Genomic DNA, 57,671 nt, shown 5'->3' with positions numbered 1-57,671 from the left:
TCATGGAAACTATTGCCAAAACTAGTCCAAATAGTTTTCCCTTTGATATTATTTCCTTATCCGTTTTTCCTTTTCCAAAAATTGGATGATACACATTTAAAGCAAATAACGTGGATGCACTATTTAAAACCCCATTAAACACACTCAATACTGCACCGAACATAGCAGCTGCAAAGAATCCTATAAATGGTTTAGGCAATACATCGTTTACTAATCTTGAATACAGCAAATCTGGATTGCTTGCTCCTGCTCCATACATGTGAAACACTATGATTCCAGGTACTATAGCAATTAGTGGAGTCATAACCTTAAGGAAGCCTGCAAATAATATTCCTTTCTGCCCTTCCGCCAAGTTTTTAGCTGCTAAAGCTCTTTGAATAATAGCTTGATCAGTTCCCCAGTAATATAGATTTACCAATATAACTCCTGTTAGTACAGTTCCAAAAGGCAGTGGATCCTGAGCAGAGCCTACTGCATTAAACTTATCAGCATGTTCTGTTAATATTTTTGATAAACCTGCTGAAAAACTTCCATTACCTACATACATAAATCCACATATAGGTACCATTAGTCCTCCAATAGCTAGTCCAATTCCATTCAAGGTATCAGACACTGCAACAGCTTTTAGCCCTCCTATTATAGCGTAAATAAAACCAATTATACCTATAGCCCAAACTGTAACCCATATGCTGGCATTATAGCTTATACCTAAAATACCTTGTATATCGAAAATTTGAGCTAAGGCAATAGCTCCTGAGTATAATGTTGTCGGTAGCAGATTTGCCACATAGCATAGTAAGAACAGTATAGAAACCAGCTTCTTAACTCCTGAATCAAAACGGTCTTCTAAAAAATCAGGAATAGTAGTTACCCCTTGCTTTAAGTACCTTGGAAGTAATAATAATGCTACAATAACTAAAGTCAATCCAGAAGTAACTTCCCATCCCATAGTACTCATATTGCTTGAATATGCCTGTGAGCTCATACCTACAAAATTAGAAGCACTTAGATTTGTAAGAAGTAGTGATGCTCCTATGACACCTCCCGTTAGGCTTCTTCCTCCTAAAAAGTAGGAATCCTTAGAACTGCTCTTTTGCCCCTTTAATTTACGATAGGTTATAGCAGCGACTAAAATTATACAAAACAAAAATGAAACAATCTTTAACATGTTTTTTCTCCCCTCATGAAATCAAAAATGATATTGTTTTCTGTAATCGTTAAACAAATTATAATGTAACCGTTGTCTGATTAAAATTTCATTTATTAACTTTTCTTATTAAATATTAACTAATTTTAATTTTTTTATATAACCTAAATTTACTCTTTGAAATGTAAGATTCTTAATGCTATAATTTCTTAAGGTGATACTAATGAGAATTAAAAAAATAAGCAACCGAATAACTATATATTTTTCTTTTATAATACTGGCACTGACACTGGCTATTACTGCATCTATAAGCTTAATTTTTTCTAAGGAAATAATTAAACAATATAATAATGTTGCTTCTGAGAAAATGACTGTAATATCAAAAATTCTAAATGAGAATTTTGACTCCATAAGACATGACGCTTATATGATTGAAAATGATAAAAATATTTATGCGTTTATGTACGAGGTTAATAGCAGCAAAACCATTGATAAATCAAATGAAACCAATTTTTTAAATTCCTTATCTCAATACTGCAACTGGAGTAATTATATAATTTCAATTATTCCTTTAACAGTAAACAAAAAAATAATTGATCCCCTCTATTCTCAGTATCCTTACAACAATTTAATTTATGATAACAAGGATTTGGATAATTTTATAGAAAGCGGTTATTCAAATAAGTTTTCCTCTCCTAATACTTTTCCATTCGTTTACAATAATCCAGACTATGATAAAAAAGCAAACATAACTTATTTTTCTAGATATCTTAATAAGGAGGATTTTTCTTCAATTGGATATCTTATGATCAATATAAAGAAAAAGAGTTTATTTGCCAATATAGATTCCTACAGTAAAGGTGTATTTGATGGAAATTTTATTGTTGATAAGGATGGAAATTTAATATATAAAACAGGAAATATAGAATATAAGAAGTCAATGCTTGGAAATTTAAATAGTTCAACTGTTATTATAAACAACAAAAAATACTTGATATTCAATACTGGCATAGAAGAATATCCAGATTGGAGAGTAATTGGAGTGGTATCATCAGATTCATTGACTAAAAACTTGAATTATATTTTGAACCTAGTTTATTTAATTGGTATTTTCAGTATCATAACCGTAATCTTTATCAGTCACATTACCTCAAAAAAAATTACAGACCCTATATACGATATTACAAAAGCGATGAATAAATTCGAAAAAGGCGAATGGCCAGATAAATTGGAAGCTAAAACTGATGATGAACTTAAATATCTTATAACTAGCTTTAATAAAATGATTTATAATATGAGAAATCTCATAGAACAGATATATAAAGAAGAAGAAGAAAATAAGAAGCTGGAGCTTGAATCTGTACAGACGCAGTTAGACTTACTTCAATCACAGATAAATCCTCATTTTATACACAATACTTTAAATACAATAAATTATTTAGCCATCAAAAATAATCAGTCAGAAATAAGAGAAATGATTCAGTCCTTTAACAGCCTTTTAAGGCAAAGTATATCTACAAATAAAAAATTTATAACTTTTAAAGAAGAACTCACTTGTGTGAAAAATTATTTAAATATACAAAAATATAGATACGGTGATATAGTAAAATTAGTATGCAATATACCAGGAGACCTAGAGAACTGTTTGATTCCAAAGCTTATCCTTCAGCCATTAATAGAGAACTCTATTTATCATGGCATATTACCTAAGTCAGACAACGGAACTATTAGAATAGACATACTGTCAGAAAAAGACTTTATTAAAATAAGAATTATAGATGACGGTATTGGAATAATCAAGCAAAAATCTGCCCATAAAGGCTTTAATGGCATTAGTTTGGATAATATACGTGAAAGACTTAAATTATACTTTGGCACCGAATATACTTTAAATATATACAGCAAAATCGGAATTGGAACTTGTGTGGAATTTAATATTCCATATATTTATTAAAATTCTGTAAAGGGGATAAAAGATGTATAAGGTAATGATTGTTGATGATGAAATACCAGCACGAGAAATACTTTCCCACATTATAAATTGGGAAGCTACTGATTATAGAATTGCATATAGTGCAGCAAATGGTAAAGAAGCCTTAGATAAGTATCCGGAAATAAAACCGGATCTTATAATTACTGATATACAAATGCCTATTATGGGTGGTCTAGATTTAATTGAAGAAGTACAAGAAATAAATAAAACTCAAAAATTTTTAATATTGAGCTGTTATGAGGATTTTTCATACGCGCAAAGAGCTATGAAAATGGGTGTAACAGATTACTTAATAAAAGATTTAATTTCTCCTAACGATTTATATGGAATACTAGCTAAAACAAAAACCTATCTGGATAGCGTAAATATTGAGGAAAAACCTATCACCGACAACCATAAATTATTAAACTTTTTAAAAGATTACAAAGAGATTGCTTTAAGAAAATTGATTTTTAATCATATAAGTGAAGAGGAGTGCAAAAATATTATTGAAAGCCTTAATATGAACCTAACAGGAAGATTGTACGCATTGCTATTTATTCATATAGACAATTTCTTTAAACATTTAGAAAATGAAGAGTTCTATACAAAGACTCTGAAAGAAATCATTAAAATCGTAACTGATGCCATAGCTGATCTTACTGTAGGAGAGAGTTTTTATAGCGAAAATGGTGAATTTACTGCTATTGTAGGCCTAACCCCTACCGCCAGTGAAGCAGATATAATAAGTGAGTGTTACGGACTAGCTCAGGGAATACAAAGAAGAGTTTCTTCGATTAAGGAGGTAACACTAACCATAAGCATTAGCTCTCCCTTTAAAAAACCCTTTGGTATAAAAAAATATTGGGATGAAGCTTTTAAGCTCTCAAAAATGAAAGTTTTTTTAGGAAACGGCTCTATAATTTTAAATAATACTTTTGTTAAAAATTTAAGCTTAGATACCGGTGCTTTAAATACAAGAATTTTCTCTATTACTAACGCCATTGAAGAAAATAATTTGCCTAAATTAAAAGTTGAGCTAGCCTATTTGTATGATAATGATATAAAAGGTTTTATGCAATTTAACTATCTTAATTATATAAATTCCTCTCTTTTAGACCTAATAATAAAAACTTGCAGCAGATATTTAATAAACTATGAGGATATATTTTCTTCTTCCTATATACCTATTGAAATTATTTCTTCAAAGGAGACTGTTGAAGAAATAAGAAACTGGTTCGTTGAAATATTTACGAAAATAATTACCGTTAAAATTAATAGCTCTTTCAAGAACAAATACAGCAAAAAAGTAGCAGACTCCATTGAATATATAAACAAAAATCTGCACAATCACTCCCTTAGTCTTACTGATATAGCTGAAAATATTAATGTCCATAAGGTTTACCTATGTAGAATTTTCAAGGAGGAAACCGGTAACAATGTTACTCAATATATATTAAAATGCAGAATAGAAAAATCAAAAAAATTGATTCTATCTACTAACTATAAGCTTTATGAAATATCTGATAAGCTTGGATTTAACAGCCCTCAGCAGTTTAGCATATTATTTAAAAAGATCACAGGCATTACCCCTAATCAGTTTAGAGACTCTAATTTTCACACATAAAATCAATGAAAGGATTTTACAAGCTATGAATAAAAAAATACTTTTAGCCATGCTAACGATTATTTGCATTTCTATTTTTTCTTTCTATTCTCTTGGCTATAAAAATAACAATAGTACGAAAAAATCTAATTTGGTAATTGCTATTATATATAAGACCTTGGACGAATCCTGGTTTCAGGAGGAAAGTGAAGCGGCTAAAGAGCAGGCACTAAAAATGGGTGCCAAAGATGTGATTACAATAGATGCAAAAATGAATCCAGATGTATATCTATCTGCCTTAGATAATTTAATCAGTCAAAAGGTCAACGGCATACTAATCTGTATACCAGATCAAAAATTAAGTAAACTCACTGTGGATAGATGTAAAAAAGCAAATATAGCGGTGGTAGCTTGCGATGATCCTCTTACAGATGATAATGGAAATTATATTACCCCTTTTGTGGGAATAGACTCTAATCAGGTTGGACGTGATATGACTAATTTAATGGTAGATTATCTTCAAAACAATAATAAGCTCGCCGATATCAATTCCTCTGGACTTTTACTTATGACGATGGATTCTGTATCAAGCTGCATACCTAGAACAGAGGGACAATTAAGCACATTTACAAGAAGACTTTCATCATTTCCAAAAGGAAACATTTTTCAAGCGGAATATAATGGACAATCAGAAAAGAGTTTTTACGCTGCTGCCTCTACCATAACCTATAATAAAAATATAAAAAACTGGTTTGTCATGTCAGCTAATGAAGCAGGTACCATTGGAGCTATAAAAGCTCTAGAGCAATCTGGTCTTTCAAATACATCCGTAGTAGTAGGTATTGGAGGTGCTGTAGCAAAAGAAGAATTTAATAAGCAAGTTTCACCATTTATTGGATCTACTTATATAGATCCTAAAGAAGTTGGACAAATCGCTGCAAAAGAAATTATGGATAATTTAACTTTTCACAAAATCATACCTAATAAATATTTAGTTAAAGATACAATAATCACTAAATATAACTATAAGAGTTTATTACTCAAGTAATTGAATTTAAAACACTTTAAAACATTCATTGCTTTTTAAAAGCATGATTCTTCGGCCTGATGCCAAATGTCGCTTGAAATCAGGCCTTCATTTCTAAATCTCATCTTTTATAGTATCTAGAGTTAATCCTTTATGTTTGTCCATATTTTATATTTTACACTGGGATTTACAGATTTCTGCTGAAATAACTGACTAACAGTTACAAAACAAAAACCCCTCTCCTTCAATTCAGGTATTATAGTATCTAAGGCCTCTACAGTTTTTATATTATCTTCAGCATCATGCATAAGTATTATGGTGCCATCGCTGGCAGAGTTGAGTATAGTTTCAGCTCTTTGTGCTGAACTAACAGAATCTTCCCAGTCATTGCAGCCAACTCCGCATATGAAAGGCAAATCTATAGCTTCATACATAACATCACTTAGAGCTATATAGGGAGGCCTAAAAAACTTAGGATAAACCCCTGCCTCAGAATGTATTACCTCATTTGTTTTTTGAAATTCATCTATAATATCTTCCTTAGTCATATTACTCATAGCCGGATGACTCCAAGAGTGATTGCATATTTCACAGCCTAACTGAATCTGTCTTTGAAGCAAAGGTTTCTTTTCAGGACTTATATTTTGCCCAATCAAGAAAAATGATGCTGTTACGCTGTACTTTTCCAGTTTATCTAAAACCTGATTTGTCACATTGCTTGGCCCATCATCAAAGGTTAAAGCAATTAATTTTTTATTGTTTTCTATACACATCTTATCCACTCCTAACAAGCAGCGTTCTAAATTTTTGTGCTTTCTTTAATTATAATCCAAAACCAATGTACATTCAAAGCTAATAAAAAAACATCTATCCCCAAGCTGCAGGAAAGATGTTTTTATTATGCCTATATTTTGAATCTTTGTACCATTTCACTAAGTTTTTGCGAAAGTTCAGCCTGATTTTGAGAGGATTTTGCAACATCAGTAATAGCAATAGTGACTTCATTTACACTTCCCAATATTTCTTCTGTCCCATTAGCTGATTCTTCTGACACTGCGGATACATTCTGCATAGCCCCATTTATTTGAGTAGTAGCTTCATTCATCTGCTTTGAAGATGTTTCAAATTTCTCTATAAGATTAAATACAAATTGGGCGTCTTTTTCATATTGAACTCCAGTATTCATAAGTAAATCATAACTTGGCTTCACATTGTCAGCCATAAAGTCCAAAACATCTTGTCCACTTTTAGAAAGATTTTCAACCGCTGTTTCAACCTGCAATACCATGCTCTGAATATTTGTAACTGCTTCAGACGATTGTTCTGCAAGCTTACGAACTTCTTCAGCAACAACAGCAAAACCTTTTCCCTGTTCACCAGCTCTAGCAGCTTCAATAGCAGCATTTAGGGCTAGTAAATTAGTTTGTTCAGCAATAGTTCCAATAGATTCAGCCATAGTTTTTACCTGTGCCACCACCTTAGAATCTTCAATTGCCTTTAAAATGCTTGAACGGCTTTGCCCATAAATTAAATTGCCCTTCTCTATACTTTGAGCAGCTTCATTTTTTATCATGATAGCTCTCTTGTTTATTTCATTAACTGAACTTACTGCTGAATTAGCGTCCTTTAGCAAAATATCTCCAGTGCTATTTATTTCTTCAGCAGAAGCGCTTACTTCTTCAGTAGTTGCACTTAAGTCTTGAACTCCGCTAGCTATTTGCTTAGTGGATTCATTTACTGATTCCATTTTAGCAGATATCTCCTCAGTAGTAGCAGAAAGTTCTTCGCTGGTGGCGCTTATATCATTTGCGCTATTCATTATCTCTAATATCAATTGTTTTATATTATTCCTTGCTAAATTCAGCTCTCTTAGCATATTACCTAACTCGTCTTTTGAATCTACATCAATGGACTTAGTTAAATCCCCTTTGCCAAAGGCTTCAGCAAAGTCTAAAGATTTTTTAACCTGTCTTGAAATCATAGTTGATATTAATATTCCTAGCAAAATAGCTGTGATTAAGCTTAATATTGCTAGAGCCCCCGTAATAAATGTTGAATTTCTAAAAGTTAAATTATTTTCCTTATAAGCTGTATCGGCTTGATTTACATTATTTTGTATTAATTTGTCCATAGCAGTATATATATTTTTTCTAGCAGCTGTGATTTTAGAAAAATTATCAGCAGCTGCGCTATAATTATTTTCATCTACATACTTTATTACTGTATTAGTAATTTCAATATAAGTGCTTAAATTGGTTTTTAAGTCGGAAAAATCACTCTTTTCAGATTCTGAAAGCAATGTCTTTTCATATGTATCTACAAGATTATTATTGGTTGAAATTAAACTATTTGCTTCGGTTTTTGTACTATCCTTTTCACTGATGTTTCTCTGATACACAAGCTTTAATAAGTCAGCTCTTATATCTGAAAAATTTTGCTTAATAGTGGTTAAGTCTTTTATAGAAGCTAAATTATAATCATGCATTTTACTGGCATTAGAATTAATTTTATTCATATTGGATAATCCTGCTATTCCAACCACACATACCAATATTGCTACAACAATAAACGCGGATATTAGTTTCTTTGCTATTTTTAGATTTTTAAACCATTTCATAATTTTTACCCCCTAATTGTTTATATTAAATAAACCTAGCAACTTTTTAGCAATATTAACTATTTAATTATAAAATTAATATAATTAAATTAAATAATACAATTATATTGTATTATATTAATAATCCAGCAATGGATAAAAAATTGTTATAATTGATACTTATTTGTTATGTTTTTTGTTTTTTTGCTAAATATAATATTAATTATGTCGATATTAGTTTCTAAGTATAATTAAACATATGAAAGGAAAAGTCATAAATATGGACAGCTGTAATTTTAAGATACGCAATATATTAAATACTTTTCATAACTCCACTGATATAGAGGCTATATTTTTTGATACCGAACTGAATCTTATAAGATCTTTCTCTGAAAAAGAATCAAGCAGTTACTTTTCTCTTTTCGGCATAAGCGAAATATCTTCATATTTGAAAGAAATTTTCTTGCAGACTCCAATAACCGAATCTGTATTCTACACATATTTATTGCCCAATAATTTTATGTTAAATGTTGTTTTTGTAGTTACGAATAACAGTTATATAGGTGCATTCGCAAGTGAACCAGTATCAACAAAAAAACTTAATACAAAATCTATTGAAAAGCTACTTAATAATTCTAAACTAACACTAAATGATAAGAAAATATTCCAAAGCATTCTATTAAAAATACCGGTGATGCACTATGACAAAATTATATCTATGGGTGAGATTTTATATCAGCTTTCGAAAACTATTTTTGAAAAAAAACCACGTCAAATTTTAGGAAATATAAATATGAAATATGAAATGAATAGTCCTTTAAAAAATCAGGACAAAAGATATAATTTTTCAGTTGCTTCCATAGAAAGATATATTTCTAAATATTCTACTTATTTAGAAATATCAGATTCGATTAGAACAGGAGACATTAAAGCATTAACAGATGCTTTAAATAAAATTACCATGAGTCAGTTAGCAGTATATCAACTATGTGATTATGATTTTGTTCGTTCTTTAAAAAACGGTTTTATTAAGGCCTGCTCAATAGCATGCTATATAGCTATTGACGAAAAAGTTTCCTACGAAAATGTGATGAGTATTACCGACAATTACATATCCGAAATGGAGAATTTAGAAAATATCATTGATATTTATTTGCTGATGAAGGATGCACTTATCTCCATTGCAGCTCTCATTGGAAAGCATCAGAAAAATGCATATTCAAAATATGTTCGAAAGGCTATGGAATACATTAATTCACATTATTCAGAAAAAATCACATTAGAAATTCTAGCAGAGTACACTAAAATAAGCACATTTTATCTATCAAAGCAGCTAAAAAAAGAAACTGGCTTAAGCCTCATGAATAATGTTAATAAGATCAGAATTGAAAGAAGTAAATTTTTTTTAAAAGATATAAATTTAAGTATTTTAGATATAGCCCATAAGGTTGGCTTTACCTACCAAAATCATTTCGCAGCAATTTTTAAGAAATTCACTGGTTCGTCACCTACTGAATTTAGAAAGAAGTTAGAAAAATCCCATATATACAATAAAAATAAACCGTTTCTTATGTAGTACCCAAATTAAATAAAGGAATAAAAAATCACTATGTATTTTCCTGTACACAAAAAGGCTATAAAAGTGTAAAATCTTACTATAGCCTGTTTATCGTTGAAAGTTATTTATATAATTCTTTGTATATCAGTTAGTATATTCAAAAACTCTTGAAATTTTTCCTTACCAATTCCCTGCTCTACATATAATTGCGCCTTTTCCCATAATGGTAAAGCATCTATAAGCTTATTCCTTCCGTCCTCTGTTATGGTAATGCACCTTCTCCTTGAATCCTCCTCCGATATTCTTACATCTATGAATCCATTTTTCTTTAAAATTTCAACATTTCTAGTTACAGTGGTTTGATCCATTAGTAAAAGGTCTGCTAATTCTCCTATAGTGCTGTCCTCACGAGATGAAATATCCACCAGCAAAGTAAATTGTGTAGATCGTAACCCCGCAGGCTGAAGCATTTTATCATAATATTGAGTTAATACTCTTGAGGTCATACGCAAATTTTTACAGGCACAATTCTTCAAGTTCTTCTTATCTATTTGAGTACTCATATATAAATCCCCTCCCATCATATGTATATACATATAATAGCTTTACAGGTTTCCACTGTCAAGGAAGCATTATAAATCTAGTTCACTGCAAATAGCATAAGCCATTTCACTAATCTTTTGGTTTTGGTTATTGCAAGCTTTTTTAATATAAGCTTTATAGCTCTCCTTATAATTATTTCGCATAAAGCACAATACATCCACTTTCCATTTCCAAAGCTCGCTTTCGGATAAATAGAAAAACTTTGGCTGAATTTTTTCTTTGTAAAACTTCTCTTCCATATCAATAATATTCTCCGGTGTCAATTTAGGTGCTAATTCATCGAGATTGGGGAATTCATCGCTCCCTTTCCATTTACCTTTATTCATAGGACAGGCTTCCTGACAAATATCGCAGCCATAAATACATTCTCCAAAAGTTTTACTTAAAGGTTCTTCATGCAAATTACGTCCTCCAAAGGTTGTTAAAAATGAAATACATTTTGTTGGAGACATAGTATACGGCTCTGAAAGAGATTTTGTAGGGCAGGCTGCTATGCATCTACTGCAACCTTTTGGACATTGAGGAACATTATTTGTTTCCTTCAATTCCATTTCTCTATCAGTTACCCAGGCCTCAAGGTGGACCCAAGATCCTGACTCCGTGTATAAAAAATTATTTCTGCGAATAATTCCCACTCCTGCCTCCAAAGCTGCCCAGCGCATACCTACGACTCCGAATTTTTGATTGGTGGCCACTTTAAGCCCTAACTCCTCCATATATTTTTCAAACTCTCGATTGTGCTTATATTCATTAGTATTTTCGTCAACACGAACATCAAATAAATAAGCTTTAGCTATATGTCCCTTTACTGCTTCTGGAACTCTGTATTTACTATAAGAGACCGTCAATACCACCACGGACTTCGCCCAAGGATATTGCTCCTGTGGATTAACCAAACGTCTCTGCATTTTATAAAACTGTTCTGACTCTGGAACTTTTTGAACTCTTTCTTCAAATTTTTCAGCATATCCTTCCATAGATTTAATAGGAATAATACCACATTTTTCATAACCCAGTTCATAGGCCTTCTCTCTGATCATCTCTTCAATTGTAGACATAATTTCATCACTCTCCATTATGTGTATATACATATAAATAGGTAAAAAATATATACTTCTTTATAAAAGGATTATATATAATATATGTATATACATATATTATATTACCCTTTATCTCTTGTCAATATTATAAATAATCTTAATGTATACTTTCACTTTTAATACCAGCGAATAAAGTTATAACGAGAGTTATCCTAATAATTTGTACAAAAAAATTGGAGACATTTTAATTTCTCCAATTTTTTATCTAGCTATATTTTATTATATATGATTTTTTATGTAAATGTAATTATATTCAGGTCTGCCAATATTTCCATATACGGGCTCAGCTTTTATTTTATTTATTTCCTCTAAATAATTCATGTACTTTTTTATTGTAACATTGCTAATATTAGTTTCAGCCGCTATCTCCCTTATTGTCCATATTTTTTTATAGTTTTCCTCTAAGAATTCAATTATTTTATCTAAGGTTTTTAAGTTAAGTCCTTTTGGGATTAGTGAATTTTCATCCTTTTCCACTCCATTTAAAATATCAATATCATCTTGCTTTAATTTACTACTTTCATTTAACACCGTATCTCTTGATAAATATTTTTTAATAGCATCGCTAAATCTCTCAAATTCAAATGGTTTTACAAGATAATCAATCACCCCATAAGCAAAAGCTTTTTTTATTTCCTCTCTGCTGTTAGCAGCTGTCACCATTATTACATCTACCAAATATCCATGACTTCTGAAACTTTTTAATATCTCTAATCCATTCTTCTTTGGAAGATACACATCTAAAACAATCAAGTCAATTTTTTCAGTACTTAAAGTTTTTATTATTGCTTCCTCTTCTGCCACACACCCTGCATACTCTATTCCATCTATTAAATCTATATAATTCCTATTTATCAAAGCAACCATTGGGTCATCTTCTACAATAAGTACCTTTTTCATATTTTATCCTCCTTAAATAAGGTCACTCTAAAGTTTTTCCTATCTTCCAGTTCTTCTATTTCTATGCTTCCTTCATAAATATCTGCTCTAGTTTTCACAAGGCTTAAACCTATACCCCCATCTTCCCTCTTTGAGGATATTCCTCTTTCAAAAATTTTTTCTCGTATACTCTGAGGGATAGGCTCTCCGTTATCCGATACCTCTATATATATTTTTTCTGCATCTTCTTTTATATAAACTTCTACTTCTTTAGCTTCATTAGAATTATTAACGCAAGCCTCAAAGGAATTTTCTATAAGATTTCCAAGCACAGTTATAATATCATCATTGCATATGGGTCCATGCTGCTCCCAAAGCGAGGCTTCTTTTGACAGTATAAATTTTATGCCTCTCTCTCGTGCCATAATCTCTCTGCTAATAAACATAGCTCTTATATAATAATCTTCTATATAGGAATACTTTTGAGTTGTATTATCCTGAGCTTCCTGTATATCTAAAATATATTTTCTTGCTTCTTTATATTTTTCAATCTTCATAAGTCCTAATATAACATGCAATTTATTCTTAAATTCATGTATACTAGCTCTTAAATCTTTAACAACCTCATCTATTCCAGTGATTTCTTTTGCTATTTTCTTTATCTCTTGCTTGTCTATTATGGTTATCACAGCTCCGAGGTATACTCCATCTCCGTTAATTTCTCTAAGAGTTACAAATACCCTATTGCCGTTAATTCTCATTTCCTTCATATCAAAAAATTCTTTCTTTTCCAGAAAAGGTTTAATCTTATATATAATTTTATCTATTGAAAAATCTTTGAAAAGGGTATAGCAATTGTTATTTACTTCAACAACTTTATTGTTCTCATCTAGAGCTATTATTCCATCACTTATACTGTTTATAATTACCTTTTTTTCTTTATATAACTTTGCAATTTCTTCCGGTTCCATATTAAGCATAGATTTTTTTATACTCTTAGCAAACCATCTAGATAAAGCCACGGTAGCTAAAAATACAAAAATAAACAAAATGAAATATAATAATTGAGTTTCCCTAGTAATAAGCTGAATATCCTTGTAATATTTTCCGGTCATTATGAAACCAACCTGTTTATTATTATAAAAAATCGGCTGAAACCTTCTATAAGTAACTCCCAAAGAGCCCTTATATATTGAATAATAACCAATACCTTTTTCCAGCACATCTTTTTTATCTTCGCCTACAAAAATCTGTCCTATTTGCTTCTCATCATTATGGGAATACTTTTCTCCTGTCATGTCAGCTATTACAACCAAATCTAAATCTTCCACATTTCCTATATATTTTTTAACTATATTTTGGATAGTCCTGTCATTTTCTCTTTTGCTAAGCTTTTCACCAACGGTCGGCATTTCACTTATTATCACAGCTGAATTATATAAATTAGATTTAATCCTTGTTTGCATTGACGTTATCTTATCATTTAAAAAAATAATATATGAAATTACGATTGGTATTATAGCTATAAGTATAGCGTTAATTAATACTTTTCTTTCAAATCTGCTTTTCACCTTCATCACCATGACCATTATAATATATAAACTTATTTTTGCGTATAAAATCTTATTATTTTTTGTCTTTAAGCTTAAAGACGCATGAAATAAGGCACCAATTAAAATAGTGCCTTATTTTTACGCTATTTGATTCTTGCAGACTCCGCTAGTAAGCAAGTCATTCATATTGTCGTAGGATATGCCAATCATATTTGTTAGAGCTTCATCTGTAAAGGAGCCTATATGAGGTGTCACTATAGCCTTAGGGAACATATCTACAAGCTTATCCACTGCTTTATTTTCAAGTTTTCTTCCTCTTAGGTTCTTTGAAAAGAAGCTTGCCTCTCCTTCAAATACATCCGTTCCATACCCACTAAGCTTGCCATTTTCTAATGCATTAAGTATCGCCTCAATATCTTGAAGTTCTCCCCTTGCAGTATTAATAAGTATAGCTCCCTCTTTCATCTTTGAAACAAATTCTTCATTAATCAAATGATAATTAACATCTTTTATGAAAGGCACATGTACGGTTACAATATCTGAAACCGCAAGCATCTCATCTAAATCCATAAATTCAACAACTTCCTTTGCTGCATCACTTTGAAATACATCATATGCAACTATTTTAGCTCCAAGTCCTTTAAATAACTTTGCACTAGTAAGGCCTATCTTTCCAGTTCCTAATACTCCAACAGTACAATTTCTTATCTCTTTGCTAAACATGGCAGAATCCACTCTGAAGTCTCTTTCTTTAGTTCTATTAGCAGCGTAAGCAGTATTTCTTAAAAGCATCATGCCTAAAGTAACTGCAAGCTCCGCTATGGCATTTGGAGAATAAGCTGGAACCATGGCCACCTTTAATCCAAGCTCTTTTGCACAATCCAAATCAATATGATTGTATCCAACTGTTCTGGTAAGAACAAATTTTATTCCGTAACCAGATAAAATTTCAAGATTTCTCTTATCTGCCTTACAATTTCCTCTTATCATTACTGCATCTGCGCCCTTAGCTTGTACCACATTTTCATCATTTAGATAATCATTTACAAGCTCCAGCTCATATCCGTATTTGTTTAATTTATTAAAAAAATCTATTTCTATATCTCTTACACCATAACAAACTATTTTTGCTGACATAATCATTCTCCTATCTTATATCTTATTTATTTTTATCAAATTTGTTTAGTTAAATTATTAGACTTTCTTTTAAAGCAGTGCCTATTTTTGCACTGATAAAACATAGCCAATTCTTAATTAGGAAAATATGTTTAATTGCTTTATCACTTCTAACACAATTATCCATATTGGCATACATACTATGCTGAATATAGTTGATAAGAAGGAACAGTTTGAAGTTACCACAGCCTCTTTGTCAAAGCTTATGGAATATGCAGCTGCAACTGTTGCTGTAGGAGTTGCCATAGCTATGACTACAGTAGCCAAAGCAATCTGTGAAATATGTAGTATTCCTGTAACATTTAAAAAATACAATATAACTATATTTATAACTGGAACTATTACTACCTTCATAAAGCTATAATACCAAGATTCCTTAGAAGATATTGCTTGCTTTAAAGATATTTCAGCAAGTGTAGCACCTATTGATAACCACGCTAATGGTGAACATAATTTTTCAAGATATGATAATGGTGTATATAACCATATAGCGGTTTTATCTATTCTTAAGAAGGCATAATCTGCAGCCTTACCATTGGTAACTACTGATATTTGCGGAAGTGATTTCTGGAATACCCAAACAAATAAACCAAGAAAAGTAGCTATTATTATCGGATTTGAAATCATCTTCTTAATGTTGTTCTTGTCCATTTTCATTCCGGACATTTTCATATAAGCATAGGAATATAAGAAAATTCTATAGGCTATGTTAAATATGGATGCGTACATTACTCCTTTAGCTCCATATACAGCTTGTGTAATTGGTATTCCAAAGAAGGTAGTAGATCCGAATATAGTAAGAACTCTTAGTACTTCCTTTTTCTCACCTTTAAATTTCAAATAAATAACTTTAGTAACAGCTATTAGTATTATATATACTGCAATTCCCCAAAATAAAAGATTCATTCCTTGCCTTAAATTATCATTATTTATGTCCTGCATAAATGAGTCAAAGGCCAAAGCTGGTAAGGCTGCCGAAAGAACAACTCCGCTTAATATTTTAGAAGTGTTTTTGTTAAATACTTCTTTTTTTCTAAGAAAAAAGCCTAATAATATTATTAGTATAGAGGATGCTATAGCTCCAACTATACTAGCATTAGTAGCTATCTTAGTTAAAATTGCTAAAATGTTCATTAAAAATTCCCCCTAAGTATTTTAAATATAATTTGTATAATTTTTAACCAATTAGTGTGTGCAATCAAATATTTAAAAGAATGTTTGTTAAATATTTATCTTTCTTTCAGCTTTATTTTACTTTTTTCCTCATATGTATACAATTTAACTAACTATTTTAATAATTATTTAAGTTATTTAAGCAATGCTAGTTTAAAATTGTGTTAATAAATATACTACTTGCGCAGTTAAAACATAGCAAAAATAAAAAACCTAAAATCCTTTTTTTAGGGCCTTAGGTTTTTTCCATTTCAATCAGTATTAATTTTTACTCATTGCTTTAGAACATTCTTCTGTTTTGATGATTATATTTTATATGCACATATTATCAATAAGCTGATTAGCAATATCCCATATTTCGCAATATCCATACAATATATCATTTATATACTTTGCAGAATAAGTTTTTTCACGCTGCCTTGAGCTTACAACAATACATTCTTCCTTCAATTTGCTTCCCTCATATAAAATATCCTTTATATACCCATCGGCTTTTTCTATACTTTTTAAAATCTCTAAATCAATATAATGCATTAAAGCTATATCACCTTCCATAAGTGCCATTCTACTGCTTAATTTAATAGGCCAACAGGATGGAGGAGGTATCATAAGCTCAGGCTCATCTAAAATTGTAAAATGGCAGCCAACCATTGGTCTGTTATAGCCTTTTATAACCTTACTTATTTCTTCATTCATATCAGGCATATCACCGTTATATTTGAATGCCCAAATAAAATTGCCATCTTCTATACTGCAGTATCCCTCTTCCAATGTCATAGCTTTTTCTATGGAAGCATCTATTTTTTCCCAATTATCAGATATTACTCTATCATCAGCTGAAAAACCACATTTTTTGATTAATTTCTTTCTATTCCTGCCCTCTGCAAAATCTTTTCTTATTTTTAAGGCTTGAAAATTAATGACTTTTTCCTCTTCATCATTTGGTTTAGAAAAATTTAGGCATATTGGCTCTTTTTTATCGTCACATACAACTATGTCTGTTCCAAAAAACAAATTAGTACTAGCTCCCAAAATTATTAGATGTCCCAAAGTAGCATAATCTTTACCCTGCTCTAAAACCTGCATTATTTTTTCCACATTATTATTTAGAAAATAAAGAGAGGTATTTCTATTATAAATTTTACTTATACTTTTTTGATTTAATATCAACCAAGGAATGGTATCTCCATAATTTCTCAAAACCAGAACATGATCTCTATAAGCCTCTTCTCTGCCGTTAAAATATTTTTTTTCTGAGTCAATAATTTCTAATATTATATTTTTCTGCACATCATAAAACTCTATAGGTGAAGCTGCTCTATCTATTTCTTTTAAAAATTCCATTCTTTTATTTCTTAACTCAGCTCTTATATCCATTAAAACTCCCCCCTCTTCTTTCCTTGCCACATTTTCAGAAAACATTTCGCTAACTTGCCAATTAAATCTAGCTAAAGTCCCTCTATTTCTTTAATATATGCAGGCCAATGTATTACAGAAAACAAAATAAAGATGCAAAAAAATGTAATACCGCAACCAAAAAGCTCTCTGATGCTTAATTTAAAATTAAAATATAGAAAAGGTATAACAATATCTATTATAATTACAGCATCTATAGCCAATCCGCTTATGTATTTACCAAAAATATGTGATTTATTATCATTGGAAGTAACTCTTTTTTTATTTACACATCTCATAAAAACAAATCCTCCAATCAATTAAATTGCCACTTATTTAAATACGAAAAATGAATGTATTTAGCTTTTTTAAATTCATTTATAATATATTTTATCTAACTTTAATTTAAAGTATAACATTATTTTGCAAGAATTTCTATAAAACTTGCAAAATATTTTTATTAAGTTAATTAATTAAAACGTTTTTATAAGTGCTCAAAAAAATACTATGGAAAAGCTTCCATAGCATTTTATAATTCTAAAAGCCATTATTATTTATTACATCTTTATACCAATATCCGCTTTTCTTGATAGTTCTTTTTTGTGTTGCATAGTCTACATAAATCATACCAAAGCGCTTAGCATATCCATAAGCCCATTCATAATTATCAAAAAGAGACCAAGCATAATATCCTTTTAGATTAACTCCTTCTTGAATAGCTAAATTTATCTGATGAAGATAAGAGCATAGGTAAGTAAGTCTATTTTCATCCTCAACCTTGCCTTCCAAATTAGGCATATCATTAAAGGCTGCACCATTTTCAGTGATAATTATATCTATTCCAGCGTACTCCTTATGCAAGTATACAAGCAAATCATGAATACCTTCAGGGTTGATTTCCCAGCCCATTTCAGTCTTATTTTTTCCAGTAGTCACGGCTGAAAACTGAAGCGGCCATGCTGCCGGATTGTTTTTAATAAAACTGCTGAAGTAATTGTTTATTCCTAAAAAATCAATAGGCTCACTGATTATCTTTAGGTCTTCATTCTTTATAACAGGCAATACAACTTTGCCTGAATACCAGCTTAAAAGTTCTTTAGGAAAACTTCCCTTTAATATAGGATCTGCAAACCACCTGTTATGGGACATATTGAAACGGCTTGCCGCCTCTATATCCTCAGAGCTGTCAGAAGCAGCATAAGAAGGATTCATATTTAAGGTTACTCCTATCTTTCCCTTATAGCCAAGCTCCCTGTAGGCTCTAACTGCTTTTCCATGAGCCAGCAAAAGGTTATAAGAAACCTGAAGAGCTGTAGAATAATCTGTTATACCAGGAGCGTGTCTTCCTTCAGAATTTCCAACAAAAGAAACAACCCAAGGCTCATTTAGAGTTATCCATATAGGAACTAGGCTTCCAAACTCTTTAAACACATAAGTGGCATACTGTGCAAAATAATCTGTTACCTCTCGGTTTGCCCAGCCTCCTACATCCTGAAGCTTCTGTGGCAGGTCCCAGTGATACAAGGTTATTGCAGGTTCTATACCATTTTCTATAAGACAATTTATGAGTTCTCTATAGAAGGCTATTCCTTCTGGATTGGGTTCACCCTTTCCTTCAGGAAATATTCTTGGCCAGGAGATCGAAAATCTATAGGACTTAAGACCGATCTCCTTCATTAATTTTATGTCCTCTTTGAATAAATGATAGTGATTACAAGCTATATCGCCGGTATCACCATTGAAGGTCTTGCCTGGAATATGGCTAAACCTATCCCAGATAGATTCCCCTCTTCCTCCCTCTTTAACTGCGCCTTCAATCTGGTAGGCAGCTGTTGCAGCTCCCCATATAAAGTCTTTAGGAAACAAATTTTTCATATGAGTACATCCTTTCATATGTTAATATTGAATAAAATTGCTATGTTTTAAAAGAATGTTGATAAAGGTTTTGATAGATCTGAAACTCTAAGGATAATATCAACATTTTAAAACATACCCTTTATATATATGCACCTTTCATTGGTGATTCAGCCAGTTTAGTGTAATTTGCCATAACTCCACTGGTGAATCTAGGAGCTGGTTTAACCCAATTTTTCTTTCTATTCTCTAAAGCCTCGGAAATCTCTTCTAGTGATAACCTAACACCTTTTATCCCAACTATCTGTAATATTCTATTTGGAATATCAATCTCAATTAGATCCCCATCCTCAACAAAGGCGATAGGTCCACCTTCGCAGGCTTCCGGAGATACGTGTCCAATAGCTGGTCCCCTAGTAGCACCTGAGAATCTTCCATCCGTTATTAAAGCAATGGATTCTACCAATTCGCTGTCAGAAGCTATAGCCTCTGTTGTGTAAAACATTTCAGGCATACCAGAGCCCTTTGGTCCTTCGTAGCGTATGAATACAGCCTCTCCTGGATGTATTTCTTTTTTTAATACAGCTTTTAGTGCCTCCTCTTCGCAATCAAAGGTTCTAGCCGTTAGAGTCACCTTCATAAGCTTTGGTGATACAGCAGAATGTTTAACCACCGCTCCCTCTGGTGCCAGATTGCCCTTTAAAATAGCTATAGCTCCCTGTTTTTGTATAGGCGAATCCACTGATTTTATAACATCCTGCTTAGAGACATTAAATTTTGAAAGATAACTATTACACTTTTTATAAAAATCAGATTTTTTTATTTCTTCTAGGTTCTCTCCCAAAGTTTTCCCAGTTACAGTAAGTACATCTAAGTGAAGAAATTGCTTGATCTCTTCCATTATTGCAGGTACTCCTCCTGCATACCAGAAATATGAACCAGGATAAAAACCGCTTGGTCTTATATTAAGAATATAAGGCACTTTTCTATGTATTTCATCAAAAGTATCAGGAGTAAGCTCTAACCCAATTTCATGAGCTATGGCTGGTAAATGAAGAAGTGCATTCGTAGAACCAGCTATAGCAGCATGTACCACTAATGCATTTTCAAAAGCTTCCTTTGTAAGTATGTTCGATGGTTTAATATTAAGTTTAACTAATTCTAAAGCTTGGGCTCCGGCAGCATTGGCTGCTTCAAGCAATTCTTTGGAGGAAGTTGGTATCAAAGCAGTGCCAGGCATTGCCAGTCCAAGAGCCTCCGCCATTATTTGCATTGTGGAAGCTGTCCCCATGAATGAGCAGGCTCCACAATTAGGGCAAGCATTATGCTTGTAAAATTCATATTCTTCCTTTGTTATCTCATTTTTTTCAAATTGGGCGCTATACTTACCTATTTGTTCAAGAGTAAGCATGTTAGGTCCCGCATCCATTATGCCTCCAGGAACAACTATTGAAGGCATATTAAGCCTTGCAATTGCCTTTAAATGGGCAGGCATGGATTTATCACAGCTAGTTATGAACACTCCAGCATCGAAGGGAGTAGCTTTTATCTGAATCTCTATCATATCCGCAATAACTTCTCTTGATGCAAGAGAATAATTCATTCCATCATGGCCTTGAGACTCACCATCACATATATCTGTAACAAAATACTTAGCTCCACGTCCACCATTTTCATAAACGCTTCTATAGGCAGCTTCTGCTAACACATCAAGATGTGCACTACCTGGATGACTATGTCCAAAACTGCTTTCTATAATTATCTGCGGCTTTGATAAATCTTCTATTTTCCATCCTGAGCCCAGTCTTAATGAATCGATTTCAGGAGCCATATCTCTCAATTTTTGACTTGTCAACAAAACTATCACCTTACTATCTTATAAATATATAATTCCCACTACAACTATATATTAACTTTTACAAATTCAAATATCAACATATAATAACTGCAATTTGTAATATTAAATTTCTCAAACAATTAAAAAATAAAGAGTAAGAGTTTAAGAGTTGTGGCTAAAATTCGCCTTCAGCGAATTTATAAATTAAAAGGGCTGTAGCATCAGCCACAGCCCCCTAAATTGAAAATGGTATTAACTTCTCTTTGTTTTTTTCTTATTAATAGTCAAGTAAATACCTGCTAGAATAGAAATTATTCCAGCCAGCACAGACATGGTTGCATCTATAAACCTTCCTGTCTTAGGAAGACTTTGAATATTTGTTGATGCTATTTTCCCATTATTGTCAGTTTCCTTAATTTCAACGGTGGATTTTATTTTAGTATTTTTAACTTCATAAGAATACACAGCTCCATCAGTTTCCACAGAAACATTTATACTGTCACTTGATGCCGTATAACCTTCAGGTACCTTTGTTTCCTTTACTGAGTAATCACCATATACCAAATCCTTAAAGAGTACAATTCCATCCTCTGCTGACACAGCTGTAGCAATAGCTTTGCCTTCAGAATCATATAGCGTAAATTCTGCTCCCTTTAATGGTTTCCCATCCTGATCCAGCTTCTTAATCTGTATGGCTCCTCTAATCTTTACATCAGTTATAGTACCTGCATCATAAGTTTTTTCATCTTCAATACCATTTACTTCCACTGCTGCTTTTTTATCAGAAATAGTATATCCTTTAGGAGCTCTTGTCTCCTTTACATAGTACTTACCGTATTCTATATTCAAGAATTTAGCAAGCCCTGTATCGTCTGTAACTGCAGATTGAACAGCATTATCATTGGTGTCAAATAGTGTAAATTCTGTATCTCCAAGATAATTGCCATCTTCTCCGTTCTTTCTTACTTCTACTGTGCCTTTAATTTTTGCATCTGAAAATGTATCTGTTAATACAACTCCATCCTCTCTAATGCTAAATGGATGCTTATCTGTATTTAGCAAATATCCTTCTGGTGCCTCTGTTTCCATATAGTAATAATCCCCATAAGAAAGATTATCAAATTCTACTGTTCCATCGGCTCCAGTTACTCCTTCAACTCCCTTGCCAACAACTTGTCCCGTACTAGTATATACAGTTACAGTTGCTCCAGCTACTGGTTTGTTAGAAGTAGCATCTAGCTTCAATATTTTAATCCCACCAGTTATTTTGGTATCTGAAAAAGTATCCTGAAGGATAAATCCATTTTCAGAAATACTAAATGGATGCTTATCTGTGTTTAACAAATATCCTTCTGGTGCTTTTGTTTCTATGTAGTAATAATCTCCATAGGGCAGATTATCAAATTCAACTGTTCCATCGGCTCCAGTTACTCCCGCTGTTCCAACCTGTACTCCATTACCAGTATAAACTGCAACTTCTGCTCCAGCTACTGGTTCTAGAGTGGAAGCATCGGTTTTTGTTATTTTAATCCCGCCTCTAATTAATACATTAGAAATAGAATTAGGTGTAACTGTAACCACTGCATTCTGATAATCGCCGCTAAGCACTACGTTTAGTATATTTGAAGAAAGTAGGTATCCTGTAGGAGCTTTAGTTTCTTTAATCTTGTAATTGCCGTAATCAATATTTTTAAAGGTTACTTTACCCTGTTGATCACTTACAGCAATAATGTCTTTACCTTCAGCATCCTTAACTGAGGTATTTCCATCTTCTTCATAAAGAGTAAATTCTGCTCCTGGTAATGCTTTGCCATCTTCTCCCAACTTGCTAAAAACAATATCCTTTTTAATTTTTGTATCTTTATATACATAAGTAATGTCTTGTTGTCCTGTAACATTATGAACTTGAAATTTATATACTTCACTGCTCAAGCTATATCCAGTAGGTGGAGTTATCTCTTTCAAAGAATAATCAGTGTCATATTTTAGGCTCTTAAACACAGCTTGCCCATCATTCCCTGTAGCTGATGAGGTTGCTTTTACATTTCCGTATTGATCTATAAGCTGAAACACTGCACCAGATAGTTTTTTTGTATTATCGTTACTATCTACTTTTGATACAGTTATACTTCCGCTTGTTCCGGTTCCCCATCCGCTTCCAGAGGAAAACCACACATTATTCTGCGTTCCTTGAGCGCTTTGATCTGAAGATTGTCCTTTAAATTGTACCACATTCAGATAATTTCCAGACTTTGTTGTGTCAGTAGTAAATTTAAGTATATAGGCTGAAGTCCCTGAGTCCTGTGGAAAAGTAAAGTCAAATTCTCTTGTGCTTGGATCATACTTTACATTCTCACCAGTCAATGTGACTTTATCTGTAGCACTAAGATTACCAGCCGAATTGATTGCAGCTTTGTATAATTCAACAGTATCTGTATTCAATGAAAGCCCATCCTGCAAATTATCAGTGATGGTTGCTCCTGCCATTGGAATGCTGTAATTAGAATTTATGTTTAATGTCCAATCAATGTAGGCATTTCCGTACTTATATGTTGGAACTTTATTAATTACTGTATTGTCAACATTTTGTGTTCCAATACTGCTTCTATTTCCATCATCAGGTATTTCGTCACCGCTAATTGATGCAGTGTTATTTAATATTTTGCTTCCATTACTATTAAATATACTTAAATCTGTAACCTTTGTTTTAAAAGTAATGGTATAGGTGTCATGAATAGTATTAGTAATACCTTTGGGAAATGTATATATAAGTGTGCCAGTTTTTGATGCATCACCAGTTACTGGTGTATAACTAAATCCATTATTAGAAGCTGTATTATCTATGGCTGCAGAATTATACACATATTCTTGACCAACAGGAATATTGTCTGTAATCACCGCATTTGTAATAGGTATCTTATTTTTATTCACTACAATTTTCCATGATATTTCTCTTGCAGCGTAATCATAACCTGCTCCTGTTTTATTAATTATCTCACTGCTTACAGGCTGAGTTGCTGAAGTATTTTGATTTATATTAACAGCGGTAAAATTCACAGTATTATTATAACTTCCGCTGTAATTTGCTCTATAAGCCTTAGGGTCAGTTACTTGAGTTTTAAACTCTATAGTGTGAATGTCAGAAAAAGCACTTGAAAAAGTATATGCGAAAGTGCCTGTTTTAGATGTATCGCCTGCATTAGCTGCTGTGTACCCGCCATCGTCTATAGAGCTTCCATCAAACTTTGCTGATCCAATTACATAAGTTTGTCCAATTGGAATATTATCAGTAACCTTCGCTCCTGCTGCTACAGAGGTTTTATTATTATTTACTGTAATCTTCCATGTGATAATTCCTGTAGAAGCATCGTAGCCTGTACCTTGCTTTTGTATAATATTACTATTTACACCCACATTTTTATTTGCTGAAGTACCATTAGGAACTCCATCTCCTAAAAGATAAGCTGTATTGCTGTAGCTCTTAGGTGAATTAGAATTATAAATAGAAGTATCTACAGCTGTGGAATAAGTAATAGTTTGCTTACTAGTAATATTTCCTAAGTTAAAAGTTACAGCTTGACCAGAGCTTGTATAGCTCGAACTGGATATACCGTTTATCTTAATAGATGAAGTATCTAAAGTAAGCCCTGATGGTATATTGTCTGTAACAGAAGCATTATTTATAGTTCTGCCACTTCCATTTACAGTAATTGTCCAATTAATGCTTTTTGTTGAAGAATCATAGCTTCCATCCTTCGTAATATAGCTTACATTAACTGGTACTGATGCAGTATTAGAATTTACATTTTTAGAATTGCTATTATCTTCATATTTTAATACTGCATTATTGTTGTAATAATATGTGCCTTGTGCTTTACTAGCTAAATCATCATGCACACTAGTTTTAAAGGTTATAACCTGCTGAGTAGTTATACTTCCTAAATTAAAAACCAATTTATTACTTGAAGAATCATAGTTATAATTAGTTCCGCTGACTCCAGCATCACCATTAATTTTTACAGAACCTGCTACAAAGGCTTGATTACCACTTATGTTATCTTCAATCGTTGCGTTGTTAAGCCTTGCTCCTTCTTTATTAGCTGTTATTGTCCAAGTAATTTCATCAGTTAATGGATCATAGCTTCCACTTTTTACAACTGTAGGATCTGGCTGCTGAAAATTAAATGGGCCTTCAACAAAATCAGCCATTGCAGGTACAGTAAAAGTAATATAAATAGGGTTTGCATTCCCTATATTGTCTTTATTAAAATGACAATCTAAGGCAAATCCACCATGGACATCACTATGACCGCTAGCATAATCTGTAAAGGTAATTGTAACCTTACCATTCGTATCCACATGCATATTAGCTACTGTATTTCCATCATCAGGATTAATTAATGGTTGATCAAATGCTGCAAATATATTAATCTGATCAGGAAGCTGCATGATAAAATAGTCACCATTGTTAACAGCTTGTCCATTTAGTATAGACCAAGTATAATTGATATGAATTTCGGCACTTTTACTAATATTATCTCCCAATTTATTGCCATTAGCATCTGTAATATTTAAATCTGTTATAAATGGAAATTTACCTGAAACGTCATTACCGGCTGCTTTTACATTAACTGATGGCATAAATATTTGCAGTATAAAAATTATAACCACTGGAAGAATAAGAAATTTATTTTTCTTCATCAATTCACCCCTTTGTAAATTAAATTAAAGCCAAAAAAACCAACCAAACTATTAAAAAGTTGGTCGGTTGCACTACTGACTCACTATATACAAAGCGCCCAAATAAGTATATAGATCAAAGTCCCCAGCAATATTTTCAGCTAATCTGCTACCACTGATTATATTTATTATAATTAATAGTAACAATTTTATAATAATAATTTTCTCTCACAAATTTCTAACAAAAATCTATATTTTAAGGGCGTGATGATAATTTTTTATATTTTAGTTATATTTTAAACAGATATTGTAATATACGACTTATTTAGAACATTAACTATAATTTATATAGCAAACTCTTATAAAGTTCATTTGTGGAATTTTTAGGTTCTGTTCCAAGCTCTTCTTTAAACAATGTATTTAAACTTTTATAATGATTAATTAATGCTGTTTTGTCTCGCACGTAAAAATACACCATCATCATTAATTCTTGAGCTTCTTCATCAAAAGCATCAGCTTTAATTACTTTTTTTAAATATTCCTCTGCCTTATCATATATTTTTTTCTTTATATAGTATTTAGCTATATTTTTTGAAGCTTCTGCATAGTACCTTTCAAGCTTCTCTTTTAACTCAATACACCATCCAAAGTCTTCGTTTCCAAATAACTTTCCTATATACTTGTCCATATTTTTTTCATAATTATATATATTTTCTTCATTAACTATAGGATTATTATCTATGTATGCTTGAAAATCCCATGTATCGCAATAAAAGTCCTTAAAGTCTATGCTGTATTTTCCTTTTTCATAACGCACGACATTTTCTATCCCTAAATTTTTTAACGCAGTTTTTATTCTATAAATGGTACTGTGTAAATTATGCTCTGCTTTCTTAGGGTCAGATTCAGGCCAGAGAATATCACAAAGCCTCCACTTATCAATTTCTTTCCCCTGCATGTATACAAAAATAGCAAATAGTTCTTTAGTTTTTTCCGTAGGCCATTTAATGGCTTCTTTATCTAAATTTCCATAAATCTTAAAGCATCCCAAAGAAAATATTTTATTTTTCCCTTTAGCTACGTTTTTATTTTCTTCCACATTATATTTTTTCAGAAGCCTATTAACAGTTATATCTAATTCCTCCTCCGTAATCGGCTTCAGAATATAATTTACGGCGTTAACTTTAAAAGCTTCTAAAGCATACTTCTTATAGGCAGTCACGAAAACTATTTGTATATCATCATTAAATTTCATTATTTCCTTTGCTAAACTCATTCCATCCATGTGAGGCATTTCTATATCTACAAATACCACTTCTGGTGAAAGTTCTATAATATTTTTAAGTGCCTCTTCAGAGCTTGTAAAAGCTCCTATAATATCAATATATTTATTTTTGCTCATGATTATTTTCATTAGCTGTAAAATAGGCTCTTCATCCTCTACAATTATTGTTCTCATACTTAATTTTTTCACCTCTAATCAATACTTTAAAACTGTATTTACTTAATCAGTATTTTTATAGTTATAGTTGTACCCTCTCCTACTTTGCTCTTTATATCCATATGAGCTTTACTTAATTTTCTAACCCTTCTAATTGTGTTTGTAAGTCCTACTCCTAAAGCGCTATTATCAATTTTTTCTATATCCTTAATTTTTTCATTGGACATTCCTACTCCAGTATCTCTTATTACAATAACTATATATTCTTCTTCTCTCTTGATAGAAATATATACTGTTCCACCCTCTTCTTTTTCGCAAAGTCCATGTTTTATTGAATTTTCAACCAAGGGCTGAATAAGCAATGATGGAATTTTGCATTGCATAACTTTTCCTTCAATATCATATTCCACCTTAATTATATGCCCAAATCTAGCTTTTTCTATCTCTGCATATGCTTGTACCATTTCCAATTCTTCTTTTATAGTTACTAGCATTGACTTGTTATCCACATCAAAAGCATGCCTTAAATATATACTAAAATTAGTAAGAAGCTTGGCTGCCTTTTCTCCATCAGTATAGCAAAAGGAAATTATTGTACTTAAAGCATTATATAAAAAATGCGGCTTTATTTGAGCTTGAAGGAATGCCAATTCATTTTTTAATATTTCCTCCATGGCCTTTTTTAATGCAATTAAAGTTCTTACTCTTGATATTAATTCTTTTTCCTCAAAAGGCTTAGCTATGAAATCATTTGCTCCTGCCTCAAAACCTAGATATAAATCATAATTTATATTATTCATAGTTGAAATTAATATGGGCAATTCAACTAAAGAATACTTCTCTCTTATTTTTCTGCAAACATGGATTCCTGAAGTTCCTGGCAGCATGGAATCCAATAAGATTAAATCCACATTAACTTCGCTTAATTTCTTTACTGCTTCTTCTCCAGAAAAAGCAGTAATAACATTATATTTCTCTTTTATTAGTATATTTAGAGCCGTCTGTATATTAGTAACTTCATCATCAACAATTAAAATTGTATTTTTAGTATTTATCACTTGTTCCCCCGCAGAATAATCTATTGGATATACCTGCATAAAATAATCAATACTTTTACCCTTACTATTGCTATATGTTTCAGATTCCTGCTGAGAATATGGAAGAGAAAATACAAATCTGCTTCCTTTATTTACTTCCGACCATTCTAAGCTTATTTCTCCCCCCATAAGTTCCACTAATTGTTTGCTTATATATAGACCTAATCCTATTCCATCAGAATTTAAATTTTCATAAGGTTTAAATATATCCTTCTGTTGTTCCTTAGGTATGCCAACTCCTGTATCCTCTACGGAAATATATATCATACCATCTTTTTTGTATGCTTCTATTTTTACTATGCCGCTTTCCATATTTTTAATAGAGTTATTAATAAGATTAAATAGAATCTGTCTGACTCTGCTTTCATCAGCCTTTACAATTATAGATTCCTTTATAAGATTAATAACCTGGATGTCTTTATTATGAATAATGTATTTTGAACTTTCAACCACCATGTTAACACACACATTTATATCTAATGCAGCTATCTTAAGTTTTAACTGACTATTTTTCAGCAAAGTTACATCTAAAATATCTTTTATTATATTGGTTAACCTTAATGCTATATTTTTAGTTATCATCACATCTCTGATAGCCTTATCATTTAAATTGCAACTGTTTTCCTTAATTATGGTTTCAGCTATGTTTATTATTCCATACAAAGGAGCTTTCAGCTCATAGGAAGTTTTAGTGATAAAATCATCCTTAATTCTATCCATTTCTATAAGCTCTTTTGACATTTTATTCATGCTGCTATATGCATAAGAGAATCTATTAGACAAAATGCTCACTGAAAACACCACAAATCCCCAAAACCCTATAAATCCAAAAATTTTTGTGTATACTAAATAGAAATAGAACAGATAATTGTCTAAGCAATAAATATATATGCATATCATAGCTTGTAAAAATATTGCATTTTCTCTAGATTCAGTTTTCTCTTCTTTATTCTTTTTAATAACCATTACAGAGCTTATTATTAGTATTGTTAAAAAAGTAATAATAAATATTGCTATTATGGGTTTTAAATATGCATACTCACTATATTCTGTTAATAAAACTATAAATATTAATGCAGTAGCTATGGTAAAAGCTATTTTATTAAAAGAGGAGGGTAATATATTTTTATTTATTTTGTTAGCTAAGACAAGTATAGACACTAGAGTAAAAATAACCGAAATAAACTGTGCTTTTGAAAATATTATAAATGAAATATCAGGGACTAGCATATAGATCATTTTTTCTCCATTTAATAGCTGATCCATGGTAAGCAATATAAAGCACACTCCAAAATTTAGATATATTTTATCTTCCCTCAATGTAGAATATATTTTTAAGCTGTATATTGCAATTAAAAGTGTTATAATTGCTCCTCCAAGCTCAATAGAAGAGTTTATCGTTGCACTTGAGCTAATATCCTTTTGCAATCCAAAATTTATTGTATACATGCTTCCTTTGAATGGATACTCATAATTAGCTGACTGAAGGATTATTTCGGCTTTGCTTCCTTCTATATTGAAATATGTAGAATAAGGCCTCATTTGACCATAATAACCTTTATCCTTTTCGGCAGCATTTCCGCTTTCTCCTCTCATAATGCCATTCACATATGTTCTACTACTCATTTTAATATTATCTATCATTAGTCCATATGTATTATCAGAGGGTTTTAATTTTATAATCAATCTGTAGGTTCTTATACCTTTACTGCTCATCAGTTTATACTTTTTATAATCCAATGCATTTGAAGTGATGTTCATATAACCGCTTAACATTGGTTTGTTTATTGTTTTTGTTGAAAAATCTTTTGGATTAAGAAGCTGACCATCATAGATCTCCCATTCACCACCAAGACTTATAGCTCCGCTTTTGGATAAATCATAATTTGAAAGATCCATAACTCCTTCTTGGGCAGCAGGAGATTTTTTTAATGATATGGAATTTGAATAGGCTATAAAAATTGAAATCACTATCATCGCCGCCACTATTATCATATTTAAAAGTTTTTTCATTAAAAACCTACATCCTTTTCTTAATACGATATTTACATTAATATACTATTTTTTACATTTGTCAACTTAAAATCTACTAAATACCACTAGTATATATAGTATTCGATAAATATCACTAATTTCCTCCACCTATTTATTCTTTTTACTTGGACTTATAGCTGCTGTAATTGAAACTACTACAATCGCATCAACTGTTTACGTATGAAAAAATATGCTGCAAAATAGTAACAATTATATAAATGTAATCATATACATTTACTCCCATTTATGGTATTATATATACGAAACTAAATGCTTTTTCTTTAATATTCTGCACTGCATAATGGTATCACCATTTTATATAAAGCTAGTAAGAAAGGAGGATTTAATATTAATTAAAACCATTATACAGAAAATAAAAAGGAGGTATTGATATGATAAGCAAAAATCTAAAATCAATAATGAGCGTAGTAACCACTATCGCGTTACTAAGCAGTTTTTCATGTAAAACATCAGTAAAAGCTGACACAGCTTCCTCCACTAGTGTACCTACAGAACCTTATACTTGGCAGAATGTACAAATTGGCGGAGGCGGATATGTAGACGATATCATTTTTAACTATGGTGAAGCCAATCTATTTTATGCACGTACCGATATGGGAGGTGCATATAGATGGGATCAAGCAAACAGTAAATTTATTCCTATAACAGACAGCATAGGCTTTGATGACTGGAATAACTTAGGCTGTGACAGCCTGGCTGCAGATCCTGTTGATACAAACCGTGTATATATTCAGGCTGGAACATATACAAATGACTGGACAGATTCAAATGGATATATCCTTAGATCAACAGATAAAGGTAACACCTGGCAGAAAACAGAGCTGCCCTTTAAGGTTGGCGCTAATATGCTTGGCCGTTCCATGGGAGAGCGTCTTGTGGTAGATCCAAACTCTGATAATGTATTATACATGGGAACACGATGCGGAAATGGACTTTGGAAAAGCACAGATTACGGCGTTACTTGGAATCAAGTTACTTCTTTTACCCAGGTAGGTGACTTCAGACCAACTGACCTTGATTCTACTTCCTATGACAATACCTTAACAGGTGTTGTATGGGTAACAGTAGATACCTCCTCCAGCCAAAAAGGAACCCCTTGCCAAACAATCTACGCAGGTGTAGCCAATAAAGCCAAAAATGGTGCAGCTGCTGAAAATACAATATTCGTAAGTAAAGATGGAGGTACCACCTGGAATGCTGTAGCAGGTCAGCCAACAGATGGGTATCTGCCTCACCATGGAGTTTTATCTTCAAATGGCATGTTATATGTTAGCTACAGTAATGGTGTAGGCCCCTATGATGGCTCTAAAGGAGACGTTTGGAAGTATAATACCAGCACAGGTGTATGGACAAAAATCAGTCCTGTGGCTTCCTCAAGCTCAGATAATTACTTTGGATATGGAGGTCTTGCTGTAGATGCAAAGAATCCAAATACCTTAATGGTAACTACCTTGAACTCCTGGTGGCCTGATGCTAATATCTACCGTTCAACAGATGGCGGAAATACTTGGACTAGCTTCTGGTCCTGGAATGGATATCCTAACCGTACTTTAAGATATGCTCAAGATATATCCGCATCTCCATGGCTAACCTTTGGTAAACAGGATAATCCTCCAGAGCCTGCATTAAAAATTGGCTGGATGATGGGTAACATATCTATAGACCCATTTAATTCTGATCGTATGCTCTACGGAACAGGTGCAACCGTTTACGGCACCACTAATTTGACCAGCATAGACTCTGGCGGAAAGGTAAATCTTTCTGTATACTCAAAAGGAATTGAACAAACAGCTGTGCTTTCCTTAATAAGTCCAACCACTGGCACAGCACATTTAATCAGCGGTCTTGGTGATGTTTGCGGTTTTGTTCATAATGACCTTACAAAAATTCCAAATCTTATGATGACCTCTCCTAACTTCAGCACTACTACAAGTATGGATTATGCAGAACTTAATCCTACAAAATACGTCAGAGTAGGTAATACAGATAAGGGTACTAGCGCAAGAATAGGAATTTCCTATGACAGCGGTAATAACTGGAGTGCCTTAAGCAACTGTTGGACAAGCAGCAGCACAGATGAGACTCAAGGTGGAAAGGTTGCTATGTCAGCTGATGGAAATACAATTTTATGGGCACCAAATGGTACAAATCTTCCTGTATGCTACTCAAGCAATGGCAGCTCATGGAAACAATCAAGTGGTATTCCATCTGGCGCAACTATAGCTTCAGATCGTGTGAACTCTAAGAAGTTTTATGCTTATGCAGCTGGTAAATTTTATGTAAGCAATGATGGAGGTGCTACTTTTACTGCTACCGTGACCTCCGGCACCCCAAATACAACTACAGATGTGAATATAAAAGCTATGCCTGGAGTAGAAGGTGACGTTTGGTTAGTTGGCGGTGGTGAGAAGCTTAACTCCTATGGTTTATGGCATTCTACAGACTCTGGTAACTCCTTTACCAAATTATCAAATGTTCAAGAAGCAGATTGCGTTGGCTTTGGTAAAGCTGCACCAGGACAAAGTTACATGGCTCTTTATATTTCAGCAAAGATTAATGGTGTAAGAGGCTTCTTCCGTTCAAATGACGGCGGAAATTCATGGGTAAGAATCAATGATGATCAGCACCAATATGGAAGAACCAACATGTGCATCACTGGAGATCCACGAATTTATGGACGTGTATATGTAGGAACTAATGGACGTGGAATAGTTTATGGTGATTCTGCAAGTACTGCTCAAGACTCTTCCATAACTCCAACTACTGCTTCCTTTGACAAAAATACTACTGCTCAGGCCGATATTCCTGTTACCATGACCTTGAATGGCAATACCTTATCATCTATAACAAATGGAACAAACACTTTAGTTTCAGGCACAGATTATACTGTATCAGGAAGCACAGTTGCCATAAAGAAGTCTTATCTTGCAACACTTGCAGTAGGAAGTTCAAGTTTAACCTTTAATTTCAGTGCCGGAAATCCTTCTTCAATATCTGTCACAGTCACTGATTCAAGTTCACCTACTGTTACAAATTCAACCATTACTCCAACTACTGCTTCCTTTGACAAAAATACTACTGCTCAAGCAGATGTTTCTGTTACTATGACTTTGAATGGAAACACTTTAAATGCAATAAAAAATGGTTCTTACACCCTTGCTGCTGGAACAGATTATTCTGTAGCAAATAATACCGTTACAATAAAAAAATCCTATCTTGCCACCCTATCAGTGGGAACTGCGAATCTGACCTTTGATTTCAGTGCTGGAACTGATCCCACACTAGCATTGTCAATTTCAGATTCTACAGCAACGGTGCAAGGTAGTCTACCAGTGCAGATGTATAACTCCGGAAAAGCAGATAGTACACAAGCTCTTTCACCGCAAATCAAGCTTACTAATACTGGAACTACAGCTATTAATCTGTCTGATGTAAAGATTAGATATTATTTCACCGCTGACGGAGCAACTTCAAATAATTTTTGGTGTGACTGGGCTTCAGTGGGAGCTTCGAATGTGACTGGAACTTTTACATCCTTAGCATCTCCAAAAACCAATGCAGACAGCTACGTTGAAATCGGTTTTAGCAACGCTGCAGGCAGTCTTTCACCCGGCAGCAGCGTTTCAATTCAATCGCGAATTACAAAAGCAGATTGGAGCACTTATACTCAAACAAATGATTATTCCTTTAATTCAACAGCCACAGCCTTTGCTAATTGGAATAAAGTAACTGCTTATTATGCAGGAACTCTTCAGTGGGGAGTAGAGCCTTAATTTGCGGCCCTGCTATAAATAAAAGCAGCATTATATTATAAGCTATCAACAATGCAAAATCGCTACAGACAACCAACTAAATCCTTTGGCAAAGTTGGTTGTCTATTTTTTATACCTCCTGTTTTAAATCAGTGTTGATTTAATCTCCACATACTATATAATAAATTAGTACATGGATACTAGAAAGGGGAAAGAAAGTGGAAAAAAACAAAATTCAGCGACTTAACGAATTAGCTAAAAAAGCTAAGGAAGGTGCTCTCACAGAAGAAGAATTAGTAGAAAGAGAACAGCTAAGAAAAGAATATATTGCAGCCTTTAGAGCAAATCTTAAAGCTACATTGGATAATACAGTAGTTATTGATCCAGACGGAAATAGACGAAGTTTAGGTAAAAATTCCTAGCGTTCTCATTGCACACTCCCCCCTTCACCATCATACAATGCAAAGAAGGGGGAATATAAATTGAGAACAAAATACTACGATCGTGCAAGCGCCGTATCTTACGCGCACAAATGGGCATTCTCACGCAATCCACAATACTATGATTTTAAATATCTGGGAGGAGACTGCACAAATTTCGCTTCACAGGTACTGTATGCTGGTTCAGGTATCATGAATTACTCTCCCACCTTCGGCTGGTATTACAACAACTTAAATAATCGTGCACCGGCATGGACCGGAGTGGAATTCCTGCACCGTTTTCTTGTTAACAACCAAGGGATTGGCCCCACTGCTGTAGAGGTAGATGTTTCTCAGGTAGAACCTGGTGATATAGTTCAGCTTTCTTTCGATGGGCTAGTATTCAGCCATTCTCTCATCATTGTTTCCGTTGGTGAGTCTCCATCACCATCAAATATCTTGATTGCTACACACACATATGATGCTGACAATCGCCTGCTGAACAGCTTTTCTTATGTATATATACGCTTTTTACACATCACACATGTAGGAGTATGGTAAGACTTTAATCCTTTATTTTTTGCTCCATACAAAGCTTCATCAACTCTTTTATACACTCTTGAAAGATTTCATTTTCTTCGCTTCATTTGTGATAAGTTCCTTTTTCTGTCACATTTCCTCTCCTTTTAGAATCAAGAATACCCTTTTATAAAAAAGTTTAAAATAGTTCTTGACCTTAAGTTGACTTAAAGGATTATAGTTAATTCATCGGTCAATATAAAAAATATGTTTTTTAAAGGAGATAATTAACAATGAAAGTAACAGTAATTACAGGGAGTCCACATAAGAAAGGTACATCAGCTTTATTAGCAGATAAATTCATCGAAGGAGCAAAGGAATCAGGACATGAGGTATTACGTTTTGATGCAGCTTTTGAAGATGTGCAACCTTGTCTTGCATGTAATTATTGTGCAAGCCATGATGGTGAGTGTGTACGTAAAGATTCTATGAATACATGGTATGAAAATTTAATAGCTTCAGATATTGTAGTGTTTGTAACACCTTTATATTACTTCTCAATGTCAGCACAAATTAAAGCAGTTATAGATCGTTTCCATGCAAATAATGCAAAGTTAGAAGGAAATAAGAAATCAATGCTTATTGCAACCTCCTATGGTGCAGATGATTGGACAATGGAGGCCTTGGAGAAAAATTATGAATCCATACTTCGTTATATGAATTGGAAAGCCGCTGGCAAATTGCTCGCAACTGGATGTCCAATAAGATCTATGCTTGAAGAAACTGATTTTCCAAAAAGAGCATATGAATTAGGAAAATCAATAAAGTAACAAACAATTTTAGAAGGAGATGAAAGTATGCCAGTAATCACTTTAGAAGCAGGAAAATTAAATAAAGATCAGAAAAAAAAGTTAGTAAAAGAGTTTACAACATTAGCATCAAATATTATGAACGTACCAGAACAAGCATTCATTGTTTTATTAAAAGAAAATGAAGCAGAAAATATAGGTTTTGGCGGTAAGTTAATATCTGACAGAGATGCCTAAATAAAATCAAGCTCGATACCTCATAACTAAGTATATAATTTTAGTACAAACATAAACCTTAGAAATAGAACGTGCTGGATATCATAACCTGACTAAATTAAATTTCATATAAGTTACAAAAATCCAGCATAAGGTTCTGTTTCTTTACAAAAGCTATATTATTTCAAATCTTAAAATAACTTTATCAGCATAAAATCTATCATTTCTTATCTATGAATTCTAGTTTTGACTATTCTCATTAATCACTATGCTTTCTGTATTTCAATTATTGGTATATAAATTAAAAACTCATTATAGTCTCACATTTGTACATAATATTATTGACATACACTTTATTGCATGATACCATTATCGTAAACTTGAGAGTAAACTCTAAGTTAATAATTTTTTTTAAATTTTAAAAAAAATTATTAGGAGACTAAAAATGTACTATACTGTTAGTGAAATAGCAAAAAAAGTTAATATATCTCCTCATACCCTTCGCTTTTATGCTAAAGAAGGTCTATTACCTTTTGTTGAGCGGAGTGAAAGTGGCATAAGAATGTTTAAAGATAGCGACTTTGAGCCACTTTTTATGATCGAATATTTAAAGAAATCAGGCATGTCCATAAAAGACATACGAGTTTTTATGGATTGGTGTACAAAGGGCGATGAAACAATTAATGAAAGACTTAATATGTTCAGAGAGCAGGAAAAAAAAGTTATAGAGCAGCTTGCTGAGCTGCAGCAAACTCTAGATTTGATCAAATATAAATGCTGGTACTATGAAACTGCTCAAGCTAAGGGCACCTGTGATATACATGATTCCTTGAAGCCAGAAGATATCCCAGAAGACATTAAGGTTTTAAAAGAAAAAACAGAAAAAATGTATTGCTGTAAACAAAGTGATGATTAAAATTAAAGCCAGATAAACAAGTAATTTCTTGTTTATCTGGCTTTTGGCAAATTACTTCTGATGATTCTCTGAAGTTTTCCATTCTTGTATTATTTCTCTTGTTATAGGCTCGCACAAATCATAATAATTTTCAATTTTATAATTTACAATATCCAAACATTGCTGCAGATCTTGCATTTGTTTTTCAATATTACCCTTTACTTCAATTAGAATATCCCTTCTCGATTCCTTTGTGGAATTTCCTTCATTTGCAAGACGAATATATTCTATAATAGCTTCAAGGGATGCTCCAGCCTTTTTAAACTTCAGAACAAATTCTACCCAATGAATTGCTCTTTCATCATAGTCTCTTATACCTGATTTTGTCCTTTGTATATGTGGTATTAACCCAATACGTTCATAATAACGCAAATTGTCTACAGATACCCCTGTTCTTTCCGCAACCTCTTTGATATTCATAATATTCTCCTCCTTTATCCTATTGTGGTTATAATGCCCTCTTAAACAATAGCGAGTAGGATTACTTTATGATATTTATTACATCTTCTACAATCTGAACATCTGTAAGCCTGTTCTTTTTCATTAGTTTATCTGGAACATAACGATCTAGAAATTCTTTCTTTATACCATAGTTCAATACTTTCATTTCTGAAGGTCCATAATATCTTGCTACCTTTTCTCCAAAGCCACCTTCTAAAATACCGTCTTCAAGTGTAACTACAAGCTTATGTTCCTTTTTCAAGCTTTCGAGTAATTCTTCATCAACACCTGTAATGTATTTTGGATTAATTAAGGTAGCCTCAACGCCATTTTCTTTTGAAAGCTTATTAATAACTGCTTCACCAAGCTGATAGAAATCTCCAAGAGCAACGATTGCAACATCTTTTCCTGCCTTTGTAACCTCATATTTATTCAATTTAGAATAATCCGTATTATCTGCTGTTCCTCTTTCAATAACTCCTAGAGCTGGAACACGTATAGCCACAGGATGCTCATTTTGGCTCATTCCCCAATTAAGCATAGCAAAATATTCTTCCTTACAGGTTGGCGCAAGATATACCATATTAGGAATATTGCTCATCATGCCAATATCATATAGTCCGATATGGGTAACATCGTTCATTCCATAAACCGATGCATAGTTAACTAGTATTACTGCTGGATTGCTATTTATGCATAAATCCTGTGAAAGCTGATCATAGGTTCTCTGAAGGAATGTGCTATATACTCCATAAACTGGTCTTCCCCCATTTGCAGCAATTCCTGAAGCTAAAGCAACAGCATGTTCTTCTGCAATACCAACATCTACAAATTGTTTTCCAGCTTCTTTTCTTCTGGCTGAATTAAAGCCAAATACAGTAGGAGTAGCTGAAGTAATTGCAACTACCTTAGGGTCTTTCTTCATGGCATCTAACAAATATTCTGCTGTAAGATTTCCATAATCTTCTCCTGAACCCATGGAGAATTTTGATGCTCCGGTTTCTAGTACAAAAGGCATTCCATAGTGCCATTGTTCCTTATTCTTTTCAGCTAATTCAAAGCCTTTTCCTTTAATTGTGTGAATATGGATAACTACTGGATGATCTGTATCCTTTACCCTATTAAATACCCTGATTAGCTGCTCAAAGTCATGACCATCTTTTACATAATAGTAATCAAAGCCTAATGCCTTAAAGAAATTATTTTGGCTTTTGCCTTCAGTATCTCTAAGTTCTCTAAGGTTTTTATATAAACCTCCATGGTTTTCTGCAATAGACATGTCATTATCATTTACAATAACAATCATATTTGTTCCCGCTTCTGAAGCATTATTTAATCCTTCATAAGCTTCTCCGCCACTTAAAGACCCGTCTCCAATGATGGCTATCACATTGTCCTTTTCAGACTTTAAGTCTCTTGCTTTAGCAAGTCCGCTAGCGAGGCTTATGGATGTGGATGTATGTCCTATATTAAAAAAATCATGCTCGCTTTCTTCTGGATTTGAATAGCCTGATACTTCGTCATATTTTTCAGCATTAATAAATGCTTCTTTTCTTCCAGTAAGCATTTTATGAATGTAACTCTGATGAGAAACATCATAAACAATCTTATCCTTTGGTGAGTTAAATACATGATGTAATGCAACCGTCATTTCAACCATTCCAAGATTTGGACCAACGTGTCCTCCATGCTCACTTAATTTCTTAAGCAAAACTTCACGTATTTCTGCACTCAAATCTTTCATTTCATCTGCTGATAATTTTTTTAGATCTTCTGGCGAGTTAATTTTTTCTAAATACATATTTTTCCTCCTAATATTTCTCATATGTCTACTTCTTACATTAAAGAGCCCATATTAATCCTTTATTTATACATACTATAGTTAGCGCGAACTCTATTATGTGATACGACTATCATAAACCTGAGAGTGCACTCTCAGTCAAGCAAATAAATAAATTTTTTTCTAAAAATATTCTTCTACCTAGTAATACTCGCAAGAATTTAAAAGGTCCGCTTCCAAATCAATATAGGAAGCAGACCTTAAATAATTTTTTCTATCTAGTTTTAAATATTAGTTATTAGCTAAAAGGATTTTCTGTTTTGTAAAGTGTTCCTTTAGGTTGATTAAAGCCAACTTCTTTAACTCCTAAATATCTGAATAAATTGTAGATTGCCTTTCCAAAGTGCCCAAATGCAACTGCTCCATGATGGGGATATCTTCCTTCGATTAATACATGACGATAGAACCTTCCCATTTGAGGAATTGCAAAAACTCCTATGGATCCAAAAGAGCGTGTTGCAACTGGTAAAACTTCTCCTTCAGCAACATAAGCAGTTAATTCTGCATCAGCATTGCTTTGTAATCTAAAGAATGTTATATCTCCTGGAACTATATCTCCTTCAAGAGTACCTCTAGTTATATTTGGTTCTTGATTTGGCTCTAAAGCTCTAGCCATAATCATTTGGTTCTTCATAGTTCCACAAGTTAACTTGCAAGAAGCTGTATTACCACAGTGGAATGCCATAAATGTATCCTTTAATGTATAATCAAACTTTCCTTTTATTTCAGTATCATACATGTCAGCTGGAACTGTGTTGTTTATGTCAAGTAATGTAACAACATCCTGGCTTATGCAAGTTCCAATATATTCACTTAATGCTCCATATATATCAACTTCGCAGGCTACTGGAATTCCCATAGCAGTTAAACGGCTGTTTACGTAGCATGGTACAAAACCAAACTGAGTTTGGAAAGAAGGCCAGCACTTGTTTGCAAATACTACATATTCTCTTGAACCCTTATGCTCTTCCATCCAGTCTAATAGAGTTATTTCATATTGAGCAAGCTTTGGAAGTATACCAGGCATTTTGTTTCCTTCGCCTAATTCTTTTTCCATGCTAGCTATTACTTCTGGAATTCTTGGATCATCTTTGTGATCATTGAAAGCTGCAAATAAATCTAATTCTGAGTTTTCTTCTATTTCAACACCTAAATTGTATAACTGCTTAATAGGTGCATTACAAGCTAAGAAATCCTGAGGTCTTGGTCCAAAAGATATTATCTTTAAATTCTTTAATCCAAGTATTGCATTAGCAACTGGTACAAATTCAGAAATCATATCTGCAACTTGACTAGCTGTTCCTACTGGATATTCAGGAATGTATGCCTTTATATTACGAAGAGCTAAGTTATAGCTTGCATTTAGCATCCCACAATAAGCATCTCCACGTCCGCCTATTAAATTATCTCCTGATTCTTCTGAAGCAGCTACAAACATAACTGGTCCATCAAATTCCTTAGCTAATAAAGTTTCAGCAGTTTCAGGTCCAAAGTTTCCAAGATATACTACTAAAGCATTAACTCCAGCTGCTTTAACTTCTGCTAAAGCCTTCTTCATATCCTTTTCATTTTCAACAGTTGTTAAGCATTCAAATATTTCTCCATTGTAGGCTTCAACTACTGCCTTTCTTCTAGTTTCTGAAAGCTCCATTGGGAAGCAATCTCTGCTTACTGCAACAATTCCTAATTTAACCTTTGGTGTGTTATTCATTGTAATTTCCTCCATCATATTATATTTTTATATAATTCGTTTACATTATTAATGCACTTTTTATAGTTTATTTTATTGAGATATTTTCTCCAACTAGACCTATAAATGCTCCCTGCTGTACTAAATCTGTATCCTTGTGACCAATTAACCATTTATTTTTAGCAAAAAGTAAAGCATCTTCTCCAATTTTTGCGGTTTTATTATCTAAAGGTAAATTTGTATCCCTAGGCAAAACTACAACACATTTAAAGCCTTCTTCATTCACATTACATGGTGCATAATGAAGTGTAGTAGCATAAACCTCGATTATAGTTCCAGCAGGAACCTTAAAAGCTTCAATTTTAGAGGTATCATAGAAGTAGTCCTCTTCAATATCTTGCTGGCTGCCTATAAGCAATATAAGATCAGTTACTGCTATATTAATTTCAGAGGAGCGATGATATTCAACTGCATTCAAAGAATAATTGTTACCATTACAATAACCTATTTGAATTGGCAGTTCTCCATATTCCCTATCTTGCAATTCCTTAGCAATACTTAGCTCTTCAAGCTCTTTAATTGATGGCTCGTATATTACTTCTTCCGGCAGTGGAGTATTTTTCATTTTTTCAATTATTTCTTTACAATCATAGTTTTTTAATACTTGTCCATACTTTTTAAACTCTTTGTCTGTAACGTTTTTAATAATCATATTTTTCATCCTTTCTCTAGGATTCCTCGATTTTTAAAATACTTTTTAAATGTCATTTAATAAGTTTATTTTAATTGTATTTTTAACTTTAGTCAATATGGTTTAGTAAACTTTTTCATAAAAAAATAAATTCTAAACTCAAAGGAGTAAAGAATTATTTTTTATATGGTTGATGAGTATAAGCTATAATAGTGTCCTTTTATTGCCATTAGATAGTCATGCTTCCCTTTCTCAACAATCTCACCATTTTTCATGACTATAATCTCATCTGCATCTTTTATTGTGGAAAGCCTATGAGCAATTATTATTTTTGTACAGCAGTTTTCTGTAAAATAATCCGAAATGATTTTCTCATTTATTGAATCTAAGGAACTGGTTGCTTCATCTAAAAGTATTATCTTCGGATTGTTAATTATTGCCCTGGCCAATGCTATTCTTTGACGTTGACCTCCCGATAGATTCACTCCCATTTCAGATACTAAAGTATTGTACTGCATTGGCATTTTTTCAATTTCTTCAGAAATATTTGCAATTTTAGCGGCATTGGTTACTGCCTGAAAACTTATTTTTTTATTATTTAGTGTAATATTATCGTAAATAGACTTATTAAATAAGGAAATGTCCTGTGGTACAATTCCCATTTGTTTTCGTAAATCCTTTTTATTTATTTTTTTCATATTAATATTATTATAAAAAATTTCACCTTCATAGGGTTCATATAATCCAGCAATTATTTTTGCCAAAGTGCTTTTTCCAGAACCTGACAAACCCACGATAGCTACACTTGTATTTTTATGAATATGTAAATTTATATTTTTTAAAACTTGTTCAGCTCCTTTTGAAAAAGCAAAAGAAACATTCTCTAGCCTTATATCTCCATCTATATCTAATGGTTTATCATTAACAATATCTTCCTCTACTTTCGTTTGAAAAATATCATTCATTCTTTCTAAATATGTCTTTGTTATAACAAATGAATTCCAATTAGCTATTATATTTGAGGCTACTGAGAAAAAAGAATTACTTAAGGAATAATATGATATTACTTTACCTATACTTATTAACTTTTGTGAATAGAAAAAAATACTTATAACCAAAATACAAAATGGAGATAGTGTACTAATAAACAAGGAAATAGCATTTATAAAATTTTTGAATTTTTCATTTGTTTTAAATTTAGATATATATATTTCATATTTATCCTTCCAGGTTTCTTGTATCTCATTTTCTATTGCACTCATCTTAATTCCAAGCATAGAGTAAAGAGTCTCAACTTGTATCCCCTGCAAATTACTTTGTTCATTTATAACGTTAGTATTATATTCTTGAATATAAGGTCTAAAGAAATATATAGTTATCAAATTTACAAGCATTAATAATAGCAATATCATTGTTAGCTTTTCTGATATGTTTGCCAAATATATTGCAATGAATAAACAAGCTCCAATATCAATAAACCAATTTATAATTTTCTCAGCTAATGTTTCTCTGACAACATTGCAACTATTCAAAGACAATAAAATGCTGCTTTTAGGCCGTTTATCAAAAAATTCATATGGAACTTTCAGCAACCTATGAAACATACCTCCATTTAACTGAGCATCTAAATTAATCCTGTATTTGAGAATAAAATTATTTTTTATATAACTAAAAAGAGAGTTGATTATTATTAGAAATACTAAAAAGATTATATATATATCCACATCCAAAGTTTTACTTAAATAAACAGCTTTATCAATTATTTTTTGGATAATGATTGGTATACTAATAGATGTAATGTAGCTAAATACTGAAACCAAAACTATTTTTGCTATAGTAAACTTATTTTTTACTAAAAGCTGCTTAAAATCTATTAAGTCATTATGTTGAGCTTTTCTTTTTTTAAAATTTTCATTAGGTTCTACCGTTAATACAACTCCTGAATAGTATTTTGTAAATACTTCATTATCTAATATTCTCCTGCCAAAAGCTGGGTCTACTATTGTAAATTTACTTTTTTTAATTTTTTCTAAAATCACAAAATGTTTGTTATCCCAAAAAATTATTGCTGGAAGCTTAATTAGTAATAAAGCTTTAATATCACATTTAAAGCCTCTGGCATCAAATTTTAATTCCTTAAGGGTATCCTTTAACTGCTTTAGCGTGACTCCATTTCTTCCTACATCAATATATTCTCTTAATTCATTTATTGTATAATTCGCACCATAATATTTAGCAACCATTGATATACAGCATATACCGCATTCAGTAGACTGAATTTGCTGGACAAAAGGAACTTTTTTCTTATAAAATTTATATATTTTCATGATCATTACCTTGCTTAAATAATTTTCTATTAAAACTTAATCTAACCAAAGAACTTGAGGCAGAGTATTATCCGTTATCTGTTGAATTAGAGAATAGCAATATCCTCCCATTCCCACAAGTAAGGCATAAACTTCAGCATCACCTAATATAGGCTTATTCCATTCTTTTTCTATATAATTTTTAAACAAACATGAAAAATTATAATTACATCTTTCATATAAGACTTTATCGTCTAAAACTTTTGCTGCAAAAGATAATATATTTATGTTTCCTAAATCTCCATGACAAAAAGTGCAATTATTCCCAAATCCCTTATCTTCAGTCATTTCTATTGCTACATCAATTTCATTATCTATACAGTCATCATAATAGCCTGATTTCTTAAGTATCAATCTAGAAAGTAATATTCCAGGAGCTCCATGACACCACCCAAAAGAAAATTTTTCTTTGTTAGCGTTTATATACCAGTTTCTATCCTTAGCGCTGTATAACAATCTTTCATAATTCAACAGCTTTTTAACTAAATCGATAATACTTTCATCTTTAGTAATTTTATACAAATGAATAATACTAGCTATTATTCCTGATGTTCCATGCCCAAAGCCGGTATATCCGCTGCAACCAAACTTTAATTCTGAATCATTTTCAATATTCTGTTTAATATCGTTATAAATTGCTTGTGCTGCTTTAAGTAATAATTGTTCTTTACCTTTATCATCTATAGAATTATGTATTGATAAAATAACACTTAAAAATCCAGACAAACCTGAAACAAAATCAAGATTTACAGTATCATATTCCACGTTTTCTAAAAATATAAAATTTATAAAATCCACTGCTTTATCCATATAAGAAGGTATATTTAGGAGCTTTCCTGTATAAAACATAGAATAAATCATACCACTTAATCCATTAAAAGCTCCAACACTGATATTTATTTTTTTTATATTCTCAGAATATAGTTCATTTATAAACGCATTAATAGGCTCTAAAGCTTCTATAGCAGCAGTTCTATATACTTTTTCTTTTGTTACATATGACAAAGATGCAAATACAAAGGCTAATCCACTATTTCCTCTATATAAATCCATTCCTATATTTGAAATATTAGTATATGCTTCATCTTTACCAATTATTATAGGACCAATCCAACTTCTATCAATTACACCATTCTTATTGCCTTTAATACTTCTTTCCAGTATTCTTAATCCAATTTCTCTAGCAACATTAAGATATGAATCACTATCAATACTATAATTCAAAGGAATTTCTTCAAAGCCGTTTTTAAAAGCTTTTTGCCTGTAGTTTTCTAAGTCATCAACTTTAGTATATAGATAACAAAAATCAATAATTGAAAGCTGCAACCTTAAATCATTTTCACAAAAATCAGAAATTTTATTTATTGCATTCTCTAAAGGAGATGTGGAAAATTTAAAATTCTTAACCATTCTATTTTTAGAATCATAAAGAAAAGTACTATTTGTAAATGTATAAAAATACGGTATATCACCATTTATTAGATCTTCATACTCATGTGTCAATATAAAATTATGTTCTTTATTAAATACGGATAATGAGATTCTTCTAAGTAGTATATTGCGATCTATTTCACTTGAAGCAACTTCTGGATGATAACTAGATCTAAGCAATCTTCCGTACAAAGAAGTGGATTTTGGTATATAACGACATTCTACATTAGCAAACAATTCAACAATTTTCCTCTTATACATATCTTTATTTGTTGCAATCCATTTATAAACTTCAATAAAACCTTTTTTTAAATCCTGTATAAACTTTTCAGAAGATATAATTTCTCCTCCAATAATTGGGTTATTTTTTTCAGGTAATGAAGTTCCATAATTACGTACAACTTTTATGAAATCACTATTACTATTTATTATAAAATCTGATTTATATGGATTTTTTTGTGCTTTAGCTGCTCCTAATCCACCCAATTCATATAAGAAATCTCCATTTACAACATGAGTAGGTAAAAAATGCATACTAGCCACAGATTTATCTAAAATTCTGACAATTTTATTTATTGCGCCTTCAAATCCGTCCAACACTTCAGCTCTCATCAATGTTTCTAAATCAATTAATATTGGAAATTCTCCACATGCTATAAGATTTTCGAAATGAAAGTCAGTAGCATTTATTGAATACAAGATACAAAGTAGTTGTCCCATGCGAATATAAAAGCTTCTCACATGATTAAAACTTAAACATTCATTATAGTCTACCATCTCCATCCAACCATTAATAGAATCTATTGAATATGATTTTGGAGATTTTAATTGCAAAAAGTCACAAATTTTTTTGGAATTAAACCATTCAATTAATTTATAAAAGCTACTAACCATGCCTAACGAGTGTGGTTTATATATAATTGCTTTTTCTTCAAAATTCAATGTAACTACAGTCTTCCCCTGACAATGTGAGTCTCCAAGTCCAATAAATATATTAGTTAATTTACCAAGTTTAATTCCTTGGCAAACATTATTTTCAATATCCATAATGTTACTCTTAGTTTTTTCTATAATTTCAAAAATATAATTAATAGTTTCTCTTGTCTTTAAAATAACTAATTTTGTTAACGCAATGTATTTGTAGTATATCGCTTTTAAATAATTACTATCTAAAAGTAACGTCTCACAAAAATATTTATATCTATTTTCTGAGGAATCCCCCACTAATAAACCATTTTCTCTGCAAGCATTTACTTCTAATACCATAATTTTATATGTCATTGAATATATATTTTGAGATACTTGAATTATTATGCTCATGATTAAATCTTCTGAGTTTTTTATAAAATTCTTATCATTTAACTCATTAATTTTATCTGAAAAATAATACGTTATAATTGGTAGTGAATAATTAGCAAATGGATTTTGAAAAAAATCTTTTTTATGCTTAACTATTAGTTCATTTATTTTATTATCATATTTAACTTTTTCTATTATATTTTCAATCTCATCATCCTTTTTTTCGCTCATTAAACTACGTGATAAATTCATTACTGTTAAATCAATTTTTGAAATTTTATTTATTACTTCTTCAAATTCAGCGTCATTGGATACTTCTTGAAAATAACTTCTCCATCTTAAAATATTTTTACTACGCTTACAATTTAAATTTATAGTTTCTTTTGTCATCATCACTTCTCCCAACTAGATATATTTCTAAAAAATTGATTGTAAATACACAGTTTTATATATGAAAAGTTTAAATTAAATCAACTTTAATTTAAACTTCATGAAGAAGTCATTTTTAGTATTTAAAAATGACTTCTCTTGAAATTTAATTAGTAATTTAGCATGATACAGATAAATTGCATTCGGCTGATAAAGTACAGAATGCTCCTGGTCCTGCTACAGTAGCTTCCCTAGCTTGCTCTTGTGAATGTCCCCAGCTTGAGTTTGCCATCCCTCCAGCTATTTTATTCATGTCTTGCTCCTGTAGTTCTTCAACCAAGCTTCCAATTACATTGTTTGATTTCATATCCATTTCTCTTCACCCTTTCCGTAAATATTTCTGTAAATAGATTGATTATCGTAATTATAAAAGTATATTTATATGTTATTTTTATACTTTTATGTTAAATAATATATTTACGCATATATATTACCATATTTTGTATTTTAATTAAATATTTTAATTATTTCAGATTAATTTACCAAGTGACATTTATATTTATTTTTAAACAATATAAATTAAAATAACATAATAAAAGTAATAGAAATGAATAGATTTATGTCTATTTATTATCCTTATTGCCCTACTAATCATAAAAGAAAATTAGCACTAATAAAATATATATTATAAAAGGCTTTTTATTATGTAAAGAAAGGACATGTAAGTTTTCACTCCCATGTCCTCAATTGTATAAAGTTCTATTTTTTTATCTTACAATTTAATTACTTTTTTCTTAATCCTTGTCTGCATCATAGATTCTATTTTTATAAAAGCATTTTGTGCTTCCTCATAAAAATATTTCTAGACTTAAAAAACTAAGCTGTAAAATTTTTCTAAAAAATCAACTCACCTGCTTTATAGCCAGCAGGCAATTCTTCTTCATTTAAAAATTTAAAATTGTCATCGTGCAGTATTGGTAAAAACACTTCGTAGGGCATCCTTGAGAACTCACAGGCATAATCACTGGCTCCAAACCACTTGCCTTCTTTACTGCTCAGATTCAAGCCTCTAGCAAATTTTGTATGGTTTGAGCAATCATGAACCGCTAAATCCCAGTTTTCTTCATCAGCTATCTTCATAAATTTCAAAGTTAATTCCCTGCTCCAAATAGGAGATATGTAGCCCTGTCTGGAAATATACATGTTCTCTCCATAGTAATTGTTTATATTATTCTCATTTAGATGTAATTCTGCACAATTTATAAAATCCAGCTTCGTATCTAAAATCTCTTGCTTTTTCTTAAAAAATACTTCAAAAAACTCTGGAGTCATTGGAGTTTCAATACCCACATTTTTAATATATTTTTTGGCTATCCCAATATTCTTAATAACTTTGTCTGAACAATTGGAAGCGCCCAGATTGAAACGCAGCTCATCAAGACCAGCTTCACCTAATGCTTTCAAGGTGTCCTCAGTAGCTAAGGTGCCATTTGTGTATAGATGCTGATGAATTCCTGCAGCACTAAATTTCTTTATAATTGAATAGTATTTTTCAATTTCCATGAATGGCTCTAAATAAACATAGGAAATACCAGTTGGTTTCTGGTGGATAGAAAGGAGTAAATCAATATCTTTTTCATAAAATTTTGTGCCTCCGATTTCCCACATGCCTTCGCCAATAGGAGCAATATCCTCTAGTTCTCCATAATTATAGCAAAACTTACACTGTAAGTTACATTTATTTGTTTTCCTAATTGCACTCAATCCAGTTCCAAGTAAGCAAGAACGACATCCTTTTGCGAATTTGCTTTCATTTCCCACAAAAAAAGTTCTATTCTCTAAGGTTTTTAAGCCTTTAATTTCTGACATTAGCCTATCATTTCTATCATCAATGGCCGCCTCAATTTGCGCAAAGGTAGCATAAATGATTTCTTGCTGCTTTGTCATAACTTCCTCGTCCTCTGGCAATATTGAAAAAAATTCAAACCATTGCAACGCATCCTTCTTTGAAATCTTCATAATGTATCCTCCTATATTTACTCGCTATTAGATTTTACCACATCTTTACCCTTTAGATAATGATGATGTATATAAAAATGAAAATTTTTATTTTTACAGCAAAGCAAAATTTGGCTACAAACGACAAAAAAGCAGCATTTATGGCTGCTTCTCTCTGGTTTTATTTCCAAAACATGATCCAAAAGTGAATTACAGAGTTATGGTTACTTCATCGCCATCCGCTGACGTAACTTCCACCAATTTTAGACCTCTGTAGCCCCTTAGATATTTTATACTCTTGGCAAGTTCATCAAAATCTATGCAATCAATTATGTCCCTTTGCTGCTGATTAAGCTTCTTTCCAGATTTCTCTATAGCATAGGAAGCTATCCGACATCCTAAACTTGCAATACTCAAAGGTATGGGAATAAAAAAGCTCTTACCATTTTTTTCTCTTATATAAATTCTCATTTCAACAATTCCCTTCCGCATTCCTTTTTCTCCACAGAAGAATTATTACTACCTGTGCCTCCAATGCTGTTATTCAACAATAATCTCTACGTTGTCCCCTTTTTCACTTTTCACATCTACGATCTTACCGTCCAGCCCGTCACTTACAGCCTGAAGGATAGCCTGAATATCTATATCCTCTAAACCTTCTACCCCTTCTACCTTAGGTACTCTATTAATAGCTCCTCCTATGGTTTTTATGAACTTAACGGGTATATTTATATTTACATTGTCCCCATTTTGTGAATTAACTCTAATCTTTAGCATTTTATCTGAGTTAATTACTGCAGGAATATTATTTTTAGAAGCATATAACACCTCTATAAGTTCTCCCGCTTTCTGCGCATCAATTTTTCCCTCTTCCAGCATATTTAATACCTTCATAATTTCGTCATTCATTTAATCCAACTCCCCTTTATAATTATTTTTTTAATAAATTTAATGCCTGCTCTGCTGTAATTTCTCCTTTCTCAAGCTTATCAATTACTTCTGAGCTGTTATCTGCTTTCTCTCTAATAGGTACATACCCCAGTGAAGCAATTAAATCTTCAATTTTGCTTCGAACTGTAGGATAAGATATTCCAAGTTCCTTTTCAACATCCTTAATATTGCCCCTGCATTTTATAAAAACTTCTGCAAAATTTAGTTGATCCATGGTAAGGTAAGAAAACTTAGAAAGCTCGAAGTCATTCTCAATTACAGTATTACATTTTTTGCATGTTAATTTTGTAACTGTAAGCTTGGAATTACATACAGGACATTGAGTTAATATTCTATAAGCCATACAAATCACTCTCCATAATTATATTATACTACTAATATTTATTTTTTCAATATATTGATTAATTTATTTTATATATTTTTATTTATTAATTAATTATTTTAATTAGTTTATTAATTTTTTTATAATTGGTTATAATTAAAAAGAAAGATATACTCAAATGGCTTGAGGATACATAAAACACAAAAAAGGCTAGATTTCTCTAACCTTTATATTTCAGCCTATTATTCCAAGCATTCCACCTTAAATGGTAGAAAAGCATCCAGATTTAACCTAAAAGCTTTGTTCAGCTTTCATATCAAATTACGATATTCTCTTCTCCCATCTACAATGGCATATACAATGACTAACTTATCTGACTCATTTATCTTATAAAAAATAAGATGTCTTTCAACGATCAATACTCTGTACCCTTGCTTTTTTAAAATGGAATATTTCGGGGTGCTTCCTAACTCTGGAAACTCTTGAAGACGATTGATTGCTGTTTCAATCTTGTCTAGATATTCAAGTGCGATATTAACATCACCATTGTCACCCGCAATGTAAAAAATGATTTTGCGAAGCTGCTCCTCTGCTTTATCCGTTCGTAATATTTTATAAATCATCCAACTTTCCGCCTTCCTCGAAAGCTTGCTTCCTTTCCAGTAAGGATGCACGAAGATCGTCAAATGAATCCTGCATCGATGCCAATCTTCCATTTCTTACATCATCTTCTGCCTCTGCAAGTGTTCTGAGTAGCTCCAGTTCCGATTTCATCTGATAGTAATCCTGCAATCCAAGAACTGCTGTATCACCTCGTCCATTTACAGTAATAATAACGGCATCTCTTGATTCTTTGCACTGCTTGGAGATTTCACTATAATGATTTCTTAAATCCGCCGATGGTCTGATTGCTGCTTCCATGCTATCACCTCATTTCGATATTTTCATAGTCATATAATATCATGATATGACTATTTCTTCAAGTTATTATTTTTGTTGGCTCTGTTTTAAATAAGTGTTGATTTTTACATTGATTTAAAACATTCATAACTCTTTTCTTCCACTTGCTTAGTGAGTGGTTTTTATTTGTTACATAATCAAAATGCCATGATTAATCTTTAAATTAACCATGGCATTTTTCTATGCTTCTCTATTTAAGCCTTAGTAGTAGTTCTCCAGAGCCTACTTGCTGGCCTTCTTTTACATTGATTTCAGTTACCTCACCACTTACTGATGCTGTTACTCTTGTTTCCATTTTCATTGCTTCAACAATTATTAGCGCATCATTTTCCTTAACTTTATCCCCTTCCTTAACTAGAACAGATAAAATTGTTCCTGGTATTGGTGCTCCAATTTCATTGGGATTGTCGGCATCTGCAAATTTAGTTTCAATTACCTCATTAAGTCTCTTGCTGTTTTTATCTTTAATCTTAATCTCTCTTCTAAATCCATCTACCTCGAAAAATAAAGTTCTGTTTCCTTCTTGGTCTACTGAGCTTACTTTAATTAATTTGGTTATAAAGCTCTTTCCATTTGAAACTTCAACTTCTGATGTCTCTCCTTCAGCTAGTCCGTGGAAGAAAACATCGCTTCCCATACAGCTTAAATCTCCAAATTGTTTTCTATATTTTAAGTATCCTTCAAATACATCTGGATATAAAGCATAACTTAGCTTATCCTTCATGGTTGGCTCAAAACTGTACTTTCTCTTTAAATATTCGCCTATTTTATCAAAGTCCTCTGGTTCTAAAAGTTCTCCAGGTCTACATGTTATCGGTTCTTCCCCTTTTAACACAAGCTTTTGAAGCTTTTCTGGAAAACCATCCATAGGCTGCCCCATCATACCTTTAAAATATGAAACTACAGAATCAGGAAATGCTAGATTTACAGCTTTTTCATATATGTTTTCTTTTGTGAGACCATTTTGGACCATGAATATTGCAAAGTCACCAACCATTTTAGATGAAGGTGTAACTTTTACTATATCCCCAACTAATTCGTTAACTTCTTTATACATCTTTTTAACTTCATTAAATTTATGTCCAAGACCAAAGCTCTCAACTTGTGGCTTTAAATTTGAGTATTGACCTCCTGGAATCTCATATTCATAAATTTCTGCTGAGCCAGATATAAGTTCAGACTCAAATTTATAATATACAGGTCTAACTGCTGACCAGTAATCAGAAATCTGCTGTATTCCATTTAAATCTATACCAGTATCTCTTCTGGTATTCTTTAATGCAGCAACTACTGAGTTAAGTGCTGGCTGGCTTGTTAAGCCTGACATACTGTTAAATGCAGTATCAACAATATCAACTCCTGCCTCTGCGGCCATTATCACTGTTGCAACTCCATTTCCTGTAGTGTCATGTGTATGAAGATGTATTGGCATACCAACTTCTTCTTTCAATGCTTTAACAAGCTTAAAAGCAGCATGTGGTTTTAAAAGAGCAGACATATCCTTAATTCCTAAAATATGCGCACCTGTCTTTTCAATTTCCTTTGCTAAGTTTACATAGTAATTTAAATTATATTTTTCTCTTTTATCGTCTAAAATATCTCCAGTGTAGCATATACAAGCTTCTGCAATCTTACCGCTCTTTAACACTTCATCTATAGATACTTCCATTCCCTTAAGCCAGTTTAATGAATCGAAAATTCTAAATACATCAATTCCACTTTCGGCGGATTCTCTAATAAATTCACGTATCACGTTATCAGGATAGTTTTTATATCCAACCCCATTAGCTCCACGCACAAGCATTTGGAATAATACATTTGGGATCGCTTTTCTTAGCTTTCTAAGCCTCTCCCAAGGTGACTCATTTAAAAAGCGATAAGAAACATCAAAAGTTGCTCCTCCCCACATTTCAAGAGAGAATAAATCTTTTCCATATACAGATGTGGGCTGTGCTATTTTTAGCATATCTCTAGTTCTAACTCTAGTTGCCATAAGAGATTGATTTGCATCCCTCATTGTAGTATCTGTAAGTAAAAGCTTTTTTTGATCCTTTATCCAGCTTAAAAGTCCAGCTGTACCTTTAGTATCTAATATTTGTTTTGTTCCGCATAAACCACTTGGCGTTTCTATCTTAGGAACTACTGGTACGTCATATTCTCTCTTTTCACCTTTAGTTTCGTTAACCACCTTATCTCCAATGAACTTTAATATTCTGCTTTCTTCATCAGCTTTAGGTGAAACATCAATCAAATCAGGATTTTCATCAATAAATCCAGTATCACATTTTCCAGCTAAGAATGTAGGATGATTAAGTACATTTATCAAAAATCCAATGTTGGTCTTTACACCAACGATATTAGTTTCTTCTAATGCTCTGATGGATTTTCTTATAGCATCCTTAAAGGTTTTGCCAAGAGATATATTCTTTACGAGGAGACTATCATAATAAGGAGTTATTACTGCCCCCGCAAATCCATTGCCTCCATCCAGTCTTATTCCATTACCAGAACTAGTTCTATACACTTCTATTTTACCTGTATCTGGCGCAAAGTTATTTACAGGATCCTCTGTTGTGATTCTGCACTGAATTGAATATCCTCTTGGCTTTATGTCATCTTGTGATTTTATGCCAACTTCTTCTGAATCAAGTCTATGTCCTTCAGCGATTAATATTTGACTTTGAACAATATCAATGCCTGTAATCATTTCTGTTATTGTATGTTCTACCTGCACTCTTGGATTCATTTCTATAAAGTAATGATTTCCGTGCATATCAACTAAAAACTCTAATGTTCCAGCACTCCTATAGCCAACGGATTTAGCTATTTTAAGTGCATCCTCACAAATCTGTTTTCTTTTTTCATCTGAAATTGAAAATGCAGGTGCTATCTCAACTACCTTCTGATGCCTTCTTTGGATCGAACAGTCTCTTTCATAAAGGTGAACAATATTTCCATATTTATCTCCAAGCACTTGAACCTCAATATGCTTTGGTTTTTGTAAATATTTTTCCATGAAAATAGTATCGATTCCAAATGCCTTTTTTGCTTCGCTTTTAGCGCTCAAAAATGAAGCTTCTAAATCTTCTTCACCTCTAACTATTCTCATGCCTCTTCCACCGCCGCCGGCTGCTGCCTTAAGCATTATTGGATAGCCACATTCTAATGCAAGTTTTTTTGCTTCTTCTACAGTTTTTATATCAATTTCAAAACCTGGAATGGTTGGTACTCCTACTGAATGTGCCACAATTTTAGATTTTATTTTGTCACCAAGCTTCTCCATCATTTCAGCAGTAGGTCCTATGAACTCAATACCTGCTTCTTCACATTTTCTAGCAAATTCAGCATTTTCAGATAAGAATCCATAACCAGGATGTATAGCATCTACACCTTTTTTAATTGCAAGATTTATAATTTCTTCAATATCCAAATAAGCTTCTACTGGACTTTTATTCTCCCCAACTAAATATGCCTCATCTGCTTTCGTTCTAAATAAGGAATACTTATCTTCATTAGAGTAAATTGCAACAGTCCTTATGCCCAGTTCTTTACAAGCTCTAAATATTCTTATTGCTATTTCGCCTCTATTAGCAACTAATACTCTTTTAAATTCGCTCATTTTTGGCCCCCTATTATTTTTCTTCCTAACTAATAAAATAACTGGTTTTTCAGTAAAATGCAATATGTTTTTGCGATTTTATGCATTTTTTGTTGGTTTTTATGAAGTTATCGAGATAAAATGAAATTTTCTGACAATTATTGTTGCATTTTATACTTAACTAGATAACTAGTTTTCTAGATTTCTAGATTTCTAGTTCATTAATTAAGCTCCTGACGTTACTCTACATTACTTTTAAAGTTAGAAAAAAACGAGCCCTCTCGGGCTCGTCAGCAATATACTTTCCTAGACTTTAAAATTCTCTGTTAATGGTCTAATTTATTATTATCTTTAATTATAGCTTTAAAATCAAATGTATAATATTACGTAGATAAATTATAATGATACTGCTCTATACCTAGAATTGTGTAAATTCTGCTATAACCTGCATCTATAAGTACTTGTGCAGCTACAGAACTCTTATACCCCCTTTGGCAATAAAGTATTAATGGAGTATCCTTTCTATCACATACCGAGAACGGGTTATTCGATATATCATGTAATGGTATACAAACACTTCCCTGTATATGCCCTGTCTTGTAATCCTCATTAGTCCGCACATCAACAAGCATTGCAGTATTATCATTTAATATCAACTCCCATGCTTCATCGGGTGATAGATTTTTACTTTTAAATTCTCTGCCCTCAGTCTTGGAAATACGCTGATCCCTATCAAGCATTCTTACAACAACTGCTGCAGCTTCCGCGCGAGTAATAATTCCCACAGCATCAAGCACGTTATTGTTACGCCCGAGCATTATACCTTTAACATACATCTGTGCTATGTGCATAACACAGGTATGGCACAAATATAAGTCCCTAAGATTTTCTGCCGCCGACCATTCATTCTCATCTCTTTCTCCGAATTCCATTAAAAGCGCTTCATGAACTATTCTTGCAGCTGAACGGCGCTCAATCGGTTTGCTTATATTTGCTATATCATAGTCCCCTATTATCCCCTTATACAACGCATAGTCCATGTATCCTGATGACCAACCGTCACGCGTTGGCTCTATATTGCCTTTACTACTTCTAATTATCATTGTCACAAACTGTTCAGTAGTAACATTATCCTCAGGATGAAATAAGCCGTCATTCATCTCAGAAATAATACCACGTTCTATAAGCTTTAATACATATACTTTAGCCCAATGATTATCAATATCAGAAAAATATTTGTCTACCTCATCGGCATATGCGGAACTCAAATTAAGCTTCGCAACACCAAAGTCTATCGCTGTTTGCAGTAATTTTTTCATATTATAAATCCTTTTTTAACATTACTAAAGTTGATGGTTTTACCGTTCAAGTGGAGTTTTGAACTGTTATAACAACAGAATACATAATCAACATATTAAACAGGAGTAACCTTTATGGCTACATTGTCATAGGCGTCAATGCCTGTAACAGAAAAGATTCTTGAAGTGTTCATTGTCTTATCACCTGTCCATAAGTCCGTTATGCAGAAGCTTACAGCATTTTTAAATTTATCAGCATTGACTATTTTGTGATCGATATAATCGATAATGCAGTCTACATCAACCGAATGCTCCTTCGTATCCCTTGAGTCGCTGATATTTATAAAGGACAGTGCAATATCTCCATTGGCAAGAGACTTTACAATAATATCAACACGATTATTATTAGTAATATATCTCATAAGCCCCTAAATTGATTTGGACAATCGCCTATATATTTATTATAATGTAGAAAGTGATTGGAGGTAAACTATGAGAGGAAGAACTTATACAAAGGAACTGAAAGAAGAAATATTAAGAGAAGTTAAAGAAGTAGGAAATGTATCACTTGTTTCAATGAGATAAAGGGCTAGAGAGTGAATTAACAGATATAACAAAGGAGAATGATCAGCTAAAGAAGCTTCTAGGAGAGAAGGACTTAGAAATAGCCATACTTAAGGACTTAATAAAAAAATCAAACCCTCAATTAAAGATAAAGTAGAAATAGCTAAAAAATATGTAGATCAAGGATATAACGCAGTATCTGTCTTGAAGGTGGTCAAGCTTGGTAGATCCACATATTATTACAATTTGAGTATTGAAGGAAAAGAAAAGATAAAACCTAAAGGCGGTAAGCCTAGGGGATATAGTCTAGATAAGGAAGCTAAGAAGATATGCGATGAGCAAATCAAAGAATTTATTATGGAGTCAATTGATGGGGATGCTGCTGATTATGGCTACAGAAAAATAACCTATCACCTAAGGAAATATTACAGCCT

Annotated in this window: 42 protein-coding genes, 1 pseudogene and 1 riboswitch (1 of these 44 running past the window's edge); of the genes and pseudogenes, 11 read left to right on the top strand and 32 right to left on the bottom strand. The window is 32.2% G+C overall.

The window, feature by feature from the left end:
- Positions 1-1,168: the 5' portion of a solute:sodium symporter family transporter gene (locus IAI10_RS00215; RefSeq protein WP_315671287.1), read on the bottom strand. The gene continues 572 nt to the left of window position 1, outside the view; 1,168 of the gene's 1,740 nt are visible here — the first part of the coding sequence; the start codon lies at positions 1,166-1,168; its stop codon lies off the left edge, out of view.
- A 202-nt stretch (positions 1,169-1,370) separates the two neighbouring features.
- On the opposite strand from IAI10_RS00215, the gene IAI10_RS00210 reads away from it, so the two are divergent.
- From IAI10_RS00210 to IAI10_RS00200, 3 genes are read left to right on the top strand one after another with little or no spacing between them, the layout of a single operon-like run.
- On the top strand, positions 1,371-3,101 hold the full coding sequence (locus IAI10_RS00210) for a histidine kinase (protein ID WP_315671286.1): 1,731 nt from the start codon (positions 1,371-1,373) through the stop codon (positions 3,099-3,101).
- 22 nt (positions 3,102-3,123) lie between these two features.
- A complete protein-coding gene (locus IAI10_RS00205) occupies positions 3,124-4,746 on the top strand; it encodes a response regulator (RefSeq protein WP_315671285.1) in 1,623 nt (540 codons plus the stop codon).
- Positions 4,747-4,771: 25 nt separating this feature from the next.
- Positions 4,772-5,773, top strand: coding sequence for an arabinose ABC transporter substrate-binding protein (locus IAI10_RS00200; protein WP_315671284.1), 1,002 nt, complete (start codon positions 4,772-4,774; stop codon positions 5,771-5,773).
- A gap of 122 nt (positions 5,774-5,895) precedes the next feature.
- On the opposite strand, the gene IAI10_RS00195 is transcribed toward IAI10_RS00200, so the two are convergent.
- Together IAI10_RS00195 and IAI10_RS00190 are read right to left on the bottom strand one after the other, a co-directional pair.
- Positions 5,896-6,525, bottom strand: coding sequence for a polysaccharide deacetylase family protein (locus tag IAI10_RS00195; protein WP_315671283.1), 630 nt, complete (start codon positions 6,523-6,525; stop codon positions 5,896-5,898).
- A 131-nt stretch (positions 6,526-6,656) separates the two neighbouring features.
- Positions 6,657-8,369, bottom strand: a complete 1,713-nt coding sequence (locus IAI10_RS00190; RefSeq protein WP_315671282.1) for a methyl-accepting chemotaxis protein — start codon at positions 8,367-8,369, stop codon at positions 6,657-6,659.
- 259 nt (positions 8,370-8,628) lie between these two features.
- Here IAI10_RS00190 and IAI10_RS00185 point away from each other — a divergent pair, with 259 nt between their 5' ends.
- Positions 8,629-9,924, top strand: a complete 1,296-nt coding sequence (locus IAI10_RS00185) for an AraC family transcriptional regulator (RefSeq protein ID WP_315671281.1) — start codon at positions 8,629-8,631, stop codon at positions 9,922-9,924.
- 107 nt (positions 9,925-10,031) lie between these two features.
- Here IAI10_RS00185 and IAI10_RS00180 read toward each other — a convergent pair whose 3' ends face one another.
- The 13 genes from IAI10_RS00180 to IAI10_RS00120 all read right to left on the bottom strand — a co-directional run bounded on the left by IAI10_RS00180 (position 10,032) and on the right by IAI10_RS00120 (position 30,707).
- Positions 10,032-10,469: a MarR family winged helix-turn-helix transcriptional regulator gene (locus tag IAI10_RS00180; RefSeq protein ID WP_315671280.1), complete on the bottom strand. Its 438-nt coding sequence runs from the start codon at positions 10,467-10,469 to the stop codon at positions 10,032-10,034.
- 69 nt (positions 10,470-10,538) lie between these two features.
- Entirely contained in the window at positions 10,539-11,567 is a 1,029-nt protein-coding gene (locus tag IAI10_RS00175; RefSeq protein WP_315671279.1) for an epoxyqueuosine reductase, read from the bottom strand.
- 261 nt (positions 11,568-11,828) lie between these two features.
- Positions 11,829-12,509, bottom strand: a complete 681-nt coding sequence (locus IAI10_RS00170; RefSeq protein WP_315671278.1) for a response regulator — start codon at positions 12,507-12,509, stop codon at positions 11,829-11,831.
- The gene (locus IAI10_RS00165) at positions 12,506-14,059 is read right to left on the bottom strand and encodes an ATP-binding protein (RefSeq protein ID WP_396334325.1); all 1,554 of its coding nucleotides are present in this window, start codon (positions 14,057-14,059) and stop codon (positions 12,506-12,508) included. The genes IAI10_RS00170 and IAI10_RS00165 overlap by 4 nt, the downstream gene beginning before the upstream one ends.
- Positions 14,060-14,179: 120 nt before the next feature.
- Positions 14,180-15,178: a 2-hydroxyacid dehydrogenase gene (locus IAI10_RS00160; protein ID WP_315671276.1), complete on the bottom strand. Its 999-nt coding sequence runs from the start codon at positions 15,176-15,178 to the stop codon at positions 14,180-14,182.
- Positions 15,179-15,295: 117 nt separating this feature from the next.
- Positions 15,296-16,351 carry an AEC family transporter gene (locus tag IAI10_RS00155; protein WP_315671275.1) on the bottom strand — a complete coding sequence of 352 codons (1,056 nt, stop codon included), beginning with the start codon at positions 16,349-16,351 and terminating at the stop codon, positions 15,296-15,298.
- 351 nt (positions 16,352-16,702) lie between these two features.
- Positions 16,703-17,767 (bottom strand): hypothetical protein, encoded by a 1,065-nt coding sequence (locus IAI10_RS00150; protein WP_315671274.1) that lies wholly within the window; start codon positions 17,765-17,767, stop codon positions 16,703-16,705.
- A gap of 71 nt (positions 17,768-17,838) precedes the next feature.
- Entirely contained in the window at positions 17,839-18,084 is a 246-nt protein-coding gene (locus IAI10_RS00145; RefSeq protein ID WP_315671273.1) for a hypothetical protein, read from the bottom strand.
- Between the two features lie 238 nt (positions 18,085-18,322).
- A complete protein-coding gene (locus tag IAI10_RS00140; RefSeq protein ID WP_315671272.1) occupies positions 18,323-19,660 on the bottom strand; it encodes a GH1 family beta-glucosidase in 1,338 nt (445 codons plus the stop codon).
- A gap of 121 nt (positions 19,661-19,781) precedes the next feature.
- Positions 19,782-21,494, bottom strand: a complete 1,713-nt coding sequence (ilvD, locus tag IAI10_RS00135; protein ID WP_396334324.1) for a dihydroxy-acid dehydratase — start codon at positions 21,492-21,494, stop codon at positions 19,782-19,784.
- 234 nt (positions 21,495-21,728) lie between these two features.
- On the bottom strand, positions 21,729-26,177 hold the full coding sequence (locus tag IAI10_RS00130; protein WP_315671270.1) for a SpaA isopeptide-forming pilin-related protein: 4,449 nt from the start codon (positions 26,175-26,177) through the stop codon (positions 21,729-21,731).
- 52 nt (positions 26,178-26,229) lie between these two features.
- Positions 26,230-26,312, bottom strand: a riboswitch (cyclic di-GMP riboswitch).
- A 181-nt stretch (positions 26,313-26,493) separates the two neighbouring features.
- Complete coding sequence (locus tag IAI10_RS00125) at positions 26,494-27,615, bottom strand: response regulator (protein WP_315671269.1); 1,122 nt, start codon at positions 27,613-27,615, stop codon at positions 26,494-26,496.
- 41 nt (positions 27,616-27,656) lie between these two features.
- On the bottom strand, positions 27,657-30,707 hold the full coding sequence (locus IAI10_RS00120) for an ATP-binding protein (RefSeq protein WP_315671268.1): 3,051 nt from the start codon (positions 30,705-30,707) through the stop codon (positions 27,657-27,659).
- Between the two features lie 413 nt (positions 30,708-31,120).
- Here IAI10_RS00120 and IAI10_RS00115 point away from each other — a divergent pair, with 413 nt between their 5' ends.
- From IAI10_RS00115 to IAI10_RS00090, 6 genes are all read left to right on the top strand, one after another.
- The gene (locus IAI10_RS00115) at positions 31,121-34,522 is read left to right on the top strand and encodes a X2-like carbohydrate binding domain-containing protein (RefSeq protein ID WP_315671267.1); all 3,402 of its coding nucleotides are present in this window, start codon (positions 31,121-31,123) and stop codon (positions 34,520-34,522) included.
- 197 nt (positions 34,523-34,719) lie between these two features.
- Entirely contained in the window at positions 34,720-34,923 is a 204-nt protein-coding gene (locus IAI10_RS00110; protein ID WP_315671266.1) for a DUF896 domain-containing protein, read from the top strand.
- A 60-nt stretch (positions 34,924-34,983) separates the two neighbouring features.
- Positions 34,984-35,481, top strand: coding sequence for an amidase domain-containing protein (locus IAI10_RS00105; protein WP_315671265.1), 498 nt, complete (start codon positions 34,984-34,986; stop codon positions 35,479-35,481).
- Positions 35,482-35,732: 251 nt separating this feature from the next.
- A complete protein-coding gene (locus IAI10_RS00100; RefSeq protein ID WP_315671264.1) occupies positions 35,733-36,269 on the top strand; it encodes a flavodoxin family protein in 537 nt (178 codons plus the stop codon).
- Between the two features lie 27 nt (positions 36,270-36,296).
- Complete coding sequence (gene dmpI, locus IAI10_RS00095; protein WP_315671263.1) at positions 36,297-36,485, top strand: 4-oxalocrotonate tautomerase DmpI; 189 nt, start codon at positions 36,297-36,299, stop codon at positions 36,483-36,485.
- Between the two features lie 424 nt (positions 36,486-36,909).
- Positions 36,910-37,380: a MerR family transcriptional regulator gene (locus IAI10_RS00090; protein ID WP_315671262.1), complete on the top strand. Its 471-nt coding sequence runs from the start codon at positions 36,910-36,912 to the stop codon at positions 37,378-37,380.
- Between the two features lie 51 nt (positions 37,381-37,431).
- Here the strand turns inward: IAI10_RS00090 and IAI10_RS00085 are convergent, their stop codons facing one another.
- From IAI10_RS00085 to IAI10_RS00010, 16 genes are all read right to left on the bottom strand, one after another.
- On the bottom strand, positions 37,432-37,839 hold the full coding sequence (locus IAI10_RS00085) for a MerR family transcriptional regulator (RefSeq protein ID WP_315671261.1): 408 nt from the start codon (positions 37,837-37,839) through the stop codon (positions 37,432-37,434).
- Between the two features lie 61 nt (positions 37,840-37,900).
- Complete coding sequence (locus tag IAI10_RS00080; RefSeq protein ID WP_315671260.1) at positions 37,901-39,661, bottom strand: 1-deoxy-D-xylulose-5-phosphate synthase; 1,761 nt, start codon at positions 39,659-39,661, stop codon at positions 37,901-37,903.
- Between the two features lie 277 nt (positions 39,662-39,938).
- Entirely contained in the window at positions 39,939-41,411 is a 1,473-nt protein-coding gene (locus IAI10_RS00075) for an L-fucose/L-arabinose isomerase family protein (RefSeq protein ID WP_315671259.1), read from the bottom strand.
- Positions 41,412-41,478: 67 nt separating this feature from the next.
- Positions 41,479-42,102 (bottom strand): DUF4867 family protein, encoded by a 624-nt coding sequence (locus IAI10_RS00070; protein WP_315671258.1) that lies wholly within the window; start codon positions 42,100-42,102, stop codon positions 41,479-41,481.
- Positions 42,103-42,263: 161 nt separating this feature from the next.
- Positions 42,264-44,408: a peptidase domain-containing ABC transporter gene (locus IAI10_RS00065; RefSeq protein WP_315671257.1), complete on the bottom strand. Its 2,145-nt coding sequence runs from the start codon at positions 44,406-44,408 to the stop codon at positions 42,264-42,266.
- A gap of 36 nt (positions 44,409-44,444) precedes the next feature.
- Positions 44,445-47,567, bottom strand: coding sequence for a type 2 lanthipeptide synthetase LanM family protein (locus IAI10_RS00060; protein WP_315671256.1), 3,123 nt, complete (start codon positions 47,565-47,567; stop codon positions 44,445-44,447).
- Positions 47,568-47,724: 157 nt separating this feature from the next.
- Positions 47,725-47,919: a plantaricin C family lantibiotic gene (locus tag IAI10_RS00055; RefSeq protein WP_315671255.1), complete on the bottom strand. Its 195-nt coding sequence runs from the start codon at positions 47,917-47,919 to the stop codon at positions 47,725-47,727.
- Between the two features lie 521 nt (positions 47,920-48,440).
- Positions 48,441-49,565, bottom strand: a complete 1,125-nt coding sequence (locus IAI10_RS00050; RefSeq protein WP_315671254.1) for a radical SAM protein — start codon at positions 49,563-49,565, stop codon at positions 48,441-48,443.
- Between the two features lie 189 nt (positions 49,566-49,754).
- The gene (locus IAI10_RS00045) at positions 49,755-50,036 is read right to left on the bottom strand and encodes a hypothetical protein (protein WP_315671253.1); all 282 of its coding nucleotides are present in this window, start codon (positions 50,034-50,036) and stop codon (positions 49,755-49,757) included.
- A gap of 48 nt (positions 50,037-50,084) precedes the next feature.
- On the bottom strand, positions 50,085-50,453 hold the full coding sequence (locus tag IAI10_RS00040; RefSeq protein WP_315671252.1) for an SHOCT-like domain-containing protein: 369 nt from the start codon (positions 50,451-50,453) through the stop codon (positions 50,085-50,087).
- 22 nt (positions 50,454-50,475) lie between these two features.
- Positions 50,476-50,838 (bottom strand): DUF2089 domain-containing protein, encoded by a 363-nt coding sequence (locus tag IAI10_RS00035; RefSeq protein WP_315671251.1) that lies wholly within the window; start codon positions 50,836-50,838, stop codon positions 50,476-50,478.
- Positions 50,839-51,128: 290 nt separating this feature from the next.
- On the bottom strand, positions 51,129-51,440 hold the full coding sequence (locus IAI10_RS00030; protein ID WP_315671250.1) for a type II toxin-antitoxin system RelE/ParE family toxin: 312 nt from the start codon (positions 51,438-51,440) through the stop codon (positions 51,129-51,131).
- Entirely contained in the window at positions 51,430-51,738 is a 309-nt protein-coding gene (locus tag IAI10_RS00025) for a type II toxin-antitoxin system Phd/YefM family antitoxin (RefSeq protein ID WP_315671249.1), read from the bottom strand. The genes IAI10_RS00030 and IAI10_RS00025 overlap by 11 nt, the downstream gene beginning before the upstream one ends.
- Before the next feature lie 229 nt (positions 51,739-51,967).
- A complete protein-coding gene (locus IAI10_RS00020) occupies positions 51,968-55,396 on the bottom strand; it encodes a pyruvate carboxylase (protein WP_315671248.1) in 3,429 nt (1,142 codons plus the stop codon).
- Positions 55,397-55,758: 362 nt separating this feature from the next.
- Positions 55,759-56,694 carry a rhodanese-like domain-containing protein gene (locus tag IAI10_RS00015; RefSeq protein WP_315671247.1) on the bottom strand — a complete coding sequence of 312 codons (936 nt, stop codon included), beginning with the start codon at positions 56,692-56,694 and terminating at the stop codon, positions 55,759-55,761.
- 95 nt (positions 56,695-56,789) lie between these two features.
- Positions 56,790-57,095 (bottom strand): hypothetical protein, encoded by a 306-nt coding sequence (locus IAI10_RS00010; RefSeq protein WP_315671246.1) that lies wholly within the window; start codon positions 57,093-57,095, stop codon positions 56,790-56,792.
- A 346-nt stretch (positions 57,096-57,441) separates the two neighbouring features.
- On the opposite strand from IAI10_RS00010, the pseudogene IAI10_RS00005 reads away from it, so the two are divergent.
- Positions 57,442-57,671 (top strand): annotated as a pseudogene (locus tag IAI10_RS00005) (IS3 family transposase); the annotation flags it as partial.

Source organism: Clostridium sp. 19966 (genome assembly GCF_032335695.1).
Classification (GTDB): Bacteria; Bacillota; Clostridia; order Clostridiales; family Clostridiaceae; genus JACTOJ01.
The sequence above is the reverse complement of the archived record's forward strand: the minus strand, read 5'-3'. Positions and strand labels throughout refer to the sequence as shown.

Bases quoted from the DNA above. Each gene is read 5' to 3' on its own strand.
- IAI10_RS00210 (WP_315671286.1), top strand. From the start codon at position 1,371: ATGAGAATTAAAAAAATAAGCAACCGAATAACTATATATTTTTCTTTT.
- IAI10_RS00205 (WP_315671285.1), top strand. From the start codon at position 3,124: ATGTATAAGGTAATGATTGTTGATGATGAAATACCAGCACGAGAAATA.
- IAI10_RS00200 (WP_315671284.1), top strand. From the start codon at position 4,772: ATGAATAAAAAAATACTTTTAGCCATGCTAACGATTATTTGCATTTCT.
- IAI10_RS00195 (WP_315671283.1), bottom strand. From the start codon at position 6,525: ATGTGTATAGAAAACAATAAAAAATTAATTGCTTTAACCTTTGATGAT.
- IAI10_RS00190 (WP_315671282.1), bottom strand. From the start codon at position 8,369: ATGAAATGGTTTAAAAATCTAAAAATAGCAAAGAAACTAATATCCGCG.
- IAI10_RS00185 (WP_315671281.1), top strand. From the start codon at position 8,629: ATGGACAGCTGTAATTTTAAGATACGCAATATATTAAATACTTTTCAT.
- IAI10_RS00180 (WP_315671280.1), bottom strand. From the start codon at position 10,469: ATGAGTACTCAAATAGATAAGAAGAACTTGAAGAATTGTGCCTGTAAA.
- IAI10_RS00175 (WP_315671279.1), bottom strand. From the start codon at position 11,567: ATGTCTACAATTGAAGAGATGATCAGAGAGAAGGCCTATGAACTGGGT.
- IAI10_RS00170 (WP_315671278.1), bottom strand. From the start codon at position 12,509: ATGAAAAAGGTACTTATTGTAGAAGATGACCCAATGGTTGCTTTGATA.
- IAI10_RS00160 (WP_315671276.1), bottom strand. From the start codon at position 15,178: ATGTCAGCAAAAATAGTTTGTTATGGTGTAAGAGATATAGAAATAGAT.
- IAI10_RS00155 (WP_315671275.1), bottom strand. From the start codon at position 16,351: ATGAACATTTTAGCAATTTTAACTAAGATAGCTACTAATGCTAGTATA.
- IAI10_RS00150 (WP_315671274.1), bottom strand. From the start codon at position 17,767: ATGGATATAAGAGCTGAGTTAAGAAATAAAAGAATGGAATTTTTAAAA.
- IAI10_RS00145 (WP_315671273.1), bottom strand. From the start codon at position 18,084: ATGAGATGTGTAAATAAAAAAAGAGTTACTTCCAATGATAATAAATCA.
- IAI10_RS00140 (WP_315671272.1), bottom strand. From the start codon at position 19,660: ATGAAAAATTTGTTTCCTAAAGACTTTATATGGGGAGCTGCAACAGCT.
- IAI10_RS00130 (WP_315671270.1), bottom strand. From the start codon at position 26,177: ATGAAGAAAAATAAATTTCTTATTCTTCCAGTGGTTATAATTTTTATA.
- IAI10_RS00125 (WP_315671269.1), bottom strand. From the start codon at position 27,615: ATGAGAACAATAATTGTAGAGGATGAAGAGCCTATTTTACAGCTAATG.
- IAI10_RS00120 (WP_315671268.1), bottom strand. From the start codon at position 30,707: ATGAAAAAACTTTTAAATATGATAATAGTGGCGGCGATGATAGTGATT.
- IAI10_RS00115 (WP_315671267.1), top strand. From the start codon at position 31,121: ATGATAAGCAAAAATCTAAAATCAATAATGAGCGTAGTAACCACTATC.
- IAI10_RS00100 (WP_315671264.1), top strand. From the start codon at position 35,733: ATGAAAGTAACAGTAATTACAGGGAGTCCACATAAGAAAGGTACATCA.
- dmpI (WP_315671263.1), top strand. From the start codon at position 36,297: ATGCCAGTAATCACTTTAGAAGCAGGAAAATTAAATAAAGATCAGAAA.
- IAI10_RS00090 (WP_315671262.1), top strand. From the start codon at position 36,910: ATGTACTATACTGTTAGTGAAATAGCAAAAAAAGTTAATATATCTCCT.
- IAI10_RS00085 (WP_315671261.1), bottom strand. From the start codon at position 37,839: ATGAATATCAAAGAGGTTGCGGAAAGAACAGGGGTATCTGTAGACAAT.
- IAI10_RS00080 (WP_315671260.1), bottom strand. From the start codon at position 39,661: ATGTATTTAGAAAAAATTAACTCGCCAGAAGATCTAAAAAAATTATCA.
- IAI10_RS00075 (WP_315671259.1), bottom strand. From the start codon at position 41,411: ATGAATAACACACCAAAGGTTAAATTAGGAATTGTTGCAGTAAGCAGA.
- IAI10_RS00070 (WP_315671258.1), bottom strand. From the start codon at position 42,102: ATGATTATTAAAAACGTTACAGACAAAGAGTTTAAAAAGTATGGACAA.
- IAI10_RS00065 (WP_315671257.1), bottom strand. From the start codon at position 44,408: ATGAAAATATATAAATTTTATAAGAAAAAAGTTCCTTTTGTCCAGCAA.
- IAI10_RS00060 (WP_315671256.1), bottom strand. From the start codon at position 47,567: ATGACAAAAGAAACTATAAATTTAAATTGTAAGCGTAGTAAAAATATT.
- IAI10_RS00055 (WP_315671255.1), bottom strand. From the start codon at position 47,919: ATGGATATGAAATCAAACAATGTAATTGGAAGCTTGGTTGAAGAACTA.
- IAI10_RS00050 (WP_315671254.1), bottom strand. From the start codon at position 49,565: ATGAAGATTTCAAAGAAGGATGCGTTGCAATGGTTTGAATTTTTTTCA.
- IAI10_RS00045 (WP_315671253.1), bottom strand. From the start codon at position 50,036: ATGCGGAAGGGAATTGTTGAAATGAGAATTTATATAAGAGAAAAAAAT.
- IAI10_RS00040 (WP_315671252.1), bottom strand. From the start codon at position 50,453: ATGAATGACGAAATTATGAAGGTATTAAATATGCTGGAAGAGGGAAAA.
- IAI10_RS00035 (WP_315671251.1), bottom strand. From the start codon at position 50,838: ATGGCTTATAGAATATTAACTCAATGTCCTGTATGTAATTCCAAGCTT.
- IAI10_RS00030 (WP_315671250.1), bottom strand. From the start codon at position 51,440: ATGATTTATAAAATATTACGAACGGATAAAGCAGAGGAGCAGCTTCGC.
- IAI10_RS00025 (WP_315671249.1), bottom strand. From the start codon at position 51,738: ATGGAAGCAGCAATCAGACCATCGGCGGATTTAAGAAATCATTATAGT.
- IAI10_RS00020 (WP_315671248.1), bottom strand. From the start codon at position 55,396: ATGAGCGAATTTAAAAGAGTATTAGTTGCTAATAGAGGCGAAATAGCA.
- IAI10_RS00015 (WP_315671247.1), bottom strand. From the start codon at position 56,694: ATGAAAAAATTACTGCAAACAGCGATAGACTTTGGTGTTGCGAAGCTT.
- IAI10_RS00010 (WP_315671246.1), bottom strand. From the start codon at position 57,095: ATGAGATATATTACTAATAATAATCGTGTTGATATTATTGTAAAGTCT.